Source organism: Actinospineispora acaciae DSM 45401 (genome assembly GCF_000620785.1).
Taxonomy (GTDB): Bacteria; Actinomycetota; Actinomycetes; order Mycobacteriales; family Pseudonocardiaceae; genus Pseudonocardia; species Pseudonocardia acaciae.
Window position 1 is genome coordinate 861902 of record NZ_JIAI01000002.1, and the last position, 54886, is coordinate 916787.

60 protein-coding genes (2 of these 60 cut by a window edge) are annotated in these 54886 nt (G+C 73.3%); 31 read left to right on the forward strand and 29 right to left on the reverse strand.

Translation table 11 applies throughout. From position 1 onward, the window contains the following. Positions 1–1165, forward strand: the 3' portion of a protein-coding gene (hemG, locus tag N912_RS0113680; RefSeq protein ID WP_028922871.1) for a protoporphyrinogen oxidase. 311 nt of this gene lie to the left of the window's left edge; 1165 of the gene's 1476 nt are visible here — the last part of the coding sequence; its start codon lies off the left edge, out of view; its stop codon occupies positions 1163–1165. Between the two features lie 35 nt (positions 1166–1200). On the opposite strand, the gene N912_RS0113685 is transcribed toward hemG, so the two are convergent. Next, positions 1201–1926: an SDR family oxidoreductase gene (locus tag N912_RS0113685; RefSeq protein WP_028922872.1), complete on the reverse strand. Its 726-nt coding sequence runs from the start codon at positions 1924–1926 to the stop codon at positions 1201–1203. Positions 1927–2014: 88 nt separating this feature from the next. On the opposite strand from N912_RS0113685, the gene N912_RS0113690 reads away from it, so the two are divergent. Together N912_RS0113690 and hemQ are read left to right on the forward strand one after the other, a co-directional pair. After that, on the forward strand, positions 2015–2419 hold the full coding sequence (locus tag N912_RS0113690) for a MarR family winged helix-turn-helix transcriptional regulator (RefSeq protein WP_037064338.1): 405 nt from the start codon (positions 2015–2017) through the stop codon (positions 2417–2419). An 85-nt stretch (positions 2420–2504) separates the two neighbouring features. Beyond that, a complete protein-coding gene (gene hemQ, locus N912_RS0113695; protein WP_028922874.1) occupies positions 2505–3200 on the forward strand; it encodes a hydrogen peroxide-dependent heme synthase in 696 nt (231 codons plus the stop codon). On the opposite strand, the gene N912_RS60290 is transcribed toward hemQ, so the two are convergent. Together N912_RS60290 and N912_RS0113705 are read right to left on the reverse strand one after the other, a co-directional pair. Then, entirely contained in the window at positions 3197–3664 is a 468-nt protein-coding gene (locus tag N912_RS60290) for a nuclear transport factor 2-like protein (protein ID WP_051580142.1), read from the reverse strand. The genes hemQ and N912_RS60290 overlap by 4 nt on opposite strands. Before the next feature lie 33 nt (positions 3665–3697). Next, positions 3698–6862 carry an ATP-binding protein gene (locus tag N912_RS0113705; RefSeq protein ID WP_028922875.1) on the reverse strand — a complete coding sequence of 1055 codons (3165 nt, stop codon included), beginning with the start codon at positions 6860–6862 and terminating at the stop codon, positions 3698–3700. A gap of 103 nt (positions 6863–6965) precedes the next feature. Here N912_RS0113705 and N912_RS0113710 point away from each other — a divergent pair, with 103 nt between their 5' ends. Both N912_RS0113710 and N912_RS0113715 read left to right on the forward strand, forming a co-directional pair. Then, a complete protein-coding gene (locus tag N912_RS0113710) occupies positions 6966–7571 on the forward strand; it encodes an NADPH-dependent FMN reductase (protein WP_051580143.1) in 606 nt (201 codons plus the stop codon). A 1-nt stretch (position 7572) separates the two neighbouring features. Then, the gene (locus tag N912_RS0113715; RefSeq protein ID WP_028922877.1) at positions 7573–8781 is read left to right on the forward strand and encodes an MFS transporter; all 1209 of its coding nucleotides are present in this window, start codon (positions 7573–7575) and stop codon (positions 8779–8781) included. 119 nt (positions 8782–8900) lie between these two features. On the opposite strand, the gene N912_RS0113720 is transcribed toward N912_RS0113715, so the two are convergent. The 3 genes from N912_RS0113720 to N912_RS0113730 are packed head-to-tail and all read right to left on the reverse strand — an operon-like array spanning position 8901 to position 10044. Beyond that, complete coding sequence (locus N912_RS0113720; RefSeq protein WP_028922878.1) at positions 8901–9293, reverse strand: RidA family protein; 393 nt, start codon at positions 9291–9293, stop codon at positions 8901–8903. A gap of 7 nt (positions 9294–9300) precedes the next feature. Next, a complete protein-coding gene (gene msrB, locus N912_RS0113725; RefSeq protein ID WP_028922879.1) occupies positions 9301–9726 on the reverse strand; it encodes a peptide-methionine (R)-S-oxide reductase MsrB in 426 nt (141 codons plus the stop codon). Between the two features lie 21 nt (positions 9727–9747). Further along, a complete protein-coding gene (locus tag N912_RS0113730) occupies positions 9748–10044 on the reverse strand; it encodes a hypothetical protein (RefSeq protein WP_028922880.1) in 297 nt (98 codons plus the stop codon). A gap of 70 nt (positions 10045–10114) precedes the next feature. On the opposite strand from N912_RS0113730, the gene ligD reads away from it, so the two are divergent. Further along, positions 10115–11173 carry a non-homologous end-joining DNA ligase gene (ligD, locus tag N912_RS0113735; protein WP_051580144.1) on the forward strand — a complete coding sequence of 353 codons (1059 nt, stop codon included), beginning with the start codon at positions 10115–10117 and terminating at the stop codon, positions 11171–11173. Between the two features lie 37 nt (positions 11174–11210). Next, on the forward strand, positions 11211–12254 hold the full coding sequence (locus tag N912_RS0113740; RefSeq protein ID WP_028922882.1) for an NAD-dependent epimerase/dehydratase family protein: 1044 nt from the start codon (positions 11211–11213) through the stop codon (positions 12252–12254). Position 12255: 1 nt separating this feature from the next. Here N912_RS0113740 and N912_RS60295 read toward each other — a convergent pair whose 3' ends face one another. Next, a complete protein-coding gene (locus tag N912_RS60295) occupies positions 12256–13548 on the reverse strand; it encodes an NsdA family TPR-like regulatory protein (protein WP_051580145.1) in 1293 nt (430 codons plus the stop codon). A 191-nt stretch (positions 13549–13739) separates the two neighbouring features. On the opposite strand from N912_RS60295, the gene N912_RS0113750 reads away from it, so the two are divergent. Next, positions 13740–14105: a hypothetical protein gene (locus tag N912_RS0113750; RefSeq protein WP_028922883.1), complete on the forward strand. Its 366-nt coding sequence runs from the start codon at positions 13740–13742 to the stop codon at positions 14103–14105. Between the two features lie 94 nt (positions 14106–14199). On the opposite strand, the gene N912_RS0113755 is transcribed toward N912_RS0113750, so the two are convergent. Continuing rightward, positions 14200–15021: a helix-turn-helix transcriptional regulator gene (locus N912_RS0113755; protein WP_028922884.1), complete on the reverse strand. Its 822-nt coding sequence runs from the start codon at positions 15019–15021 to the stop codon at positions 14200–14202. 130 nt (positions 15022–15151) lie between these two features. On the opposite strand from N912_RS0113755, the gene N912_RS0113760 reads away from it, so the two are divergent. Together N912_RS0113760 and N912_RS51730 are read left to right on the forward strand one after the other, a co-directional pair. Next, the gene (locus N912_RS0113760) at positions 15152–15595 is read left to right on the forward strand and encodes a nuclear transport factor 2 family protein (protein WP_245645272.1); all 444 of its coding nucleotides are present in this window, start codon (positions 15152–15154) and stop codon (positions 15593–15595) included. Beyond that, positions 15592–16449, forward strand: coding sequence for an NmrA family NAD(P)-binding protein (locus N912_RS51730; RefSeq protein ID WP_037064343.1), 858 nt, complete (start codon positions 15592–15594; stop codon positions 16447–16449). Before N912_RS0113760 ends, N912_RS51730 begins: the two co-directional genes overlap by 4 nt. Positions 16450–16539: 90 nt before the next feature. Here N912_RS51730 and N912_RS0113770 read toward each other — a convergent pair whose 3' ends face one another. From N912_RS0113770 to N912_RS0113785, 4 genes are all read right to left on the reverse strand, one after another. Continuing rightward, complete coding sequence (locus N912_RS0113770; protein WP_156993530.1) at positions 16540–16794, reverse strand: hypothetical protein; 255 nt, start codon at positions 16792–16794, stop codon at positions 16540–16542. Between the two features lie 358 nt (positions 16795–17152). Continuing rightward, entirely contained in the window at positions 17153–18769 is a 1617-nt protein-coding gene (locus N912_RS0113775; RefSeq protein ID WP_156993533.1) for an alpha/beta hydrolase, read from the reverse strand. A 102-nt stretch (positions 18770–18871) separates the two neighbouring features. Beyond that, positions 18872–19573, reverse strand: a complete 702-nt coding sequence (locus N912_RS0113780) for a pyrimidine reductase family protein (protein WP_028922888.1) — start codon at positions 19571–19573, stop codon at positions 18872–18874. 4 nt (positions 19574–19577) lie between these two features. Further along, the gene (locus tag N912_RS0113785) at positions 19578–20732 is read right to left on the reverse strand and encodes an acyl-CoA dehydrogenase family protein (RefSeq protein ID WP_028922889.1); all 1155 of its coding nucleotides are present in this window, start codon (positions 20730–20732) and stop codon (positions 19578–19580) included. 45 nt (positions 20733–20777) lie between these two features. Between N912_RS0113785 and N912_RS0113790 the strand changes: the two genes are divergently transcribed. The 5 genes from N912_RS0113790 to N912_RS0113810 all read left to right on the forward strand — a co-directional run bounded on the left by N912_RS0113790 (position 20778) and on the right by N912_RS0113810 (position 25666). After that, positions 20778–21830: an alpha/beta hydrolase gene (locus N912_RS0113790; protein WP_028922890.1), complete on the forward strand. Its 1053-nt coding sequence runs from the start codon at positions 20778–20780 to the stop codon at positions 21828–21830. Beyond that, positions 21827–22429 carry a TetR/AcrR family transcriptional regulator gene (locus N912_RS51735; protein WP_037064347.1) on the forward strand — a complete coding sequence of 201 codons (603 nt, stop codon included), beginning with the start codon at positions 21827–21829 and terminating at the stop codon, positions 22427–22429. The genes N912_RS0113790 and N912_RS51735 overlap by 4 nt, the downstream gene beginning before the upstream one ends. A 67-nt stretch (positions 22430–22496) precedes the next feature. Continuing rightward, positions 22497–22958 carry a pyridoxamine 5'-phosphate oxidase family protein gene (locus N912_RS0113800; RefSeq protein ID WP_028922891.1) on the forward strand — a complete coding sequence of 154 codons (462 nt, stop codon included), beginning with the start codon at positions 22497–22499 and terminating at the stop codon, positions 22956–22958. A gap of 84 nt (positions 22959–23042) precedes the next feature. After that, a complete protein-coding gene (locus N912_RS0113805) occupies positions 23043–24422 on the forward strand; it encodes an FAD-binding oxidoreductase (RefSeq protein ID WP_028922892.1) in 1380 nt (459 codons plus the stop codon). A 5-nt stretch (positions 24423–24427) separates the two neighbouring features. Then, the gene (locus N912_RS0113810) at positions 24428–25666 is read left to right on the forward strand and encodes an SAM-dependent methyltransferase (protein ID WP_028922893.1); all 1239 of its coding nucleotides are present in this window, start codon (positions 24428–24430) and stop codon (positions 25664–25666) included. Here N912_RS0113810 and N912_RS0113815 read toward each other — a convergent pair whose 3' ends face one another. Further along, a complete protein-coding gene (locus N912_RS0113815; protein ID WP_028922894.1) occupies positions 25667–25873 on the reverse strand; it encodes a hypothetical protein in 207 nt (68 codons plus the stop codon). Positions 25874–26115: 242 nt separating this feature from the next. On the opposite strand from N912_RS0113815, the gene N912_RS64515 reads away from it, so the two are divergent. Together N912_RS64515 and N912_RS0113825 are read left to right on the forward strand one after the other, a co-directional pair. Next, the gene (locus N912_RS64515) at positions 26116–26376 is read left to right on the forward strand and encodes a DUF3040 domain-containing protein (protein WP_028922895.1); all 261 of its coding nucleotides are present in this window, start codon (positions 26116–26118) and stop codon (positions 26374–26376) included. Between the two features lie 64 nt (positions 26377–26440). Further along, a complete protein-coding gene (locus N912_RS0113825) occupies positions 26441–27250 on the forward strand; it encodes a TIGR03084 family metal-binding protein (protein ID WP_028922896.1) in 810 nt (269 codons plus the stop codon). 13 nt (positions 27251–27263) lie between these two features. On the opposite strand, the gene N912_RS0113830 is transcribed toward N912_RS0113825, so the two are convergent. Then, positions 27264–27791: a hypothetical protein gene (locus N912_RS0113830; protein ID WP_245645273.1), complete on the reverse strand. Its 528-nt coding sequence runs from the start codon at positions 27789–27791 to the stop codon at positions 27264–27266. A 58-nt stretch (positions 27792–27849) separates the two neighbouring features. On the opposite strand from N912_RS0113830, the gene N912_RS0113835 reads away from it, so the two are divergent. Further along, positions 27850–28515 (forward strand): alpha-ketoglutarate-dependent dioxygenase AlkB family protein, encoded by a 666-nt coding sequence (locus N912_RS0113835; protein WP_028922898.1) that lies wholly within the window; start codon positions 27850–27852, stop codon positions 28513–28515. 3 nt (positions 28516–28518) lie between these two features. Here N912_RS0113835 and N912_RS0113840 read toward each other — a convergent pair whose 3' ends face one another. Together N912_RS0113840 and N912_RS0113845 are read right to left on the reverse strand one after the other, a co-directional pair. After that, positions 28519–29130, reverse strand: a complete 612-nt coding sequence (locus N912_RS0113840) for a LysE family translocator (protein ID WP_028922899.1) — start codon at positions 29128–29130, stop codon at positions 28519–28521. Positions 29131–29235: 105 nt separating this feature from the next. Continuing rightward, positions 29236–29898 (reverse strand): type 1 glutamine amidotransferase domain-containing protein, encoded by a 663-nt coding sequence (locus tag N912_RS0113845; protein ID WP_028922900.1) that lies wholly within the window; start codon positions 29896–29898, stop codon positions 29236–29238. A 72-nt stretch (positions 29899–29970) separates the two neighbouring features. On the opposite strand from N912_RS0113845, the gene N912_RS51740 reads away from it, so the two are divergent. Both N912_RS51740 and N912_RS51745 read left to right on the forward strand, forming a co-directional pair. Further along, positions 29971–30888, forward strand: coding sequence for a LysR family transcriptional regulator (locus N912_RS51740; protein ID WP_037064351.1), 918 nt, complete (start codon positions 29971–29973; stop codon positions 30886–30888). A 76-nt stretch (positions 30889–30964) separates the two neighbouring features. Next, on the forward strand, positions 30965–31306 hold the full coding sequence (locus N912_RS51745; RefSeq protein WP_051580147.1) for a hypothetical protein: 342 nt from the start codon (positions 30965–30967) through the stop codon (positions 31304–31306). Positions 31307–31310: 4 nt separating this feature from the next. Here the strand turns inward: N912_RS51745 and N912_RS0113860 are convergent, their stop codons facing one another. The 7 genes from N912_RS0113860 to N912_RS0113890 all read right to left on the reverse strand — a co-directional run bounded on the left by N912_RS0113860 (position 31311) and on the right by N912_RS0113890 (position 37508). Beyond that, the gene (locus N912_RS0113860) at positions 31311–32681 is read right to left on the reverse strand and encodes an FAD-dependent oxidoreductase (protein WP_028922901.1); all 1371 of its coding nucleotides are present in this window, start codon (positions 32679–32681) and stop codon (positions 31311–31313) included. 191 nt (positions 32682–32872) lie between these two features. Further along, entirely contained in the window at positions 32873–33877 is a 1005-nt protein-coding gene (locus N912_RS0113865) for a serine protein kinase RIO (RefSeq protein WP_028922902.1), read from the reverse strand. A 217-nt stretch (positions 33878–34094) separates the two neighbouring features. After that, a complete protein-coding gene (locus tag N912_RS0113870) occupies positions 34095–34823 on the reverse strand; it encodes a PIG-L deacetylase family protein (RefSeq protein WP_028922903.1) in 729 nt (242 codons plus the stop codon). 14 nt (positions 34824–34837) lie between these two features. Further along, positions 34838–35593, reverse strand: a complete 756-nt coding sequence (yaaA, locus tag N912_RS0113875) for a peroxide stress protein YaaA (protein ID WP_028922904.1) — start codon at positions 35591–35593, stop codon at positions 34838–34840. 305 nt (positions 35594–35898) lie between these two features. After that, complete coding sequence (locus N912_RS0113880; protein WP_028922905.1) at positions 35899–36333, reverse strand: PPOX class F420-dependent oxidoreductase; 435 nt, start codon at positions 36331–36333, stop codon at positions 35899–35901. Positions 36334–36491: 158 nt separating this feature from the next. Further along, on the reverse strand, positions 36492–36923 hold the full coding sequence (locus tag N912_RS0113885) for a MerR family transcriptional regulator (protein WP_028922906.1): 432 nt from the start codon (positions 36921–36923) through the stop codon (positions 36492–36494). Positions 36924–37151: 228 nt separating this feature from the next. After that, entirely contained in the window at positions 37152–37508 is a 357-nt protein-coding gene (locus N912_RS0113890; protein WP_028922907.1) for a VOC family protein, read from the reverse strand. Between the two features lie 57 nt (positions 37509–37565). On the opposite strand from N912_RS0113890, the gene N912_RS0113895 reads away from it, so the two are divergent. Next, positions 37566–39317 carry a proline--tRNA ligase gene (locus tag N912_RS0113895; protein ID WP_028922908.1) on the forward strand — a complete coding sequence of 584 codons (1752 nt, stop codon included), beginning with the start codon at positions 37566–37568 and terminating at the stop codon, positions 39315–39317. A gap of 3 nt (positions 39318–39320) precedes the next feature. On the opposite strand, the gene N912_RS0113900 is transcribed toward N912_RS0113895, so the two are convergent. Together N912_RS0113900 and N912_RS0113905 are read right to left on the reverse strand one after the other, a co-directional pair. Next, positions 39321–40274, reverse strand: a complete 954-nt coding sequence (locus tag N912_RS0113900) for a DUF8017 domain-containing protein (RefSeq protein ID WP_483826443.1) — start codon at positions 40272–40274, stop codon at positions 39321–39323. 58 nt (positions 40275–40332) lie between these two features. After that, complete coding sequence (locus N912_RS0113905) at positions 40333–40743, reverse strand: secondary thiamine-phosphate synthase enzyme YjbQ (RefSeq protein ID WP_028922910.1); 411 nt, start codon at positions 40741–40743, stop codon at positions 40333–40335. A gap of 74 nt (positions 40744–40817) precedes the next feature. Between N912_RS0113905 and N912_RS0113910 the strand changes: the two genes are divergently transcribed. After that, positions 40818–41849: an aminotransferase class V-fold PLP-dependent enzyme gene (locus N912_RS0113910; RefSeq protein ID WP_028922911.1), complete on the forward strand. Its 1032-nt coding sequence runs from the start codon at positions 40818–40820 to the stop codon at positions 41847–41849. Between the two features lie 88 nt (positions 41850–41937). On the opposite strand, the gene N912_RS0113915 is transcribed toward N912_RS0113910, so the two are convergent. Next, on the reverse strand, positions 41938–42561 hold the full coding sequence (locus tag N912_RS0113915; RefSeq protein WP_084210860.1) for a ferritin-like domain-containing protein: 624 nt from the start codon (positions 42559–42561) through the stop codon (positions 41938–41940). Beyond that, positions 42558–43064: a hypothetical protein gene (locus tag N912_RS51750; RefSeq protein WP_037064355.1), complete on the reverse strand. Its 507-nt coding sequence runs from the start codon at positions 43062–43064 to the stop codon at positions 42558–42560. The genes N912_RS0113915 and N912_RS51750 overlap by 4 nt, the downstream gene beginning before the upstream one ends. A gap of 221 nt (positions 43065–43285) precedes the next feature. Here N912_RS51750 and rimP point away from each other — a divergent pair, with 221 nt between their 5' ends. The 6 genes from rimP (at position 43286) to rbfA (ending at position 49279) form a co-directional block, all read left to right on the forward strand. Next, positions 43286–43840: a ribosome maturation factor RimP gene (gene rimP / locus N912_RS51755; protein WP_037064357.1), complete on the forward strand. Its 555-nt coding sequence runs from the start codon at positions 43286–43288 to the stop codon at positions 43838–43840. Continuing rightward, positions 43837–44874: a transcription termination factor NusA gene (gene nusA / locus N912_RS0113930; RefSeq protein ID WP_028922913.1), complete on the forward strand. Its 1038-nt coding sequence runs from the start codon at positions 43837–43839 to the stop codon at positions 44872–44874. The genes rimP and nusA overlap by 4 nt, the downstream gene beginning before the upstream one ends. An 86-nt stretch (positions 44875–44960) precedes the next feature. After that, positions 44961–45353, forward strand: a complete 393-nt coding sequence (locus N912_RS62030) for a YlxR family protein (protein WP_084210932.1) — start codon at positions 44961–44963, stop codon at positions 45351–45353. Between the two features lie 94 nt (positions 45354–45447). After that, positions 45448–48465, forward strand: coding sequence for a translation initiation factor IF-2 (infB, locus tag N912_RS0113935; RefSeq protein ID WP_028922914.1), 3018 nt, complete (start codon positions 45448–45450; stop codon positions 48463–48465). A 49-nt stretch (positions 48466–48514) separates the two neighbouring features. Further along, on the forward strand, positions 48515–48811 hold the full coding sequence (locus N912_RS0113940; RefSeq protein WP_028922915.1) for a DUF503 domain-containing protein: 297 nt from the start codon (positions 48515–48517) through the stop codon (positions 48809–48811). Between the two features lie 18 nt (positions 48812–48829). Next, a complete protein-coding gene (gene rbfA, locus N912_RS0113945; RefSeq protein WP_028922916.1) occupies positions 48830–49279 on the forward strand; it encodes a 30S ribosome-binding factor RbfA in 450 nt (149 codons plus the stop codon). A gap of 36 nt (positions 49280–49315) precedes the next feature. On the opposite strand, the gene N912_RS0113950 is transcribed toward rbfA, so the two are convergent. Further along, positions 49316–50110 (reverse strand): SDR family NAD(P)-dependent oxidoreductase, encoded by a 795-nt coding sequence (locus tag N912_RS0113950; protein WP_051580148.1) that lies wholly within the window; start codon positions 50108–50110, stop codon positions 49316–49318. 64 nt (positions 50111–50174) lie between these two features. Between N912_RS0113950 and N912_RS51760 the strand changes: the two genes are divergently transcribed. Beyond that, the gene (locus tag N912_RS51760; protein ID WP_211261231.1) at positions 50175–50807 is read left to right on the forward strand and encodes a TetR/AcrR family transcriptional regulator; all 633 of its coding nucleotides are present in this window, start codon (positions 50175–50177) and stop codon (positions 50805–50807) included. Here N912_RS51760 and N912_RS51765 read toward each other — a convergent pair. Beyond that, complete coding sequence (locus N912_RS51765) at positions 50787–52319, reverse strand: PucR family transcriptional regulator (RefSeq protein ID WP_051580150.1); 1533 nt, start codon at positions 52317–52319, stop codon at positions 50787–50789. The two genes, N912_RS51760 and N912_RS51765, sit on opposite strands and share 21 nt — an antisense overlap. Before the next feature lie 68 nt (positions 52320–52387). Here N912_RS51765 and N912_RS51770 point away from each other — a divergent pair, with 68 nt between their 5' ends. Then, a complete protein-coding gene (locus N912_RS51770; protein ID WP_051580151.1) occupies positions 52388–53683 on the forward strand; it encodes an MFS transporter in 1296 nt (431 codons plus the stop codon). Continuing rightward, positions 53676–54886, forward strand: partial view of an amidohydrolase gene (locus N912_RS0113970; protein WP_028922918.1) — the 5' portion only. It continues 391 nt past the right edge of the window; only the first 1211 of its 1602 coding nucleotides appear in the window; it begins with the start codon at positions 53676–53678; its stop codon lies beyond the right edge, outside the window. The genes N912_RS51770 and N912_RS0113970 overlap by 8 nt, the downstream gene beginning before the upstream one ends.

Sequence of the window (54886 nt, forward strand, 5' to 3'; positions counted from 1 at the left end):
CACCGGCACGCTCCTGGGCATCCCAGGCAGCGCCGCGAACCTCACCGCCCTGCTGTCCGAACCAGCGCTCGCGTTCGCAACCGCCGAACGCCACCGCCCCCTGACCTGGTCGCCGGGCAACGACGTCACCGTAGGCGCCCTGCTCCGCGACCGTTTCGGCGACGAACTGACCACCCGCCTGGTCGACCCCCTCCTCAGCGGCGTCTACGCCGGCCGAGTAGACACCCTCGGCCTGCGCGCCACCATCCCCACGCTGGCCTCCGCCCTAGACGCCGGCGCCCAGTCCCTCACCCACGCCGTAGATACCCTCACGCCCGTACCCCCCGCCCGCGAGTCGGGGATTTCGTCAGGGCGAGTCGCGGATTCTGTCAGGCCGCCGCCGGTGTTCGGCGCGCTGCGCGGCGGCTACCGGGTGCTGATCGACGCGCTGGTGGTGGCGGCCGGCGCCGAGATCCGCCCGGGGCTGCCGGTGCGCGCGATGACCCGGCTCTCGCGGCCGGACGGCGACGGCTGGCGGCTGGAGATCGGCTCGGCGACCGCGCCCGAGGCGCTGGACGTGGACGCGGTGCTGCTCGCGGTACCCGCCCCGACCCTGCGCAAGCTGCTGGCCGACGTTGCGCCGGCCGCGTCCGCAGCGGCCGGGGCCATCGAGCTGGCGTCCCCGGTGGTGGTCGCGCTGGCCTACCGGGCGCGGGATGCCTCCCAGCTGCCGCCCAGCTCCGGCGTGTTGATCGCCGCCGACGAGCCGCTGCGGGCCAAGGCCTTCACCCATACTTCGCGCAAATGGCCGCACCTCGCGCCGGAGGCCACCGACGGGTTGCTCCGACTGCGCGCCTCGCTGGGCCGGGCGGGTGACGCGGCCACCGTGCGGGTACCGGACGACGAGCTGATCGCCCGCGTCCGCGACGACCTGGCCACCCTGACCGGGATCACCGCCGCGCCGGTCGCCGCGCACGTGCAGCGCTGGGGCGGGGGCCTGCCGCAGTACGGCGTGGGCCACGGCGAGCTGGTCGACGAGCTGGAGCGCGCGGTCGCCGGGCTCCCCGGTGTGGCGGTGGCGGGGGCGATGCTGCACGGCGTGGGCGTGCCGGCGTGCATCGGCACCGGCCGGGCGGCCGCCGAGCGCCTCGCCACCTCGGCCGTGACCGAACCCGTGAGTGGTTAGCGTTGCTATGACAACGCTAACCACTCACGGGGCGTTCAGAACCGGCCGCCGTCGGCGCTGATGTGCTGGCCGGTGATCCACCGGGCGGCGTCCGAGGCGAGGAACCCCACGACGTCGGCGATGTCCTCCGGCTCGCCGAGGCGGCCGAGCGCGGTGCGCGCGACCAGCTCGTCGACCGGGGCGTCGGAGGCGAAGAAGGTCTCGGTGCTGGTCGGGCCGGGCAGCACGCTGTTCACCGTGATGCCCCTGGCGCCGACCTCCAGGGCGAACGCGCGCACCAGGTGCTCGCCGGCGGCCTTGCTGGCCGCGTACAGCCCGCCGTGCGGCGGGTTGGTGACGGTGGCCGCCGTGGACACGAACACCACCCGGCCGCCGTCACGGACCCGGTGGCCGGCCTCGCGCAGCGCGACGAAGGTGGCGCGGGCGTTCAGGCCGAAGACGTGCTCGTAGTCGTCGTCGGTGGCGTCGGCGAGCGGGCCCCTGACGAAGCTGCCGGCGTTGAGCACGAGCACGTCCAGCCCGCCCCAGCGCCGTTCGGCCGCGTCCAGCATCGCGCGGAGCTGGCCGGGGTCGGCGGCGTCGGCCATGACCGCGGTGGCGCGGCCGCCGTCCGCCTCGATGTCCGCGACGACACGCTTGGCCGCGTCGGCATCGGTGCGGTAGTTGACCACGACGGCCGCCCCGCCGGCGGCCAGCCGCAGCGCGACGGCCCGGCCGATGCCCCGCGAGCCCCCGGTGACCACCGCTACCCGATCGACCATGTCACGACTCCTTTAGTCCATTAGCTCAACAGTTTGTGATGTCTACTAAATAGTCGAGTGCTGTGGACTGTCAAGTACCCTCAGGTTCATGGATCTCGCGGAGGCGTTGCTCGGGCTGTGCTGCTCGGTCGAGGCCATCAGGGGCGCGGCCAGCCGGGAGCTGGACCTGACCCCGCAGCAGGCTCAGCTGTTGACCATGGTGGCGCCCGGTGAGCTGACCCACGGCGAGCTGGCCGCCCGGCTGCACTGCGACAAGACCAACGTGACGGGCCTGGTCGACAGGCTGCAGCGGCGGGGGCTGGTGCGGCGGCGCCCGGATGCCGACGACCGTCGGGTGGCCAGGGTGGCGCTGACCGAGCAGGGGGCCGAGCTGGTCGCGCGGTTCCGCAAGTCGCTCGGCGCGGCGGTCGCCGAGCGCCTGGAGTCCTGGCCGCCCGACCGGCGTGACCGGCTCGCCGAGCTGGCGCGCGCGGCCACCGAGTCGCTGCGCTGACCCCCGGCGCGCGGGTTCCGGCCAGCTCGGCCCGGGTTCCGGCCAGTGCGGCGGGCGCGGCCGGGCGCAGTGGCAGGATGGCGGCATGGCCCGGCTCGATTACAACGCACTGAACGACACCATCCGCTACACCATGTGGTCGGTCTTCCGGGTCGAACCCGGCCGGCTCGGCGAGGACCGGGCGGCGGCCGCCGAGCAGGCCGCCCAGTTCGTCGCGGCCCTGGACGGCAAGGGGGTGGTGGTGCGCGGGGTGTACGACCTGGCCGGGCTGCGCGCGGACGCCGACTACCTGGTCTGGTGGCACGCCGCCGAGATCGAGCCGCTGCAGGCCGCATACGCGGACCTGCGCCGGGACACCACGCTCGGTCGGGCCAGCGTGCCGGTCTGGAGTCAGGTCGCGCTGCACCGCCCGGCGGAGTTCAACAAGAGCCACGTGCCCGCCTTCCTGGCCGGCGAGGACCCGAGGCGCTACATCTGCGTGTACCCGTTCGTGCGGTCCTACGAGTGGTACCTGCTGCCGGACGAGGAGCGCCGGCGGATGCTCGCCCAGCACGGCATGCAGGCCCGTGAGTTCCCGGACGTGCGGGCCAACACGGTGGCCAGCTTCGCGCTCGGCGACTACGAGTGGATCCTCGCGTTCGAGGCCGACGAGCTGCACCGCATCGTCGACCTGATGCGCCACCTGCGGGCCAGCGACGCGCGCCGGCACGTGCGCGAGGAGGTGCCGTTCTACACCGGCCGCCGGCTGGAGGTCGCCGACCTGATCGCCTCCCTGCCCTAACGCACGAGGCGCTCCGCCGCCCGGTCGAACACGGGCGCGACGGCGGCGAACGGAACGGCCACGGCCGTCATCAGGGCGGCCGCGGTCGTCGAGTGCGCCAGCCTCGGCCCGAGCGCGGCCATCAGCGCGGCGACCCCGGGCAGCGGCCGCGCGAAGATCTTGATCTCACGGACGGCGGCGGACTCGTCGAACGTCAGGAGCGCGGCGACCTCGATGCGTGTGCCCCTGATGCGTCCCCGAACCGCGACCAGCCGGCGTTCGCGGTCGCCGAAGTCCTCCAGGATCTCCGGATCGCTGACGATCTCGGTGATCGCCGTCAGCAGGGGGACGACCCGGTCGTGGCCTCGGAAGCGGTACCTGGACAGGATCGGGGAGTACAGCACGACGTCCGGTGCGAGCATGTCGGTGACGGCGGGGATGTCACCGTCGACGAGCGCGGCCGGGAACGGGTGAACGGATCTCATTCCCCGATTTGTAACAGAGTTACGAAACGCTTGCTAGCGTGCCCAGGTGACGGGGGCGGGCGGGTGGTAGCGGCAGTGGGTGCCGGTGGAGACCGACTCGGTCAGGTGGTCGGCCAGCTCGGGGTGGAGCTTTCGCAGCCGGCGGAGGGTGTCGCGGATGCGGGCGGTCACGGCCTGCCTGGCCCGTTCGGTCTCGTCGCCGAGGCGTCGGGAGCGGCCGGCGAGGCCGGTGGCTCGGCGCAGCTCGTCCAGCAGGGCCTCCCGTTCTTGGTCCAGGGCGGCGGCGCGGTGGTCGTCGCCCCGGTCGAGCAGGTCGTCCAGCTCCTGGTCGATGCGACGTAGCCGGTCCCGGTACGCGGCGCGGGCCTGGTCGTCGAGGACCGGGTCGGCACCGAGGCGGCGGGTGTGGCGGGTGTGCCGGGTGTCGTCGCCGGGGTCGAGGAGGACGACGGCCGGTATGTCGGTGCCCGGCGCACCGAGCAAGGTGTGCAGGTCGCGCAGGCCCTTGGCGTCGCGCATGTGCACGGTGTGCCCGCCGTAGCGCAGCGTCCACACCTGCCCGTCGAAGCTGAACGCGTTCGGCGCCTCCTCGGCGCGGGCCGAGGGCGAGGCCAGGTGACGGTACGGGTCCATGGCGCGCGCCATGTCCAGCTCGTCCGCCTCGCGCATCGCGTCCGCGACGAGTGCCGCCGCGGCGTGTGCGTCACCCCGGGCGGCGAGCGCGTCGGCCAGCCGGGCGCGGGCCAGCACCGACCAGGGCCGGGCGCCGAGCCGGTCGGCGGACGCGCCGGCGGCGGTGAACCTGGCCACCGCGTCGTCGTACCGTCCCTGCGCCCTGTCCACCGACCCGAGCCAGTGGTTCATCGGACCCAGGATCACCCCGCCGGAGAGCACCGCCCAGGTGTGCGCGACCGGTTCGAGGTCCGCCCGCGCCCGCCGGCACAGCTCGTCGTCCCCGGTGACCGCCGCGAGGTGCGCCCGGAACACCAGCAGTATCGACCGGAACCGCGCCGGCAGCCCGGCGATCCGTGACTCGACCGAGGCCAGCCACCGGGCGGCCAGCTCGGGCGTGACCGGGCGCGGGATCAGGGCCAGCAGCACGTCGGTGAACGGCTGGCCCGGGGTGCTGCCGGCCGCCGCCTCGGCCGAGGCGTAGTCCGCGCGCATCATCTCCAGCGCCCAGACCTGGTCCCGCAGCACCATCCGTCGGTCCACCTCGCCGACCCGCTCGCCGAACGCGGACGCCTCGTCCAGGTACCGACGGGCCTGCGCGAACCGGCCGGCGAGCACCTCCAGGGCGCCCCGCCGGGACAGCGCGAGAAAGCGGTGGCGGGGCAGCCGGGTGCGCTCGGTGAGCCGCTCGAAGGTGGCGAACTCGCCGAGCGCCCTCGGGTCGCCGAGCTCGAGGTGGGCCAGCGTGCGCAGGAACGAGGCCAGCGCCTCCAGCTCCCGGTTGTGCGCCCGGCGGGCCGCGCCGCCCAGCTCGTCGAGCACCTCGACGCGGGCCTCGGCGGTGCCGGGCTCCCACATCGCGTCGTGGTGCGCCAGCAGCGCCCAGCCCAGCGCGTCGTCGTCGCCGTGCTCGCGGGCCAGCGCGACGGCCCGCTCGCCCAGCAGGCGGGCGGCCTTGCCGTCCACCGCCTTGTGGGTGCGCGCCATGCTGGCGGCGGCGAGCAGCAGGGCGGACAGCGCGTCGTCCCGCTCCGGCGCTTCGTCGAGGCGGGCGCGGGCCTCGTCCATCAGGTTGATCTGGGCCCTGGCGTCCTCGGCCGGGTCGCCGAGGCGGTGCAGCCCGAGCGCGGCGCGGGCCAGCAGCGGGGCGTCGCCCAGCTCGCGGGCGGTGGCGATGACGTGCTCGAACGCCTCCCTGGCCTCGGTCAGCCCGCCGGCCTGGTCCAGCGCGGTGCCCAGGTCCAGCTCGATGGCCGCCCGGTCGGCGCGCCGGGCCGGATCGGTCAGCTCCAGCGCCGCCCGGTAGTGCCGGGTGGCCTCCTCGGGCGCCAGCCTGCCCAGGGCGTCCGTCGCGGCCGCCCGCAGCAGCTCGACGGCCTTCTCCTCGGCCAGCTCCGGGACCGCAAGCCGGGCGTGGTGCGCCAGGGTGGCCTCGGCGCCCCCGGCCGCTTGCAGGGCACGCACCAGCTCGGCGTGTGCGGCCCGCCGCTGCCGGTCGCCCAGCGAGCCGTAGAGGAACTCGCGCACCAGGTCGTGGGTGAACGCGTACCGCCCGTGCCTGGTCGCCGAGGCCAGCCCGGTGGCCACCGCCAGCCCGAGCAGCCGCTCTACCTCCTCCGGCGAGGTGGCGGCGGCCGCGCCGAGCAGCGCGGGGTCGAACTCGTGGCCGATCACCGCCGCCGTGCGCAGCAGCCCGAGCAGCGGCCCCGGCAGCGGCGCCAGCCGCCGTTCGATGGCGTCGCGCACCCCGGCGGCGACCGGTTCGCCGGTGCCGGCCAGCCGGGCGGTCTGCTCGACGAAGAACGGGTTGCCGCCGGTGCGGCGGTGCACCTCGGCCGCCAGCGCGCGGTCCGGGGCGTCGCCGGTGGCCCTGGCGATCAGCGCGCCGACCTGCTCGGCGTCCAGGCCGGTCAGCCGCACGGCGGTGGCCCGGGGGAGCAGCGGCGCCAGCAGGGGGCGCAGCGGGTGCTCCGGGGTGTCGATCTCGACGTCCCGGTAGGTGCCGATCACCAGGATCGGCTCGAACGCGGCGTGCCGGACCACGAACTCCAGCAGCCGGACCGACGCCGGGTCGGCCCAGTGCAGGTCGTCCAGCACGACCGCGACCGGATGGTCCCTGGCGGCGGTCACCAGCAGGTTGGTGAACGCGTCGTGCAGCCGGAACGCGGCGCCGTCGGTCGAGGCGGGCCGCCGTGAGCCCGGCTCGCCGAGCAGCGCGGGCAGGCCGTCGCCGGCGGCCTCGGTGGCCCGCGCCCACTCCTCGGTGCCGGCCACCCGGGCCAGGTTGCGCGCCACCTGCACCCACGGCCAGTAGTCCGGGGCGCCGCCGCCGTCCCAGCACACCCCGTTGAGCACCCGGGCGCCGCGCCGGCGGGCCGCCGCCGCCACCTCGGTGACCAGCGTGGTCTTCCCGATCCCGGCCTCGCCGCTGACCAGCGCGAGCCCGCCGCGCCCCGCCAGCAGGTGGTCGACCTCGGCGCGCAGCACGCCGACGGGGTGCTCGCGACCGATCAACGGTGACGACATCGTGACGCCCGTCAACCTCCCGCTCCCGTGAGAAGACGACTCACGGCCGCGAGACCGGGTCTCGCGCCTTCCGGTCGAGAGTACCGATCAACCGGAGGGCACCATGTCGCACGCAGGCCGGCCACCGTCCACCACCGTCGTCGAGGACCCGGCCCGGATCGCCGTGATCATCGGCAGCACCCGGGAGGGCCGGGCCGGGGCGGGCATCGCCCGGTGGTTCCTGACCCACGTCAGCGAGCGCGAGGACGTCGACCTCGACGTCATCGACCTGCGGGACCTCGTGCTGCCGATGCACTATCCCGAGGAGCGGACGCCCGGGCAGCACGCGCTGGCCGAGCGGATCGGCCGGGCGGACGGGTTCGTGGTGGTCACCCCGGAGTACAACCACAGCTACCCGGCCTCGCTCAAGCACGCCATCGACGTGGTGCACGAGCAGTGGTTCGCCAAGCCCGTCGGGTTCGTCTCCTACGGCGGCATGGCGCAGGGCCTGCGCGCGGTGGAGCACCTGCGGATGGTGTTCGCCGAGCTGCATGCGGTCACCGTCCGGGACGGGGTGAGCGTCAACCTGTTCGACGGCAGCGTCGACGACAACGGCTGGGTGCTGGACTCCAACGGGGCCGGGCACGCGGCCAAGACCATGGTCAACCAGCTGCTGTGGTGGGCGCACGCGCTGCGCGACGCCAGGGCCATCCGTCCCTACGGGGCCTGAGATGGCCGAGCTTTCCGTGAACGTCCCGCGTCGTCGTGCGGTGCCGGCGCCGTGGCTGGCGCTGCTGGCCGGGCCGCTGTCCTTCGGCATCACCGGGCCGAGCCTGGTGCTCTCCGACGTGGCCGGCTCGCTGAGCGTGTCGCTGGCCGCCGCCGCGTCGCTGGTCACCGCGTTCGGCTGGGGGATCGCGGTGGGTACTCCGCTGATGGGGGTGTTGCTGGCGCGGCGTGGGACGGCGGTCGCGTTGGGTGTCGGGGCGGTGCTGGTGGCCGCCGGGGCGGTGTCGGTGCTGACGGTGCCGGGGTTGGCGGCGCTGGTCGTCGGGTCCGGGCTGCAGGCGCTGGGCACCGCCGGGCTGACGGTGGTGGCGATGAGCCTGGCCGGTTCGGCCGGTGCGATGGGGATGGTCACCGCCGCGCTCGCCTCGTTCGGCGCCGTCGCGCCGCTGATCGGGGCGCGGGTCAGCGCGGCGGTGTCGTGGCAGGCCACGCTGGCGCTGCCGTTGCTGAGCCTGCTCGCGCTGCCGGCGGTGTGGCTGGGTGCCGGCGGTCGTGGCGGTGGTGGCGGTGGTGGGGCGGTGGCCGGGCGGGGTGACCCGGTGGGTGCGGCGCTGCTGGTCGGGTTGGTCACGGCGTTGGTGTTCCTGCCGAGCCGGCCGCTGGTCGCCGGGGTGGTCGCGGTGGCGGCGGCGGTGTCGTTGGTGTGGCATGCGCGGCGGCGTCGGGATGGGTTCGTGCCGGCGTCGGTGCTGGCCAGTCCGAAGTTCCTGGCTTCGTCGGGGATCGCGCTGCTGGTGGCGGTGGTCAACTTCGGGGTGGTGTACGCGGTGCCGGGGGTGATCGCATCGTTGACCGGCTGGGGGAGCGGTCAGCTCGGGGTGGCCATGCTGGTGCCGTACCTCTCCGGCGGTGCGATCTCCTGGTTCCTGGTGACGCTCTCGGCGCGGCTGGGTTATCTCGTGCTGGTCGGGACGCTGGTCGCCGGCGCCGTGGTGGCGGCGGGGGCGGTCGCCGTGGGCGGTTCGCTGCCGACCGTGTTCGCGGGCATGGTCATCGGCTCGCTGAGCGCGTCCACCGGGCAGGGCGCGCTGGCGCTGCGGGCCGCCGCCTCGGTGCCGGAACGGGTCCGGCCGACCGCGATCGGGTTGTTCAACCTGTGTTACCTGCTCGGCGCCGCGTTCGGCCCGGCCATCGCGGCCGCCGGCGCTTGAACCGCCTGCGGCCGTCGATCCGATCCGTTAATCGTTAAACAGACCGACGGTCGGTCTATTTGGTGGGCGGTGGTCAGGCGCCGTTTGTGGGCGGCGGTCAGGCTGCTTGTGGGCGGTGGTCAGCGGATCAGCGCGACCGCTTCGACCTCGATGAGCAGGCCGTCGAACGCCAGCCGGGTCACCTCCACGGCGGTGGAGGCCGGCAACCTCGCCGGATCCAGGTACTCGTTGCGGACCTTGCGGACGGTGGGCAGCTCGGTGGCGTCGAGCACGTAGTAGTTCAGCTTGACGACGTCGGCGAACGTCGCGCCCACGGCGGCGAGCGCGGCGCGCAGGTTGTCGAACACCTGCCGGGTCTGCGTCTCGACGTCGCCCTGCCCGACGACCTTGCCGTCCCGGTCCAGCGCGACCTGCCCGGAGACGTACACCGGCCGTCCCTCGGTCACCTCGACGACATGGGTGTAGCCGAAGGGGGCGTGGATCGTCTCCGGGTTGACGAAGTTGGCGGACACGGCGCGGTCAGCCCTCCTCGGGCACCAGGGTCAGGGACACGCTGTTGATGCAGTACCGCAGGTCGGTCGGGGTGTCGTAGCCCTCGCCGGCGAACACGTGGCCGAGGTGGCCGTGGCAGCGCGCGCAGAGCACCTCGGTGCGGGTCATGCCCAGGCTGTCGTCGGTGCGCTCGATGACGGCCTCGCCGGCCAGCGGGGTGAAGAACGACGGCCAGCCGCAGTGCGACTCGAACTTCGTCTCGCTGCGGAACAGCTCGGCGCCGCAGGCCCGGCAGGCGTACACGCCGACGGTCTTGGTGTCCACGTACTCGCCGGTGAACGGCCGCTCGGTGCCGGCCTGCCGGAGCACGCGGTACTCCTCGGGGCTGAGCCGCTCGCGCCACTCCTGCTCGGAGTGGACCACCTCGGGCGCGGTGCCGGTCTCGGATTCCATGCCATCAGGCTAATACGCCGATCAGAACAACGCGGCGAGCACGAAACCCAGCGCATCGGCGATCACGTACCCGGCGACCAGCAGCAACAGGCTCACCAGCAGCACCGCCCCCAGCCTGCGCTCGCCGCTCGCCCGGTTGGCCGAGTCGGCGAAGTCCGAGACGCCGTCCAGGTAGCCCTCCACGGTGAACGTGGGCCGCTCACGGTGCATCCGGTCCAGGTGCGCGGCGAACGCCTGGGCCTCCGGGTCGTCCGGGTCCAGCCCGAGCAGCTCGTCGTCGAACCGTCCGCCGGACTCGACGGGATCGCGGCTGGCCATGTACCCACGGTAGCGTCTGAGCGCGAATGATGAACCGTGCGTAAGCCGATCAGATAACGGAGACGACCCGATGAGCCCGACACGTTCACCGGCCGTGGAGCTGACAGTGCCGGGCCCGGAGGGTGACCGCGTGGTGCGGGTGTCCAACCCGGACAAGGTGTACTTCCCGGCGCGCGGCATCACCAAGCGCGAGGTGGTCGACTACTACCTCGCCGTGTCCGAGCCGCTGCTGCGTGCGATCGGGCATCGGCCGACCACGCTCAAGCGGTTCGTGGACGGGGTCGACGGCGAGCCGTTCTACCAGAAGCGGCTGCCCAAGGGCGCGCCGCCGTGGGTGCGGACCGCCCGGATCACCTTCCCCAGCGGCCGCCCCGCCGACGAGGTGTGCCCGACCGAGCCGGCCGTGCTGGCCTGGGCGGCGAACCTGGGCACCCTGGACTTCCACCCGTGGCCGGTGCTCGACACCGACACCGACCATCCCGACGAGCTGCGCATCGACCTCGACCCGCAGCCGGGCACCGACTTCGCCGACGCGGTCGCGGTGGCCGGCGTGCTGCGCGAGGTGCTGGACGAGGCCGGCCTGGTCGGCTGGCCGAAGACGTCAGGCGGGCGCGGCGTGCACGTCACCGTCCGCATCCGCCCGGAGTGGACGTTCACCGAGGTCCGCCGCGCGGTGATCACCATCGGCCGCCGGGTGACGGCCAAGGTGCCGGAGCGGGCGACGCTGGAGTGGTGGAAGGAGAGCCGGGGCGAGCGGGTGTTCCTGGACTACAACCAGGCCTGCCGGGACCGCACGGTGGCCAGCGCGTGGTCGGTGCGCGGCCGCCCCGGCGCGACCGTCTCCATGCCGGTGACCTGGGAAGACCTGGGCGAGATCGACCCGGAGCAGTTCGAGCTGCGCTCCGTGCCCGCGCTGCTGGCCGAGCGCGGCGACCCGCACGCAGGCCTGGACACCGAGCCCGGCCGTGGCCTGGAGACCGTCCTGGAATGGGCCGAGCGCGACGCCGCCGCCGGCCTGGGTGACCTCCCGTACCCACCCGACTACCCCAAGATGCCCGGCGAGCCCAAACGCGTCCAACCGTCCCGCGCCAAGAAGCCTGACCAGGAAAAAGAATCCTCGAAGAAGTAGCCCGACCGCGAGTTGACCGCCGTGCGACGCTGGGCCCATGGCGGAGGGGGAGAGCGGTCGTCTGCTGGTCCTCGGAGGTTCGTGGTTCCTGGGGCGCGCGGCGGTGACCGAGGCGCTGGCGCGTGGATGGTCCGTGACCACGTTCCGGCGCGGCCGGTCCGGTGCCGACATCCCGGGCGTCGAGCTGATCCGGGGAGACCGGACCGACACCGGTGACCTGGCTCGGCTGGCGTCGGCTGGCCCGTGGGATCTGGTGATCGACACCTCCGGTTATGTGCCTCGTGAACAGGGCGAGGTGGCCCGGGCGCTGAAGCCGGTTGCCGAGCGGTTCGTGTTCGTCTCGTCCGTCTCGGTCTATGCCCGGTGGCCGCTGGAGCCGTTGACCGAGGCGTCGGAGGTGCTGGAATGCCCGCCCGATGCCGGACCTGACTTCGGCTACGACGGTGACCCCGGTCCCTCGGTGTACGGCTTCACGAAGGCAGGGTGTGAGCAGGCCGTACTGGAAGTGTTCGGAGCGGACCGCACGGTGATCCTCCGCCCGGGGGTGATGCTCGGACCGTATGAGTATGTGGACCGGTTGCCCTGGTGGCTGCGGCGCATGTCCCGGGGCGGCCGGGTGTTGGCGCCCGGTAGCCCTGACAAGGAGATTCAGCCGGTGGATGTTCGCGATGTGGCCACGTTCGCCCTAGCCGCGCCGTCCGGGGTGTTTAACGTGACCGGCACCAGCGTCAGCACGGGCGACTTCCTCGGCCGATGTCGCGAGGTGGCCGGCCCGTCCGCCGAGCTGGTCTGGGTGACCGACGATCGCTGGCTGATCGACCAGGGTGTGAGGCAGTGGACCGAGCTTCCGTTGTGGCGCACCCATGCCGGCGCGTGGTCGGTTGACTCGTCGGCAGCGATCGCCGCTGGACTCCGGACCCTTGGATACGGGCGAACGATCGCCGACACGTGGGCGTGGATGCAGGCTGGCGGGGTCGGCGTCGGTGACGATGGGCGCGGCGTGGAACGTCGCCTCGGCCCGGCAAAGGAGGCCGCGATCCTGGGCACTTGGGCGGCCCGCGAGCTAGACCACTGCGGCTAGCTCAGCTCGGCCCGATCGCCGGGCGCGCGGTTGTCCTGCCCAGGCTTCCGGCGGTGAACTCCTCGATGTTCTCGCCAAGCTGGGCGGCCTCGATCGCGCCTCGGAACCGGGGAGCGCCAACGAGCCGGCCCAGCGTGAGAAGCCGTTGCGCGACTCCTTCGGTGCGTTCAGCGGACGGTAGCCCGAAGACGGCGCGGATCGCGGCTTCGCAGCCAGCCAGGTCACCACGCAGCACCCGGGCGGTGCCCAGATCGACCGTCGCCGACACCTGTCCCGATGCCCACCGTCGGCCGGCGGGCAGTTCGGCGAATGCTTGGACGGCGTGCTCTGCGGCCGGCTCGGCGCGCTTCCCGTCGTTCAATGCGACATAGGCCGAGCTGGCGCACAGCGCGTGCCGAGACCGGTCGAACAGCAGCTCACCGCCAACGCTGTCCTGGAACTCGTCGTCCCCGGCGAGTTCGAGCTGGTCGCTGGCGGCGGCCAGGTCGGCGCTCACCTCGTCGCGGGCGCCGATCAGCGAGAGCGCCCGTGCGCGCACCGAGTGCAGCCGCACACGAGAAGTGCCGGCGGGAGCGCCGATCAGCCCAGCTTCAGCGGCCGCGACGGCGCGGCGAGGCAGGCCCGACCAGAGTGCGACCGTAGCTTGCAGCCCGCGTGCCCACGCGCATAGCGACGGGTGATCGATCACTGAGCCGTAGGTGAATGCGGCCCGTGCCTGCTCCTCGGCCACGTCCGGATGGCCGAGGTCGAAGCTCACCGAAGTCAGCAGCCCGCAGCAAAGCCCCGCCAGTAGGTACAGCTCGGCTTGCTGACGTGGTTTCGAGGTCCGGTCCAGCTGCTCGTATGCGGTGTCTCGCAGCTGCACCAGCTCGGTCAGCATCGTTAGCGGCGGCCGGCTCAGGCACCCGTTCGCGGCTCGCCGCGCGGCGTCCTGGAGATGCTCAAGCGCGGACGGATCGATCGCGCCGGCCGAACTTATGGCGTGCTCGACTGAACGTCGTCCAGCCTCGGCCACCGCGTCGCCTCCCTCCGCCGGAGCGGCCAGCTCGTCTGGCGGCCCGAGCAAGCGTTCGACTGGCTCGCCGAACCACCCCTCGAGCACTCGGCAGAATGCGGCCGTCCGAGGGATCGGGGCGCCGCCGCGAAGCCACCGCTTCAACTGGCGCTCAGATACAGCTATCTCATTCTCGCCGAGCCGCCGCGCTTCCGAAGGGAACCGACGCAGTACGTCACGCTGTGACAGGTGGGCGGCGCGGATCTTCTGTTCCAACCGGGTCCGCGGGCGGTCGGCCATAGGTTAGAACCGTAGCGAGCAGCGGCATCGTTTAGCGCAGGTTGCGGTACTGATGGCCCTGTCATGGCCTGAAATGGCCCTGTCATGGCCCGGGAACGCCCGTCGTCACGCACATAGCGTCCCGCGCGTGATCGACGACGACACGTGGTGCGGGCTTCTGGCCCGCCGCGACCAGCCGGGGGCGCGACGCCATGGCTGACCAAGACCCCGCATCAGCAGTACGGCTGACGTTCGGCCTGCTGCTCGACATGACCGACTACCACGTCCACGCCGTGTATGACCCCGAAGATCCTTGCCCGCTCACTGTGTGCGGCGAGCACCTCATTCCCGGGATCTTCGTGCCAGGCCCGGCCTTGCTGCATCGCGGCTGCCTGGCGGCCATCCCGGACCCGGACACCGTCGAGCTTCGACCGGCGTCAGCCGTTCGTCGACGGCTGCTGAACGCTGACCCGGATCACGCCGCCGGGCCGATCCTCAAGCTCACTCGCTGGTATCTCGCGGCGCGTTACGACCAGCGCATACGCCGCGCGATCACAGCGGAGTGGCGTCGTGGCTGAGGCGAGCAAGTGCCGCTGTGGCCAGACCACCGTGAGCGGACTCCCGATCCTCTGTGGCCCGCACGATGTCGGCGGTTCCGCCATGACCGCGCGGTCATGCCGTCGTCCGGTGCAGGGCGGCGAGCTTGGCGGCGCTGGGGCTGCCGGGCTCGGCGGTGCAGAGCACCAGGCGCAGGTCGTGGCCGGGGAAGCGCAGGGTCTGCAGCTCCAGGTCCAGCTCGCCCAGCTCCGGGTGGGTGATCCGCTTGCGCAGGATCGGCCGGTCCCGCACGTCGTGGCTGGCCCAGCCGGCGGCGAACGCCGGGCTGTGGGCGGTGAACGCCCTGGCCAGCTCGGTGATCGCGGGTTCGGACGGGTAGCGCGCGCCGGCCGACCGCAGCTCGGCGGCGACCTGCCTGTCGAACTCGCCGTCGGTGCCCTCGCCGGCGCCGCACCGGGTGCCGCCGTCGCGCAGGGACAGCCGCACCACGTTGCGCTCGGACGCGGGCAGCGCCGCGAAGTCGGCGATCACGGCGGCCGCCATGGCATTCCAGGCGACGATGTCCTGCGCGGGGTTCACCACGTAGCCGGGGACCGGGCCGAGCCGGTCCAGCAGCCGGCGCACGTCGTCGGGCACCGCATCGTCGGGTGCCCCGTCACGGCCGCGCGGGGCCTGGTCGGCGAGCCGGGCCAGGTGCGCGCGCTCGGTGTCGGTCAGCCGCAGCGCGGTGGCCAGCGCCGCTAGCACCTGGGTGGACGGGCGCGGCGCGCGGGCCTGCTCCAACCGCTCGTAGTAGCTGGTGGACACCCCGGCCAGCCAGGCCACCTCCTCGCGGCGCAGGCCCGGGGTGCGGCGGGCCCGCCCGGCCGGCGCCGGCTCGGGTCGCAGCGCCTCCCGGCGGTGCCGCAGGAACTCGGCCAGTTCGCGCTTGCTCATGTGCTCAAGGCTGGCACGTCCGGGGGTCGGTTATCCACGGACCGGTGGTCCGGGGCTGACCGGGCCGTTCCGCGGTTGCCGCCACCGCGGCGAGCCTGGACACACGCACCACACACGGAGGTCAACACACGTGCCGCGCACACCCGAAGAGACGTTCCGGCGGCTGCTGGAGCTGCTGTTGGACAAGGACATGGACGGCATCGCCGACCTGTGGGCGCCGGACGGGGAGGCGGAGTTCCCGTTCGCCACCGGCGGCGCCCCGACCCGGTTGGACGGCCGGGAGGCGGTCCGCCGCTACCTGGACGGCTACCCGGACCGGATGGACGTGACGGACATCCCGTCGGTGACCGTGCACCACACGCAGGACCCGGACACGGTCGTCGTCGAGTTCACCGCGAACGGGCGCACCGTGAGCACGGACACCCCGTACCGGATGGACTACATCGCGGTGGTCACCGTCAAGGACGGACTGATCGCGTCCTACCGGGACTACTGGAGCCCGGTGGCGGCCGCCCGCGCCGCCGGCACCCTGCCCGAGCTGCTGGCCGCGCTGGACGCGACGGTGGCCCGATGAGCACGGTCCTGGTCACCGGGGGGACCGGCAACACCGGCCGGCCGCTGTGCGCGCTGCTGCGTACAAGAGGCGCCAGGGTGCGGGCGGCCAGCCGCCACCCGGACGACGCAGAGGCGGTGCGGTTCGACTGGCACGACCCGGCCACCCACGGCGCCGCGCTGGACGGGGTGGACGCCGTCTACCTCGTTCCGCCGCTGCTGAACCTCGACCCGATGACGCTGGTCGGCCCGTTCCTGGACACCGCGCGGAGGCTGGGCGTGCGGAAGGTGGTGCTGCTCGGCTCGCTGGCGGTGCTGCCGAACGCGCCCGGGGTGGCGGAGATGTACGACGCGGTGCGGCGCGCGCCGGAGTGGGTGGTGCTGCGGCCGTCCGGGTTCATGCAGAACTTCACCGGCCCGCACCCGCTGGCCGCCCGCATCCGGGAGCGCGGCGAGATCCGCACCGCCAGCGGCGGCGGCCGGCTCGGCTGGATCGACGCCGAGGACATCGCGTCCGTCGCCGCCGTCGCGCTGCTCGACCCTGGGATCGCGGGCGAGCACGTGCTGACCGGGCCGGAGTCGCTCGGCTACCGGGACGCGGCGTCGACCATCGCGAAGATCACCGGGCGAACCATCCGGGTCGTCGACATCACCGTCGAGGAGCTGGCCCGCACGTACGTCGACGCCGGCATGCCCGCCGACTACGCCGAAGCGCTGGCCGGCATGCACGCGGACATCCGCGCCGGTAGCGAAGACCGTGTGACGACCGCGGTGCGCGACATCACCGGGCGCGAGCCGCGTTCGTTCGAGGAATTCGTCCGGAGCCACGACACGGCCACAGCGGCCTTTGTCAAGCCTTCCCGGGCGGTGACGTAGAATAAGGACAGTAGCGGCCCCCCCGACGCACCCGGGGGGGCCGCTACCTTTGTCAGAACCGCCTCGTCACTGAGGCTGCTGGTGGCCGGATCAGTAGCCGGCGCCACCGCCGCTCGAGCCCGCGTTGCACTGCGAGCTGTTGGCCGAACCATTACCGAGGAGCCCGAGTCCCAGGTCGATCGGAATCAGACACCAGGACTGCGCGGTCCCGCCGGGCCCGCCGACGGCGTAGCCGTGTCCGTGCCCGCCCGCCAGCGCGGTCGCGCCGAACAGGCCGGACGTACCCACTGCCAGGGCACCCACCGCGACGGTCACGGCGGCACGCTTTCCAAGCTTGCGAATCATCGTGTCCTCCCTTTTCGTCGGCCAAGGCGCGTGTCGCCTTAACCGACTTCAAGGTCTACTGGCATGCTGTTCGCGTTGTCCATGGCTGGTTCATCCCGATTGCGAAACTACCGGTCAGGGCTAAGCCCCGACCGGGTGGCAGTGCCATACAATCGAGGCTGACATACGTTTGATCGGTTACTGGTCGTAGTCATGGGCCGGTCGGCCCACTCGTACGAGTAGTTTTCACGCGATGCCGGCGTCGACCGTTCGTGTTGATTGTCGAACTCGGTCCACTTTATTCGGCCTGTCGCATTCTTTTGTGGAATAAACGCGCCACATCGGCTCACTCTTTCCCGTGAACTAACGCGAACGGGGGTCAGGGTGGGCAGAGCACGCTGGCCGGCGGCACCGTGCCGTTGACCCACAGCGCGTCCACCGCCGAGGTGACGCACGGCGTGCGCGGGTAGGCGCCCCGGCCGGCGCCCTGCCAGTTGACCACCCGGGCCGGCGCGAGCTGGTCGGCGGCGCGCTGGTAGCCCTGCAGGGGCTGGCGCGGGCTGAGCGCGGTGGCCAGCACGAGCATCGGCGGCGCGCCGTTGGCCGGGCCGGGCCTGGCGGGCTCGGCGGGCACCGGCCACGCCGTGCACATCAGCAGCCGTTGGGCCATCACCGCGCCGAACACCGGATGGTCGGTCCGCCACTTCGCGATCAGGCCGGTGACCTGCGGCGGGCTGACCCGTTGCGTGGTGTCGTTGCAGGTGGTGGCCAGGGACAGGTCGAAGCGGCCGTTCAGGCCGACCATCTGGTCGAGGTAGCGCAGCAGCCCGGTGGAGCTGCCGCGCTGGGCCTCGGCGATCGCGGCCGTCAGCGCGGGCCAGCCCTCCGGGTCGTCCAGCCCGATCAGCACCGCGTGCAGCATCCCGGTGCCGGTGAGCTGGTCGCCGTCCGGGCCGGGCTCGGGGCGGTTGCGCAGCTGCTCGGCCAGTTGGCGCAGGGTGGCGCGCGGATCGGCGCCCAGCGGGCAGCCCGGCCGGGCCGCGCAGTCCTTGGCGAACGCGTCGAAGGTGGCCTCGGCGGCGGTGGCGCGCGCCTCGGCCGCCCCGATCGCGTCCTGGGTCGGGTCCGGCGGGGAGTCCAGCACCACCCGGCCCACCGAGCTCGGCGAGCCCTGCGCCCACACCGACAGCGCGCGCGCCCCGTCGCCCAGCCCGAGCGCGCTGAGCGTGCGCACCCCGAGCAGCCGGCGCGCCCGTTCCACGTCCTGGACGGTGTGCGCGGTGTCGTACCTGGTCAGCGTGTCGCCCTCGGTGAGGTAGCACTCCTGCACGATCTGCCGGGCGTCCTCCAGCAGCCGGTCCACCGCCCTCGGGTCGGGGCCGGAGACGTCGGTGTTCAGGATGTCCTCGCGCAGGTCCGGCGGCGCGCAGTCCAGCCGGCTGGTGCCCTCGCCCCTGCGGTCCATCCCGATCAGGTCGAAGTGGCTGAGCAGCGACGCGGGCACGGTGGCGGCCAGCCGGGCGGCGCGGGTGGTGCCGGTCTCGCCGTCGCTGTCGCCCAGGATCAGCAGCGGTGGCCGGGTGCCGGGCGGCTGGTTGTCCAGGGAGGCGCGCATCAGCCCGATCGAGGACTGCCGGCGCCGGCCGGTGTCGGAGTCGGCGTCCACCGGGATGTCCGCGCACTCGAAGCGCAGCGGGCGGTCGGACGGTATCCGCACCGGCAGGATCGCCTGCAGGTCCTCCGTGCAGTCGATGAAGTCCACCGCGTCGGCCCTGCCCACATCGGGCACCGGGACCACCGGGCCCGGGGGTGGCGGTGGCCGGCGTTGCGGGGGCTCCGGGGCGCCGTCCACGGCGCTGGGGCCCTGCACCGCGACCGGCGGGCGCGTCGAGGGGCCGACGGTGCACGAGCAGAGGGCCAGGCCGGCAGCGGCCACGGCGACGGCCAGCTTGCCCAGCCCGGCCGGCCCCCGCCCTCGACCAGCCGATCGCCGCACGCGTCTCTCCCCAGCTCAGTCAGCACCGCGACGCGGAGTGCGCCGCACCGTACAGCCTGATGGCTACGGGGTGAGGATCCGGTGAGCCACGGGTTTGATCCTCTAGCCCTCGCGCAGGTACCGCAGCAGCAGCACGCCGTCCTCCTCCAGGACGCCGGCCAGCCGCAGCCCGCGCGGCGCGTCCAGCGCACTCCCGACCATCCGGGCGGTGCCGGCGCCGACCAGCGCCGGGGTGATCGTGAGGCACAGCTCGTCCACGGCGCCGGCCGCGACCAGCTCGCCGAACAGCCGGGGGCCGCCCTCGCACAGCACCCGGCGCAGGCCGCGCGCGTCCAGCTCGGCGAGCAGGGCGGCCGGGGTCAGCGGGTGTTCGCCCAGCTCGACGACCTCGGCGCCGGCGTCGGCCAGCCGGCGCAGGTTGGCCGGCGGGGCGCCCGAGGCGGCCAGAATCAGCGGCGGCACGGCGGTGTCGGTGAACAGCGGCGCCGCCGGATCCAGCTCGGCGCTCGCGGTGACCACGGCGATCCTCGGCGGTGCGCCGGTGGCCTGGTTGGGTTTGCGGGCGCCCCGGTAGTTCTCGGCGCGGGCGGTCTGGGCGCCGACCAATATCACGTCGCACAGCCGGCGCAGCAGCCCGAACACCCGGCGGTCCGGCTTGCTCGACAACCCCCGGGACAGGCCGCGCACGGTGGCCGCGCCGTCCACGCTGGTCACGAAGTTCACCCGGACGTAGGGCCGCTCCAGCCCGTCCGGGTACGCGTAGGCCCGCGCGAGGTTGGCTTCGGACAGCTCGGACAGCCGCACGAACTCAGCCGAACAGCGCGCGTCCGACGATCTCTTTCATGATCTCGTTGGTGCCGCCGAAGATGGACTGCACGCGCGCGTCCAGGAACGCCCTGGCGATCGGGTACTCCAGCATGTAGCCGTACCCGCCGTGCAGCTGCACGCACCTGTCCACGCTGCGCTTGAGCAGGTCGGACGTCCACCACTTGGCCATCGCGGCGTCGGTGACCGACAGCTTGCCCGCCACGTGCTCCTCGATGCAGCGGTCCACGAACACCCTGGCCACCTGCGCCTCGGTGGCGATCTCGGCCAGCTCGAAGCGGGTGTTCTGGAACGCCGAGATGGGCTTGCCGAACGCGTGCCGCTCCTTGGTGTAGGCGGCGGTCACCTCCAGCGCGTGCTCCACCCCGGCCGCGCAGGCCACCGCGATGGACAGCCGCTCCTGCGGCAGGTTCTGCATCAGGTAGACGAACCCCTGGCCGAGCTCGCCGAGCAGGTTGGACTCCGGCACCCGCACGTCGGTGAAGAACAGCTCGGCGGTGTCCTGGGCCTTCATGCCGACCTTCTTCAGCCGCCGGCCGCGCTCGAACCCGGGCATGTCCCGCTCCACCACCAGCAGGCTGAAGCCGTGGCTGCCGGCGTCGGGGTCGGTGCGCACCACCACGATGACCAGGTCGGACATGATGCCGTTGGTGATGAACGTCTTGGCCCCGTTCACCACGAAGTCGGCGCCATCACCACTGCCGTCGCGCACCGCGCTGGTCTGTATCCCTTGCAGGTCGCTGCCGGTGCCCGGCTCGGTCATCGCGATCGCCGTGATGATCTCCCCGGAGCAGAACCCGGGCAGCCAGCGCCGCTTCTGCTCGTCGCTGGCCAGCCGCAGCAGGTACGGCGCGATCACGTCGTTCTGCAGCGGGAAGCCGATCCCGCTGGCCCCGGCCCTGGTCAGCTCCTCGGTGAGGATCGCGTTGTAGCGGAAGTCCGCGACCCCGCCGCCGCCGAACTCCTCCGGCACGTCCACCCCGAGCAGCCCGGCCTTCCCGGCGGCCAGCCAGACCTCCCTGCTGACCTGTCCGTCCTCCTCCCACCGCTCGTGGTGCGGCTCGATCTCGCGCTGGACGAACGTCCGGGCCAGCTCACGAAAGGCGAGGTGGTCGTCGGTGAACAGGGTGCGCTCCATGCGCCGATCCTCACATACCGGCGCACCTGCCGGTAACCTCGTGTCGTGAATCTTCTGGGTGCCGTCGCCAACGTGCGGGACAGGGCGGTCACCGGCTACCTGGCCGACCTGCGCCGGATGCCCCGCGAGGTGATCGACGCCGCGCCGAACGCGACGCTCTACCGCTACCTGCCCCTGGATGGGGTCGCCGTATCAGGGCCGCCGGTGCTGCTGGTGCCCCCGCTGGGCGCCCCGGACTTCGCCTACGACCTGCGCCGGGGCTGCAGCCTGGTGGAGCACCTGCTGCGCGGCGGGCGGGACGTGTACCTGGTCGACTACGGGCCGATCTCGTTCGCCGAGCGCGGGCTGGGCATCGAGTTCTGGGTGGAGAACGTGGTGCCCAGGGCGGTGCACCGGGTCAGCTCGTACCGGGGCGGCGCGCGGGTGCGGCTGGTCGGCTGGTGCCTCGGCGGGATCTTCTCGCTGCTCACCGCCGCCGACCGGCCCACCACCCTGCCGGTGTCCGCGATCGCCGCGATCGCCAGCCCCTTCGACGTCTCGGCGGTGCCCCTGGTCGCCCCGCTGCGCCCGCTGGCCGCGATCACCGGCGGGCGGGTGATCTCGACCGTCTACCAGGCCCTGGGCAGCCTGCCCGCGCCGGTGGTGAAGTGGGCGTTCCAGCTCTCCACGGTGGACAAGTACCTGACCAAGCCGCTGACCGTGCTGTCCCGGCTGGACGACAGGGACGTGCTGGAGCAGATCGAGGCCGTGGACTACCTGATGGCCCACATGCACGGCTACCCGGGCCGCACGTTCGGGCAGATCTACCACCTGATGCTGCGGGCCAACGACCTGGCCGACGGCGCGCTGGACCTGGACGGGCGGCGGATCGCGCTGTCCGAGGTACCGGTGCCGGTGCTGATCGTGGCCGGGCAGAACGACGTGATCGCCCCGCTGGCCGCGGTCCGGCGCGGCGCCACCCTGCTCACCGGCGCGCCCGAGGTGCGGTTCGAGACCGCGCCGGGCGGCCATCTCGGGGTGCTCACCGGCCGCCGCTCGCGGACCACCACCTGGGCGCACCTGGACGCCTTCCTGGACGCCCATGACGGGCAACGATGAGCCCACGCCCGCGCCGCCGCACCCAGGCCGAGCGCCGAGCCACCACCCGGGCCGCGCTGCTGGAGGCCTGCGCGGAGTGCCTGCTGGAGAACGGCTACGCCGGCCTGACCACCGCCGCCGTGGTGGCCAGGGCCGGGGTGAGCCGGGGCGCGCAGGCGCACCACTTCAGCACCAAGGCCGAGCTCGTGGTGGCCGCCCTGCGCCACGTCTCCGACCAGCTCGCCGCCGAGATCATCGCCGAGCTGCCCAGCCCGCCGCGCGGCGTCGGGGAGGCCCAGCTGGAGCTGCTCGACCAGCTCTGGCGGCTGCACACCGACCGGCTGTTCCCCGCCCTGATGGAGCTGTGGCTGGCCGCCCGCACCGACCCCGAGCTGCGCGCCGCCCTGGGTGAGTTCGAGCACGACCTGACCCGGCGGATCGTCGCGTTCTGCCACCAGCGCGCGCCCGAGCTCGCAGACCGCCCGGAGTTCGGCTCGTTCCTGGCCACCGTGCTCGCCGCGCTGCGCGGCCTGGCCATCCTCGACTTCCTGGACCGGGGCGAGGAGCTGGCCAAGCTCTGGCCGGGCGTGCGCGCCCAACTCCGCTCCCTGGTGACCTGAGCAGGAATACGGCACCGGCCTCGGCGGTTGCCACCGCTGATCGATGCCGCCAGCCCGAGGGGAACCCATGTCCGAGTCCGACTTCGACGTCCCACGGTCCCGACCCCTCAGCCAGGCCGACCGGGAGGCGTTCCTGGCGCAGCCCCACGTGGCCGTGCTGAGCGTGGCCGGGGAGGGCGGGCGGCCGCCGTTGACCCTGCCGAGCTGGTACGCGTACCGACCGGGCGGCACCATCGCGGTGATCATGCGCAAGGGCAAGCGCAAGTCCCGGCTGATCGCGGCGGCCGGCGTGGTGTCGGTATCGGTGCAGCGGTCCGAGCGGCCGTACCGGTACGTGACGGTCGAGGGCACCGTCGTCCGGCAGGAGCGGCCGACCGCCGAGGAGCTGGCCGGCGTCGGCGGGCGCTACCTGCCTGCGGAGTCGGTGGACGGCTGGCTGGAGTGGGAGCTGAGCGGCGCGAACCCCAGCGGCGAGCCCGAGTACGTCGAGATCCGCCCGGATCGGTGGCACACCCGGGACTTCTCCTGACGCGTCGACACCGCCGGGTGGCGGGGAGTGGTCTAGGTCGGAAAGGCTAGGAAACCGGGGGGCGAAGCAATTAACGTCAGGTCCGTGAGTGCGATAACGGGGCACCAGGCGGCGGCATCCGACCTGCGGGCCAGGTACGCCCGGTTGCCGGCGGACCGCCGCGTACGACTGGCCAAGCCGACGTCCAACCTCTTCCGTTTCCGCTCCGACGCCGGCCGCATCGCGCGGTTGGACGCGGGCGCGCTGGACCGGGTGCTGGAGGTCGACCCGGTGGCGCGGACGGCCACCGTGCAGGGCATGACCACCTACGAGGACCTGGTCCGGGCCACCCTGGCGCACGGGCTGATGCCGCACGTCGTCCCGCAGCTCAAGACGATCACCGTGGGCGGCGCGCTGGCCGGGCTCGGCATCGAGTCGGCGTCGTTCCGCAACGGGCTGGCGCACGAGTCGGTGCGCGAGGTGGAGGTGCTCACCGGGGACGGCCGGCTGGTCACGGCCACGGCGGACAACGAGCACGCGGACCTCTTCCGGGGCATGCCGAACTCGTACGGCACGCTCGGCTACGCGGTCTCGCTCAAGGTCGAGCTGGAGCCCGTCCGCCGCTGGGTGACGCTGCGCCACATCCCGTTCCCCGGCGCGAGCGGCGCTTCGGAGGCCGCCGAGGCGATCACCGCGATCTGCCGCGCCGGCAGCTACGACGGCGAGCGGGTGGACTTCCTGGACGGCACCGTCTTCAGCGGAAACGAGCAGTACCTCACGCTCGGCCGGTTCGCCGACGAGGAGCCGTACCAGCCCAGCGACTACACCGGCCAGCGGATCTACTACCGGTCCATCCAGCACCGCGAGCACGACGTGCTCTCCACCCACGACTACCTGTGGCGCTGGGACACCGACTGGTTCTGGTGCTCGCGGGCGCTGGGCGCGCAGCACCCGGTGGGGCGGCTGCTGTGGCCTCGGAAGTACCGGCGCTCGGACGTCTACCGCAAGCTGGTCGCGCTGGACCGCCGCACCGGGCTCAGCGGCCGGGTGCGCGGCTGGCGCGGGCTGCCCCAGGAGGAGCCCGTCATCCAGGACATCGAGGTGCCGGTGGAGCGGCTGGCCGAGTTCCTCGCCGCGTTCCACTCCGAGATCGGCATCTCCCCGGTGTGGCTGTGCCCGGTGCGGCTGCGCAACCCCGAGGGGTGGCCGCTGTACCCGATGCAGCCCGGCCGGCTCTACGTCAACGTCGGGTTCTGGTCCGCTGTGCCGCTGGGGCCGGGCGAGGAACCGGGCACCTACAACCGCCGCATCGAGCGGTTGGTGGCCGACCTGGACGGCCACAAGTCGCTGTACTCGGACTCCTACTACACGCGGGAGGAGTTCGAGGGGCGCTACAACGGGCCGGCGTACCGGGAGCTGAAGAAGGCATACGACCCGGGCGGCCGGTTACCCGATCTCTACGAGAAGTGTGTGCGGGAGAGGTGAACATGATGCGGGTTGCCGAGCTTTTCTCGAATGTGGTCGGTTCAGAGGCCCCGGTACGGGTCACCGCCTACGACGGCAGTTCGGCCGGCCCGCCCGGCGCCGAGCTCGGCCTGCGGGTCCGCTCGCCGCGTGCGCTGGCCTACCTCGCCTCGGCGCCCGGCTCGCTCGGCCTGGCGCGCGCCTACGTGACGGGCGAGCTGGAGGTGGACGGCGAGCTGTACCCGGTGCTCGACGCGCTCGCCGAGGTCACCCTGCACTCCATCCCGAAGCAGCAGCGCGCCACGTTGATGCGCACCCTGCTCGCGGTCCGGCTGCGCTACCGGGCGCCGATCCCGGAGGTGGAGTACGTGCCGCGCGGCCGGCTGCACTCCAAGCGCCGGGACGCGAAGGCGATCTCGCACCACTACGACGTGTCGAACCGCTTCTACTCCTGGGTGCTGGGCCCGTCCATGGCCTACACCTGCGCGGTGTACCCCACCGGGGACGCCAGCCTGGAGAAGGCCCAGTGGACCAAGCACGAGCTGGTGGCGCGCAAGCTCGGGCTGAAGCCGGGCATGCGGCTGCTCGACGTGGGCTGCGGCTGGGGCGGCATGGTGATGCACGCCGCGTCCGAGCACGGCGTCAAGGCGCTGGGCGTGACGCTGTCGCGAGCCCAGGCCGAGTGGGCGCAGAAGGAGATCGTGGAGCGCGGGCTCACCGAGCTCGCCGAGGTGCGCCACCTGGACTACCGCGACGTGCCGGAGACCGACTTCGACGCGGTGTCCTCGATCGGGCTCACCGAGCACATCGGCGGGGCGCAGCTGCCGGCCTACTTCGCCAAGCTCTACGGCAAGCTCAGGCCGGGCGGGCGGCTGCTCAACCACTGCATCACCCAGCCCACCCCGGACGGGCCCAAGCAGGTGGACGAGTTCATCAACCGCTACGTGTTCCCGGACGGCCAGCTGGAGAGCGTCGGCCTGCTGGCGACCGAGATGAACCGCCAGGGCTTCGAGGTCCGGCACGAGGAGAACCTGCGCGAGCACTACGCGCGCACGCTGGCCGGCTGGTGCGCCAACCTGGACGAGCACTGGGACGAGGCGGTGCGCGAGGTGGGGCAGCAGCGGGCCAGGGTCTGGCGGCTGTACATGGCCGCCTCGCGGCTGGGCTTCGAGCGCAACAACATCCAGCTGCACCAGATCCTGGGCGTCAAGCTGGGTGAGCGCGGCGCGTCCGGCATGCCGCTGCGCCCGGACTGGGGCTCGTGATCAGTCCGTCTTCTTGGCCCGGCTGAACCGGCGCAAGAGCACCACGGTGAACACCGCCGAGCAGACCATCAGCACCCCGCTGAACGCCGGGAGCAGCCATCCTCTCGACCCCATCAGGCTGACCACGAAGAGCACCAGCCACCCGACCGAGGCGGCGCCGAACATGACGACGTGGCCGATGGTCGGCTGGTGGACGTTGTTGCGCACGCCGTCCAGCTTCTCAGGTCGTGGCCGGTCACCCGGGCACCGGGTGATCTATGCCTCGAATGGGGACCCCCGAACTCGATCGAGGTCACGATCGGGTAACCTTCCGGGCGTCGGTCGGTACGTATCGTAGTGGTGCCGACGAGATGATCCACTCGATCGGGCATCGCTGCGCTGAGTCTTCTCACCGGAGTGTGACGACCCCTCGATGCTCGAGCTGGGCGAGAGGCGAGGAGCTCCTGGTAATGGCGTTGAGCCCGAAAGAACGCGCGGACTTCGACGAGATCGTCACCCGGCTGAGGCTGGAAGACGCTCACGTCGGTGAGGTCGCGCCGAAGCGGCGGTCGACCACGCTGCTGGTGAGCCTGATCGCCGCCGTGCTGGTGGTCGGGCTCGGGGTGGCGCTGGTCAGCGACGGCGTGCTCGGACCGATCCTGGTCATCTGCGCATCCGTCGCCTGCGTCGTGCTGATCGTCCGGCGCTGGGCGCGCTCCCGCCGGCGCTGAGCTCCGGTCGCCTCGGTGGGCGATGATGTCGGTGCACTGCCGAGGCGATCGAGAGGACGGCGCCATGCCCGTCACGATGTCCGAGCTGACCGGCGACCTCGCCGAGGAGACCGGCACGCTGCGCGCGCTGCTCGCCGGGCTGGACCCGGCCGGTTGGGAGCTGGCCACGCCGGCCGAGGGCTGGGCGGTGCGCGACCAGGTCAGCCACCTCGCGTACTTCGACGACGCGGCCATCCGCTCGGCCGTCGACCCGGACGGCTTCACCGCGGACATGCAACGCACGCTCACCTCCGGGCTCACCCCCGACGACATCGCCGCCCGGTACCGCGACCTGCACCCCGATGACCTGCTGGCCTGGTTCGACTCATCCCGGGCCGGCCTGATCAAGACCTTCGCCGCGCTGGACCCGGGGAAGCGGGTGCCCTGGTTCGGGCCGCCGATGAGCGCCGCGTCCTCGGTCACCGCCCGGCTGATGGAAACCTGGGCGCACGGCCAGGACGTCGCCGACGCGCTGGGCGTGGTCCGCGAACCCACCGACCGGCTGCGCCACGTGGCCCACATCGGGGTGCGCGCGCTCCCGTTCAGCTACGCCCTGCGCGGCCTGGAGGCCCCCGAAGCCCCAGTCCGCGTCGAGCTGACCGCCCCCACCGGCGACCTCTGGACCTGGGGCCCACCCGACGCCGCCGACGTGGTCCGCGCCCCCGCCCTCGACTTCTGCCTCCTGGTCACCCAACGCCGCCACCGCGACGACCTCACCCTCGAAGTCACCGGCAAGGTCGCCACCGAATGGACCACCATCGCGCAGGCCTTCGCCGGAGCCCCCGGCCCGGGCCGCGCGCCGTTGCCCCGCGAGTCGGGGTTTTTGTCAGGGTGAGTCGCGGATTTCGTCAGGCTGACTGCTCGGCCGCCGGGTCGACGTGCACGTTGCGCGCACCCACCACGCCGCGCAGCCCCGAGCAGTTCACACAGCCCACGCAGCCGACGCAGTCCGTGCAGTTCACGCACCCGATACAGCCGATGCAGCGGGTGCAGCCGATGCAGGCCAGGCAGCCGATGCAGGCGCTGATCGCGATCGACAACAGGGTCAGGATGCTGCCCGCGACCGCCACGCTGCCCGCCGTGAGCAGGCTGCCGGCGACCGCGACGCTGCCGGACGTGCCGGCCGACCCGGCCACCGCGACGCTGCCGGCGGTGGCCACCGACCCGGAGACCGCCGCGCTCCCGGCCACCGCCACCGACCCGACCACCGCCGTGGAGTGGGTCACCGCCGTCGAGCCGACCACCAGCGCGGAGTGGCTGACCGAGGTGGCGCCCGCGACCAGGGCACTCTCGGTGGCGCCGACGCTGCCCGCCACCTTCTGGGTCCGTTCCGGTAACCGGGCGTGGGACAGGCGGGCGCGCAGCGGTGTGGTCACCGCGACAGGATCGCAGCAACTCCGGTCCCTGTGAAAGCCTTGACCCGACATGGCTGACATCCCGGCACTGGTCCCTCGGCAGCGGGCGCGCGTGGCGGACGGCGCCGTACACGTCCCGGACTGGCTGGACCTCGACGAACAGCGGCGGCTGGTCGAGGCGTGCCGGGACTGGGCAGGGCCGCGCCCGTCCGGCCAGCCGGGCATGCGGGCGACCCGGCTGCCCAGCGGCGGGGTGATGTCGGTGCGGACGGTGTGCCTGGGCTGGCACTGGTACCCGTACCGCTACTCGCGCACCGTGGACGACGGCGACGGCGCGCCGGTGCTGCCGTTCCCGGACTGGCTGGCCGGGCTGGGCCGGCGCGCGGTCGCCGAGGCGTACCAGGATGACGGCATCGACTACCGGCCGGACGTCGCGCTGGTCAACTACTACGACGACGCCGCCAGGATGGGCCTGCACCAGGACAAGGACGAGCGCAGCCGCGACCCGGTCGTGTCGATCAGCCTGGGCGACGCGTGCGTGTTCCGGTTCGGCAACACCGAGAACCGGAAACGGCCGTGGACGGACGTCGAGCTGCGCTCCGGGGACCTGTTCGTGTTCGGCGGGCCGTCGCGGTTGGCCTACCACGGGGTGCCGCGTACCTACCCCGGCACCGGCGACCCGGCCATCGGGCTGCCCCGGGGCCGGCTGAACATCACGCTGCGGGTGTCCGGCCTGGGGTCCTGAGGGCTATTCGACGGCCAGCCGGGCGCCGAAGCCGAGCAGCGCGGTCCCGGTGACGGTGTCCAGCGCGCGGCGCACCCGGCGCCGGGTGACCCAGCCGTGGACCCGGTGCACGAACAGGGCGAGCCCCAGTAACCACGCCGCGCCCAGCACCGCGACGGTGTACGCCAACAGCAGGCCGTCCGCCGTGGAGGACACCCCGGGCAGGAGGAACTGCGGCAGCACCGACAGGTACAGCACCAGGACCTTCGGGTTGGTGACGTTGCACAGGAAGCCGTCGGCGAACGCGCGGGACCTCGGCCTGCTCGCCTCCAGCCGGCCGTAGTCCCCCCGGCGCGCGCTGCGCAGCGCCTGCACGCCCAGGAAGCACAGGTAGGCCACGCCGAGCCAGCGCACGGTTGTGAACAACGGCTGTGACCCGGCGATGATCGCGCCGAGCCCGAGCGCGGCGGCGCTGCCCTGCAGGACGCTCGCGGTGCCGATGCCGAGGATCGCCAGCACGCCGCCGCGCGCGCCGCCGGTCATGGCGTTGCGGAGCGTGACCATGGTGTCCGGGCCGGGGACCACTACCACCACCACAACGACCGCCAGGTAGCTGGCGTACATCTGCCAGGTCATCGCCCACAAGCCTACGAGTCGGCGGCCGGTGTGACGACAGGCGCCGGTTGCCACCACCGTGTCGCCGCCGTGGCACGGTGGTGGCAACCGGGATGGGTGCGCTGCTCAGCGGGCCGCGAGGGCCGCCACCATCCGCTCCGCGACGCCCCTCGCGGAGGCCGGGTTCTGCCCGGTGACCAGGCGGCCGTCGCTGATCACCCGCTCGGCGAAGTCCGGTCCCGGCACGTGCTCCGCACCGCGCGCGACCAGCTCGTCGGCCAGCGAGAACGGCACCACGCCGGTCGCGCCCACCGCTTGCTCCTCGGCGTTGGTGAAGGCGGCCACCCGTTTCCCGGTGACCAGGTGGGAGCCGTCCGCGAGCGTCACGTTGACCAGCGCGGCGGGTCCGTGGCAGACCGCGCCGACGATGCCACCCGCCTGGTAGATGTCGGCGGTAAGCCGGGCCAGCTCGGCGCTGTGCGGGAAGTCCCACATGGTGCCGTGGCCGCCGGCGAAGAAGATCGCGGCGTAGTCGGCCGGGCTCACCTCGCCCGGCTTCGGGGCGTCGGTCGGCGCGGCATGCGCGAAGTAGCGCCGCTGCACCGGGTCGTTGTCGTCCCGGCTGGTCACCGGCGGCGTGCCGCCGGACACCGCGACGAACTCCACGGTGAGGCCGGCGTCGGTGAAGACCTGCCACGGGATGGCGGCTTCGCCGGCGTGATAACCGGTCGCCTCGCCGGTCTCGCCGAGCTTCTCGTGGCTGGTCAGGGCGATCAGAACTCGTGTCATGACGCCATGCTGCCGCGAGCGGCACATCGAGATCCAATAGGACTCCACGAGTGCTGACATAGGATTCCTGATGTGTCCGCCGTACCGAGCCTGGACCTGTTGCGCAGCTTTCTCGCGGTGTACCGCACCGGCTCGATCACGTCGGCCGCCTTGTTGCTCGGCGTCGCCCAGCCCACCGTCACCGCGCACATCCACTCGCTGGAGAACCACCTGGGGCGCCAGCTGTTCAACCGGCACGCCAGGGGCGCGGCGCCCACGACAGTTGCCGACGAGCTGGCCGAGCGGGTGGCCCGGCCGCTGGACGCCCTGGAGTCGGTGCTGCCGGTGGCCGACCGCTTCCCCAGCGTGGTGCGTCTCGGCGGCCCGGCCGAGATGCTCGGCGAGCTGGCCATCCCCGCGCTCGCCGACCTCGTCGCCGGCGGGATGCGGCTGGAGGTGACGTTCGGGCTGCCCACCGAGTTGCTCGACGCGGTGGCCGTCGGCCGGATCGACCTGGCCATCTGCACGGTCCGGCCGCGCCGGCGGGGCGTCGTCGCCCAGCCCCTGTGCGACGAGGAGTTCGTCCTGGTGGCCAGTCCGTCGTGGGCCTCCCGGGTGATGGAGGCCAACCGTGCGACGCCGGGCGCGGACCCGGACGTCATAGGGCCGCGGTCCCTGCGCGACGTGCCGCTGTTGGCCTACGGGGCCGAGGCGCCGATCCTGCGCCGGTACTGGCGCACGGTGTTCCAGACCAGGTTGACCCGCACGCCCGACGTGGTCGCCGCCGACCTGCGCGCCCTGCTCACCGCCGTGCGCGCCGGCGCCGGCGCGACAGTGCTGCCCCGTTACCTGGTCGCCGCCGGCCTGCGCGACGGCTCCTTGCGCGCCGTGGCCAGCCCCGAGCTCCCGCCCCTCAACACCCTCTACCTGACCTGTCGCCCGGCCGTCGCCGAGCACCGCGCCATCACCACGGTCCGCGACACCCTCCTCGCCGCCGCCCGCACCTGGTGAGCCCATCCTCGGCACACTTGTGCACACCACACCGCAAAGTGGCGATCAGGCTGCGCAATAACAGATACTATCGAACATGTGTTCGAGCAAGGAGCGATTAGACAACTGGCAGCCGCCCCGGCCGCCGGCCATCGCGGGCCACGGGGCGCCGGCCGAGGTCCCCCCGGTGCGGCCGGTGTGGGTGCTGCTGGAGGAGGTGGTCCGGCACGACCCGACGCTGGCGCGCACCGTCGTCGACGGGCTGGACCTGACCGGCCGGGCCAAGGGGTTCCTGTCCGAGTGGCGGCGCAGCTCGCGCGGCGACTGGGTGGGCGTGGTCAACTACGAGGTGCACTACGCGGACGGCCGGGAGGCCACGGTGTGGTGGCGCGAGCAGATGGTGCCGGGGTACGCGCTGCTGCCGAGGTCCACGACGTGACGGCTCAGGCGTCCGCGCGGGTACGGCTGAGCGCGACGTCGAGCAGCGCCTCGGTGCGGCACAGCTTCACCCTCGGGCGCCCGGCCGGCTCGCCCGCTGTGCGTTCGGCCTGGTCGATCAGCTGCCAGCCGCTCTCGGTGACCAGCTCGGGCTGCCGCTCGGCCAGCCAGGACTCGATGTCGAGGGTGCCGTCCCGGTCGTGGCGGCGCAGCGACCCGTCCGCGAGGTCCTCCAGCAGCCGGGTGACGGTCTCCACCGCGTCCTTCTTGTTCGTGCCGATGATGCCGGTCGGCCCGCGCTTGATCCAGCCGACCACGTACTCCCGCTCGGCGCCCTCGACCTTGCCGCGCTCGTTCGGGATGACGCCCCGGCGCTCGTCGAAGGGCAGCCCGGCGATCGGCAGCCCCCGGTACCCGACCGCGCGCAGCACCAGCCCGGTCGGCACCGACTCGCGGTGCCCGGTGTCGTGCGCGCTGACCCAGCCGTCCTCGCCGACCCGCAGCTCGTTGTGGCCGAGGACGATCTCCTCGACCTTGCCGTTGCCCCGGATCTCGACGGGGGAGCGCTGGAACCGCATGGTGATGTGCCGCTCGCCGTACGCCTCGGCGTCCTCGGCGTACCCGCGCAGCACCGCCAGGTTCCGCTTGGCGACCCGGGACAGGCCGTCCTCGTCGGGCACCTCGGCGACCTGGTCGGGGTCGATGTCCACCCCGGACTCGGTGAACTCGGGCAGCTCCTTGAGCTCGGGGGTGGTGAACGCGGCCTGCGCCGGGCCGCGCCGGCCGACCACCAGCACCTCCTTGATGCCGCTGGCCCGCAGCGCGTCCAGCGCGTGGTCGGCGATGTCGGTGGCCGCCAGCCGGTCCGGCGGCGAGCACAGGATGCGGGCCACGTCCAGCGCGACGTTGCCGTTGCCGATCACCACCGCGCGCGAGGTGTTCAGGTCGAAGGTGTGGTCGGCGAAGTCGGGGTGGCCGTTGTACCAGCCCACGAAGTCCACGGCGGCCACGCTGCCCGGCAGCTCCTCGCCGGGGATGCCCAGCTTGCGGTCGGTGGGGGTGCCCACGGCGTAGATCACCGCGTCGTAGCGCTCCGCGAGCTCCTCGCGGGTCACGTCGGTGCCGACGTCGACGTTGCCGAAGAACCGGAACGACTCCTCGGCGGCGATCTTCGCGTACACCGAGGACACCGACTTGATCTTCGGATGGTCGGGTGCCACGCCGGCCCTGACCAGGCCCCACGGGGTGGCCAGGCGCTCGTACATGTCCACCCGGACGTCGAGGTCGGCGCGGTCGAGCAGCGCGCCGGCCGCATAGAAGCCGGACGGTCCGGAGCCCACGATGGCGACGTTCAACGGGGCCTCGGCTGCAGCCATTGACGATCACATCCTGCGTCAACACGGTTGAGCGGCCGGGCGGCCCGGCCGGTGGTGGCTCACCCCCCACCCTGCCAGGTTCGGCCTCGGCCGGCCCGTTGGCCCGCCCGGTGGTCGGACCGGGCGGGCCAAACGGTCGGTGCCGGCGGTGTCACGCAGTGTCAACCAGTGTCAACCAGTGTCAACCAGTGTCAGCCGGCGGAGGTGCCGAACGCCTCGGCGACCAGCCGGGCGAACAGCGCCTCCGGGTCGAGGAGGCGGGCCGGCAGCCCGCGCGCCTCGAACCAGGCGGTGATGTTGTGGACGTCACGGCCCAGGAACTCGTCGCCGCTCGGGTTGCCCACCAGGTCGACCACCTGCGGCAGGTCGATGAGCACCAGCCGCTCGCCGTGCACCAACAGGTTGTACGCGGACAGGTCGCCGTGGGTCAGGCCGGCGCGGGCGAGCAGCAGCATCGCCTCGGTGAGCTGCCGCCACAGCTCGGCCAGCAGCTCCGGGTCGGGCCGCAGCTGGGCCAGCCGGGGCGCGGCGGTGCCGTCCGGGTCGCCGAGGAACTCCAGCATCACCTCGCGCCCGTTCCACTGCGCGGGATACGGCACCGGGGCACCGATCGACCACAGCCGGCTCAACGCGCCGAACTCGGCGGCGGCCCACTGGTCGGCGATCAGCGACCGGCCGAACGCCGTGCGCCCGGCCATCGCCCGCATCTCCCGGGACCGGCGCACCCGCCTGCCCTCCAGGTAGCCGGCGTCGCGGTGGAACATCCGGTGCTCGGGCGGCCGGTAGCGCTTGGCGGCGAGCAGGCAGCTCCGGTCGGTGCCGGGCAGCTCGCGGCGGACCAGGTGGACGTCCGCCTCCTTGCCGGACTTGAGCACGCCCAGCTCGGTATCCACCGCGCTGTGGTCGGTGACCAGCCACGGCGGGTACGGGGTGGGGCCGTGCTCGGAGCCGTCCCAGCTCGACCAGCTCCCGCCCTCGGGCGGCGCGGAGTCGGCCTCGTCCTCGCGGCGCCAGATCAGCGAGGGCGCTTCAGCGGGCGCGGGCGTGGGCTGGCTCGGGCGGGCGGGCTCGCGCTCGTCGTCGAACCGGGCCCGGCGGCGCCGGGTCGAGCGCCGGCCGCCGCGATGGACGCCCGGGTAGTCGTCATCGGGGTAGTTGTCGTCAGAGAAATCGGAGAAGTAGTCGTGCGATCGCACCGGTTGGGGTCTCCTGACCAGGGAAGGGCAGCCCCACCGGTGTGCGCGACGGCTATCCGGGCGGGGCCGAGGGACGGGGGCGGACCACGTCCTGGGCGGCAGTCATCGCCATGCGGTCCACCTCCTCCTTCGCTCCGCCGGCCGACCGGCTCCGGTTCTGATCGGGCCTCACCGTGCCGTACTCCGCTCCCGCCGGCAACCGAGTTTTCTCACGACCTCACACAGTGATCAGCTCGAACGCGCAGTGCGGTCGGCCGCCGAACACCGCCGGATCGGTCGCCGCCATGTCGTCGACCAGCTCGGCGGCCCGCTGCGCCGGCGGCGTGTCGGACAGCGCGCGCAGGTACGCGGCGTGCGCGGCCAGTGAGGCGATGGCCTGCTCGCGCCGCCCCGAGACGTCCACGGCGTGGCTGGCCAGCTGGGAGGCGTGGATCGCCACCCAGCGCACGCCCTGCCACGGCTCGGGTTCGCCGTCGGCCGGCGGGAAGATCCAGCGGTTGCCGGCGTCGGCGGCCGCGTCCACGGTGGCGCGGCCGACCGCCTTGTGGTCGGGGGTGTTCCAGGTGCCCGGCCGCCAGTAGTCGTGGTGGTTCTGGGTGATCACCAGCTCCGGCCGGTGGCGGCGGATGGCCAGTGCGATCTCGCGGCGCAGCGCGATGCCGTACTCGATGACGCCGTCGCGGTGGCCCAGGAACTCCACGCTGTGCACCCCGACCTGGGCGGCCGCCGCGCGCTCCTCGGCCTCCCGCAGCGGCCCCGCCTGCTCCGGCGGCATCCCGTCGATGCCCGCCTCACCCCGGGTGACCAGCACGTAGGCCACCTCCTTGCCGGCGGCGGTCCAGCCCGCGATGGCGCCCGCGCAGCCCCACTCGAGGTCGTCGGGGTGCGCGACCACGGCGAGCGCCCGGTGCCAGTCCTCGGGCATCGGCAACAGCGTGTCCGGCATGGGGGTCTCCGTTCTCAACCGGCGGGGTCGGGCACGATGAGGTCCAGCTCGTTCGCGGTGGCACCACGTTCGATCGCCAGCCCGGCCCGGCGGATCACCCGCAGCAGGCCGGGCAGGTCGTTCGGCTCCGCCCTGCTGCCCGCCAGCAGCCGCGCCAGCCGCCCCTTGGCGGCCTTGTTGAAGTGGCTGACCACGGTCCGGGTGCCGTCCGGCCGTTCGCTCAACACCCGCACGGTGACCGCGCCGGGCACCCGGCCCAGCCCGGTGTAGCCGCCCGAGCGCAGGTCCACCACCAGCCCGTCCAACCCGGCGAGCACCGGCTCCAGCGCCGGGCGCCAGAACGCGGCGAGCGTCCCGCGCCCGGGCAGCGACGACCCCGCCGAGAGCCGGTACGCCGGCACCGGGTCGGCGGCGCGCAGCAGCCCGAACAGCGCCGACCCGACCACCAGCCGCTCGCCCGCTCGGGCCGCCGCCGCGCCCCGCAGCGACCCGGCGTCCAGCGCGTCGTAGAGCACGCCGGTGTAGCGGCGCAGCGCGGGCGCGGTCGGCGCGGACCAGAGCGCGGCGTTGCGCGCGATCTCGTCGTCCTGCCGTTCGGACAACCCCAGCGCGGCCCGGCTGGCCGGCACGTCGGCGGCCAGCGCCACCAGCTCGCCGGCCAGCTCCTTGCGCGCCGGGTTGAGGCCGGGGAAGGACAACCGATCCAGCTCCAGCGGCGGCCCGTCACCGCCGTCGCTCTTGGTCTCCGAGGGCGGCAGCAGGATCAACACGGGCGCGACGCTACAACAGATAGCGTCGTGTAAATGAGGTTCCTTGCCCGGATTCGGTGATCCAGGTGCTGTGTCCCTGCGGGACACCCGCACCCGGGCAACCGCAAGGCTGTGTCTGATTCGGAGTCCCCGATACCGGGTTTGTATCGGGGGCGACGACCTTCGGTCGACGACGCTGTGCCTTGCGGGGACACCCCGCACCCCGGGGACGGGGCGCCGCCTGGGCGCCGAAGGCGGGTAAGACGACCTCGTTTACACGGCGCTAGTGCGCCTGACCGGCGCGGCACAAGTCCGGCGTCCCTGGTTCAGGGGCTGGGTTCCGCCGTGCCGACGACACTGCGGCTGTGCACGGTGAGCTCGTGTGGGTCGCGGTCGTCGTCGATCCCGAAGCTGATGATCCGCTCGGGGTGGATGCGGATGATGGCTCCGTCGTACCTGCCGCCCGGTTCGGCGGACGCCTTGATCGCCTCGGCATGCCCTCGGATCTCGACACAGCGCACTCGCCACGGGTCGACCGAGGCGAGGTCGTCGACGACGAAGGCCACCCGCCCGTTGTCGGCGACGTTGTGGAACTTCCTGCTGGTGGCCATGCTGATGCCGGCCACGTCGAAGCAGCCGGTGCCAGGGTCGAACGTGTAGCAGACCGGGCTGACCTGAAGGGTGCCGTCAGGGTGAACCGTGGCAATTCGGCCCAGCCGCTGGGAGGCCAGGTAGATGATCTCAGCCGCGGTGAAGGACATGGGGGACTCCTACGGTAGGGGGACGTTGTGAACCTGTCGCCACCTCCTCCCCGGATCGACCAGGGTCCCGCCGTCCATCCTGCGACGTACTTCTCGGATGCGGGATTCGGAGTTCCGGGTGCGATGCTAGCAGCAGAACGTGCCCGGGCCGGGGTGTTTCACGTACCCGGGACCGACTTGCCGTTGAGGTGCTTTCGCGTCTGCATCTTGAGGTTGGCGCAGTCCAGGGCGGGGTTGTCATGGGGGCAGTCCCGCATGTGCTCGAGGTAGTTCCGCGCCGTGCGCAGCCGTTCGAGCTGGGCTTCGATCTCGTCGATTCGTCCGGACACGACCGCTCGCCAGTCGGTGGTCTCGGTGCGGCCGCGCAGCACACGTTCGATCTCGTTCAAGCTCATCTGCCCGGTGGCCTGCCACATCTGGATCAACGCGACGCGATGACACTGCGCGGCGTCGTAGCGGCGCTGGCCGCCGCGGCGTCGTGCGCTGACCAGCCCGCGACGCTCCCAGTAGTGCAGCGTCGACAGCGGTAGTCCAAGCCGATCGGCGAGCTCGCGGATGCTCATGTCGCCGTCGGCCGGCGCTGTGGCCATGTGCTCAGTTTGAACTCAACCTGGGTTGAGCGGCAATGCTCGGAGCATGGACACCCTTGACGAGTCCGCGCGCGAGCGGCACCTCCGCTCGATCGCTCCGGCGACCGCGTCCGCCGTGCTGGTGGTGGACTCGCGACCTGCTACGGGATCGTCACCAGCTCCCAGCGACTCATCGAGGCCTGGTCCCGATGAGACACAGCGCGGCCCCCCGCCGCGCCGACGCCGCCGTCAGTGCGCCTGACCGACGCAGAACACGTTCCCTTCCGGGTCGGCCAGCGTCGTCCAGTCCAGCCCCGGCACCACGCCGACCTGGTCGTATGCGACGCTCGCCCCGAGCGACACCAGCCGCTCCACCTCGGCCACCCGGTCGTTCGTCTCGAAGTCGACGTGCACCCGGTTCTTGCCGACCTTCGGCTCCGGCACCTTCTGGAAGGCCAGCCTGACCTGCCCCTCGCCGGCCGGGGCCAGCATCACGAACTCGCCCCAGTCCTGCGCGACCGCCGTGTCCACCGCCGCCGACCAGAACGCCGCCAGCTTCTGAGGGTCCGCACAGTCGATGGTGACCATGCCCATTCTGATTCCCATGCGCCGGACAGTAACCGGGCGGACCGACAGAACCCTGTCATCGCTACGCTTCCACGGGTGTTCACCAGGATGTCCTCGCTGTTCCTGCGCACCCTGCGCGACGACCCCGCCGACGCCGAGGTGCCCAGCCACCGGTTGCTCGTGCGCGCCGGCTACGTCCGGCGGATAGCCCCGGGGGTCTACTCCTGGCTGCCGCTGGGCCTGCGCGTGCTGGCCAACATCGAGCGGGTGGTGCGCGAGGAGATGGACGCCATCGGCGGCCAGGAGATCCGGTTCCCCGCGCTGCTGCCCCGCGAGCCCTACGAGGCCACCAGCCGGTGGACCGAGTACGGGCCGAACCTGTTCCGGCTCAAGGACCGCAAGGGCGCCGACTATCTGCTCGGACCCACCCACGAGGAGCTGTTCGCGCTCACCGTGAAGGGCGAGTACAGCTCGTACCGGGACTTTCCGGTGATCCTCTACCAGGTCCAGATCAAGTACCGGGACGAGGAGCGCCCGCGCGCCGGCATCCTGCGCGCCAGGGAGTTCGTCATGAAGGACTCCTACTCCTTCGACCTCTCGGACCAGGGGCTGGTGGACTCGTACAACCTGCACCGGGGCGCCTACATCAAGCTGTTCGACAGGCTCGGGCTGAAGTACGTCATCGTGTCCGCGATGTCCGGCGCCATGGGCGGCTCGGCGTCCGAGGAGTTCCTGGCCGAGTCGGAGACCGGCGAGGACACCTTCGTGCGCAGCACCGGGTCGGACTACGCGGCCAACGTGGAGGCGGTCACCACGCCGGCGCCCCCGGAGCAGCCCATCGAGGACAAGCCGGCCGCCGTGGTGCACCACACCCCGGACACGCCGACCATCGAGACGCTCGTCGACTTCCTGAACCGGCAACAGCTCGGCGGCCGGACCTTCACCGCCGCCGACACGCTGAAGAACGTGCTGGTCAAGACCCGCGCGCCGGGCTCGACGGAGTGGAAGCTGCTCGGCGTCGGGGTGCCCGGCGACCGCGAGGTGGACATGAAGCGGCTGGAGGCGTCGGTCGCGCCGGACGAGGTGGCGCTGCTCGACGACGCCGACTTCGCCGCGCACAGCTTCCTGACCAAGGGCTACATCGGCCCCGGCGCGCTGGCCGGCAACGGCGTGCGCTACCTGGTCGACCCCCGGATCGTGCGCGGCACGGCGTGGGTGACCGGCGCGGACAAGCCGGACCACCACGTGATCGACCTGGTGTGCGGGCGCGACTTCACCCCGGACGGGACGATCGAGGCCGCCGAGGTGCGCGCCGGCGACCCGTCCCCGGACGGCACCGGCACGCTGGTCGCGGCCAGGGGCATCGAGATCGGGCACATCTTCCAGCTCGGCCGCAAGTACACCAACGCGTTCGAGGTGGACGCGCTCGGCCAGGACGGCAAGCCGATCCGGATCACCCAGGGCTCCTACGGCGTCGGGGTGTCCCGGCTGGTCGCCGCGATCGCCGAGCAGTCGCACGACGCCGACGGGCTGATCTGGCCCCGCGAGGTGGCCCCGGCGGACGTGCACGTGGTGATCGCCGGCAAGTCCGACGAGATCCGGGCCGGCGGGGAGAAGCTGGCAGCCGACCTGGACGCGGCCGGCGTGAACGTGCTGCTGGACGACCGCGGCGCCACCCCCGGGGTGAAGTTCGCCGACGCCGAGCTGATCGGGGTGCCGACCATCGTGGTGGTCGGGCGGGGCCTGGCCAACGGCGTGATCGAGGTCAAGGACCGGCGCACCGGCGAGCGGGTCGAGGTCCCGGTGGACACCGCCGTGGCCCACCTGACCGAGCTGGTCCGCGGCTGACGCTCAGCGCCCGGCCACCTCGGTCACCTCGACGCTGCCGAGGATCTCGGTCACCATCCGGTCGGTCACCGGCACCGGCGCGCCCGGCCCGCCGCCCTCGGCGTCGTGCTGGACCACGAGCATGAGCACGCCGCGCCCGCCCGCCTCGCCGACCCTGGACGAGGGCAGCGCGAGCACCCGGATCTGCCCGCGCAGCCCGGGGCAGCCGTCGGTGGCCGAGGAGCGCACGGTGACCAGCGAGGCCGAGCCGCTGAGCGAGCCGACAGTGATCGGGGTCGGGGCGCTCCCGGTGGCCGCCGAGCCCGCGCCGTAGAAGCTCTTGGCGAACAGCGGCCCGAAGTCGCGCGCGGCGTCCTCGGTGCGGGCGTCCACGCCGTCGCGGCGGACCAGGAAGGCGGCGCCGACGGTGGCCCTGACCCGGGCGTGGCCGCCACAGGAGTAGCGCGCCGAGGTGGCCACCCCGTCCAGCGCGACGCCGTTCGTCGAGGTCTCCGGCCGGCCCGGGCCGGGCGTCCAGTCCGTCGGCACCCGGTAGCTCAGCCCGCTGGCCCTGATCAGCTGCCCGTCCGCGTCGCCGCCCGCCTGCTGGCGAGCCACCAGCACCGCCCCGACCGCGCCCAGCAGCATCACCACACCGAGCGCGATCATCACCCGGAGCGGCCAGCGGCGCGCGGCGGTGGCCGGGCCCGGGGTCCAGGGTTCCGGCGGCGGGTCCAGGCCGGCCGGCGGCTCGGTGACCCGTTGTACCGGGGCGATCAGCGCGGCCGGGTCGCGCCGGGCGCCCGGGTGGGTGGGGCCGGCGGGCGTGCCGAGCAGCGGGAAGCCGGTGGGCTCGCCGTAGCTGGGCGTGGCCGGCCCGAACCCGGTGGCGACCAGGCCCTTCGGGTGCGGCATCGGCCGGGGCGGACCCGCGAACGGGTCGATGCCGCGAGCGGGGCGCTGAGACGGCCTCGGCATCGTCACGGACGGCACGGTATCGGCCGGCCGCGGTGCCGGGAGGCGGTTCGGAGAAATCTCAGGCCGGCAGGAAGGAGAGCCGCACGGTTCGGGTCCCGTTGTCGACATTCGTGTCGATCAGGCACAGCGACTGCCAGGTGCCCCACGCCGGCCGGCCGGCCAGCACCGGCACGCTCATCGACGGCGCGACCAGCGCGGGTAGCACGTGGTCGCGGCCGTGCCCAGGGCTGCCGTGGCGGTGCGTCCACCTGTCGTCGGCGGGCAGCAGCGAGCGCAGCGCGGCCAGCAGGTCCTCCTCGCTGCCGGCGCCGGTCTCGATGACGGCCAGGCCGGCGGTGGCGTGCGGCACCCAGGCGTGCAGCAGACCGTCGGCGCCGGCGTGCTCGCCCAGGAACGCCGTCACCCGGTCGGTGAGGTCGACGACGGCCTCCCGGTTGCCGGTGCGGACCTCGAACTCCTCGCTGTGCACACTCGCGACGCTACCCCGCCGGGCGTTGCGCTCAGGGTCGGTGGGCGGCGGCGCGCCGTTCTAGGCTCACCGCCATGCGCTCGGCATTCGGACAGCAATTCGACGTGCCCGACGGGTACCTCAACACCGCGAGCATCGGCATGCCCCCGGTGGCGGTCGCGGAGGCGGTGGCGCAGGCGGTGCGGCAGTGGCGGGTCGGGGCCGGGCGCTCGCACGACTTCGACGAGCCGGTCGCGGTGGCCAGGGCCGCGTTCGCCGAGCTGGTCGGGGTCGGTGTCGAGCGGGTGGCGATCGGCTCGGCGGTGTCCGCACTGGCCGGGCTGGTCGCCGCCAACCTGGCCGACGGCGCCACCGTGGTGGTGGCCAGGGGCGAGTTCACCAGCGTCACCTTCCCGTTCGCCGCGCAGGCCGGCCGGGGCGTCACGGTCACCGAGGTCGAGCTGTCCGAGGTCCCGGCCGCCGCCGTCGGGGCGGACATGGTCGCGGTCAGCGCCGTGCAGTCCGCCGACGGCGCCGTGCTCGACCTCGACGCGCTGCGCGACGCGGCCTCCCGCGCGGGCACCCGGGTGCTGCTGGACGTCACCCAGGCGGTGGGGTGGCTGCCGCTGTCGGTGGGATGGGCGGACGCCGTGGTCGCCGCCGGGTACAAGTGGCTGCTCTCACCGCGCGGCGCGGCCTGGATGGCGGTGTCCGAGCGGCTGCGGGCCGAGCTGACGCCGAACAACGCCGGCTGGTACGCGGGCGAGCAGCCGTGGGGGAGCACCTACGGGCTGCCGGCGCGCCTGGCCACCGACGCGCGGCGGCTGGACACCTCGCCGGCCTGGCTGTGCCACGTCGGGGCGGCGGCCGCGCTGCCCTGGCTGGCCTCGCTGGACCTGGACAAGGTCAGGGCGCACTGCGTCGGGCTGGCCAACGAGCTGCGCGCCGAGCTGGGCGAGCCGCCGGGCGACTCGGCGATCACGGTGGTGGACCGGCCGGACGCGGTGGAGCGGCTGACCGACGCCGGCGTGGTGGTCAGTGCCCGCCGAGGCGCGGCCCGGCTGGCGTTCCACCTGTACAACACGGAGGCCGACGTGCGCCGCGCCCTGAGCGCCCTGCGTGGCTGAGGAGTATCAGCCGCCGCGTACCTACCTGTGGCGCCGCACACCCCGCACCATGTGCGACGCGCCAACAAGCCATGCGGCGCCCGGTGAGCTACGGGGCTCCGGGGAAGGGGGGTACCACCGGCTTGGTGTCCAGTTGGGCTGACCAGCGGGCGCCGCGTACCGCCGCGTCGACCAGCGCGTCGAGCGCCATGTGCCGCAGCCCGGGGTCGTCGCAGCGCTCCAGGACCGAGCGCCAGGCCGTCGCCGCGTCGGACTCGGCGGTGACCGCGAGCCGCATCGCGGACGGCTGGTCGGTCACCGGCGCCGGGACCCGGTAGGCGGGCTCGGCGGGCGCCGGGCGGACGCCGGAGTCGGTGAGCACCCGGATGGTGGTGTCGCGGCGCGCCCGGTGGGTGGTCAGGTCCTCGCGCAGCCGGCGGTCCATGTTGCTGCCCAGGAACGCCCCGATCAGGCCGTAGCACCAGACCGCCGCGTGCTCGGCGCCCAGCGCGGTCTGCACGGCGGCGGTGGTCTCCGGGTCCGGCCTCGGGGGACCGCTGGCCGGGGCGGGGGAGGCGGGCGGGATCCTCGGCGCGGGGGAGTCTCCCGCCGCCGGTGCCGCGTTCGGCTCCGGGGTGGGGGCCGGGGTGCCCTGGGCGGACGGGCCGGCGCGCCCGCTTCGGGGGAGGTCTCGGCGGTCGTCGCCGGGCGGCTCCGGGGTGGGGCTGCTCATCCGAGAACCTCGCGGTAGGCGGCACAGCAGGCGGCGATCGAGCCGACCAGCCCGGCCTGCCGGCGGGGCAGCCGGGGCACGGCGGCGGCGGCCTCGCGGCGGGCGTCGTCCAGCGCCGTACGTACCCGGGACAACGCCTGCTTGGCGTCCTGGGACGGCGGCGGTCCCTGGGCGGCGGGCGGGGGAGCCGGGTTGGCGGTCTCGCCCAGCTCGACGCCCAGCGCCTGGGCGTGTTGGCGGCGGGCGTCGGCCACCGGAGCGAGCCGGGCGGACAGCTGCGCCCCGAGCGCCGGGTCGGCCCGCAGCGCGTCGAGCATCGCGGCGTCCGCCCTGGCCCGCGCGGCCAACGCCGTCAGCGGGTCCGGTTCGCTCCGGCCACACCCGGCCAGCAGTCCCGTCGCCGAGACGGTCGCCGCGCCGATCACGGACGCGGCCACGGCGAGCAGGACGGGGCGGCGGGGCAGCCCGGCACCGGGCGGGCGCGGATGCTCGGGAACGGCCACGTCCGGTGATCCTGCCAGGCGCGCCTCACACGGCCGGAGCGTGCATGGGCGAACGCGCGCGCCAGGTACGCCAGTCCTGGTCCTTCGGCGCGATACCCTGAGACCCCGCTCACTGGCCGAACCCTCGGTCGCGGGCGGCCCGTGCGGAGCTCGACGTCCCAGGCAAGGCCGAAGCGAAACCGGGAGATCAGCAGAGGATCCGAGACCGAGGAGTCGACCGAATGGCCCGTCCCCAGACCGAGCAGCTCTGCGCGGCGGTGCGTCCCGCCGTGGAGCGCGCGGTGGCCTCGGTCGGCTTCGACCTCGAGGAGATCGACATCCGGCCGGCGGGGCGCCGCAAGCTGGTGCGCGTGGTGGTCGATGCCGACTCGGGAGTCGGGCTGGACGACATCGCCACGCTCAGCCGGCGCGTCGGCGCCGAGCTGGACCAGCACGACGAGGTGCTCGGCGGGCCGTACACCCTCGAGGTGACCTCGCCCGGGGTGGATCGGCCGCTGACCGCGCAACGGCACTGGCGGCGGGCTCACCTGCGCCTGGTCGAGGTGTCGCTGCGGGATGCTGACAAGATCACCGGTCGAGTGGGCGACGCCGGTGAGGACGCGGTCCAGCTCCTGGTCGACGGGGTCCTGCGCGAGGTGCGCTACGCCGACGTGGACCGGGCCTCGGTGGTTGTCGAGTTTCGGCAGCCGCCGGCGGCCGAGCTGCGGGCGCTGACCGGTGACGCACACGAGGGCGACCGAGACGGCGGCGGGGAAGTTGCGGAGGAACAGAAGTGAACGTCGACATCGCCGCGCTGCGGGCCATCGAGCGCGACAAGGACATACCGTTCGACACGGTGATCGAGGCCATCGAGACCGCGCTGCTGACCGCCTACAAACATACCGAGGGCCACCATCAGCAGGCGCGCATCGACATCGACCGCAAGACCGGTCTGGTCCGGGTGTTCGCCCAGGAGCTGGCCGAGGACGGTCAGCTGGTCCAGGAGTGGGACGACACGCCGGAGGGGTTCGGCCGGATCGCGGCCACCACCGCCCGCCAGGTCATCCTGCAGCGGCTGCGCGACGCCGAGCACGAGCGCACCTACGGCGAGTTCTCCGCCAAGGAGGGCGAGATCGTCGCGGGCGTGGTGCAGCGTGACGTGCGGGCCAACGCGCGCGGCGTGGTGGTGGTGCAGCTGGGGGCCACCGAAGGGGTGATCCCGGCGGCCGAGCAGGTGCCCGGCGAGCGGTACGAGCACGGCGAGCGGATCCGGTGCTACGTGGTCGGGGTCTCCCGGGGCGGCCGGGGCACCCAGATCACCCTGTCCCGGACGCACCCGAACCTGGTGCGCAGGCTGTTCGCGCTGGAGGTCCCCGAGCTGGTGGACGGCTCGGTGGAGATCTGCGCGGTGGCCAGGGAGGCGGGCCACCGGTCCAAGATCGCGGTCAAGGCCACGATCCCGTCGGTGAACGCCAAGGGCGCCTGCATCGGCCCGATGGGCCAGCGGGTGCGCAACGTGATGAGCGAGCTGGCCGGTGAGAAGATCGACATCGTGGACTGGTCGGACGACCCGGCCGAGTTCGTCGGCAACGCGCTGTCACCGGCCAAGGTGGTATCTGTCACAGTTCTCGACCCGAGGGCGAAGACGGCCCGGGTGGTGGTGCCCGACTTCCAGCTGTCGCTGGCGATCGGCAAGGAGGGACAGAACGCCAGGTTGGCGGCCCGGCTGACCGGCTGGCGGATCGACATCCGCAGCGACGCCGGCCCGAGGGCGGTGGCCGACCCGACGACCTCGGTGCCGCATCCACCCGCCACCGGATCGATCGCCTAAACCTCGGTGATCAGGCACAAGCGGCCCGGATCGGCCCGGGCCGGAATTCGCGCGGCCCGAGGGCCGTTGTGTTCACAGGCGTGAACATGAGCGGTCAAGCCGGACGCGCTACACTTTCGGTGGCCTTGAGCCGCGACCAAGATCCCGCGCGCGAGTCTCCGGACCGGACGCCACGTACGGCCCCGGTGCGCACGTGTGTCGGGTGTCGGTCACGGTCCGAGGCCACCGGGTTGTTGCGTGTCGTCGAGGTCTCCGGGGCAGTCGTTCCGGATCCGAGACGGCGGCTTCCCGGTCGAGGTGCCTGGCTGCACCGCGACCTGGACTGCCTGCGTCGCGCGGAGCGGCGGAGGGCGTTCCCGAGGGCGCTGCGCGTCCCCGGTCCGCTCGCCGTCGAGGCCGTGTGGCAGTACCTTCAACCCAGACCGAAGTGCGAGACCGTCTCGCACCTGGATCACGAGAGTCAGGTCGACCCGTCATGAGCCAGCCGTGAAGATCGCACCATGAACGTGCTGCGACAGTAGAACGAGGTCGTGCGGGATCCTGCCGCCCGGCCTTTCGAGCAAGAGGAGAGCAGTGGCAGGCAAGGCCCGCGTACACGAGCTCGCGAAAGAGCTCGGCGTAACCAGCAAGCAAGTTCTGAGCAAGCTGCAAGACCTCGGCGAGTACGTGAAGTCGCCGTCCTCCACCGTGGAAGCACCGGTCGCCCGCAAGCTGCGGGAGGCGATGGCCGGCGGCTCCGGTGGTTCCGGCGGCGGCAGGACACCGGGCCGAGGTCGTCGTCCGGGCTCCGGTCCGCGCCCGGCGGCGCCGAGCGCGGGTGGTGCTCCGGCGGCTCCCGCCCCGGCCAGGGACGACAGGAACGGCGCCGCCGCCGACGGTGGAGCCCCGGCCGACCGTGGCCAGGCCCGCCCGGCCGCCCCGGGTCCGCGTCCGGGCCCACGCCCGTCCGGGCCCCGGCCCTCGGCGCCGGCACCGTCGGCTCGACCCGGCCCGCCGCCGGCCGCCCGGCCCCAGGCACAACCGGCTCAGCCAGCGCAACCGGCCCAGCCGGCCGCCGCCGCGCAGCCCCCGGCCGCGCCCGCGCCGCCGCCCGCCGCGCCGCAGGCACCGGCTCCCGAGCAGCCGGCCGCCGCGGCCGGCGGTTCCGGCGGTGCTGACTCGACGGCCGTGGTGCCGCCGCGCCGGCAGGCCCCCAAGCCGGGCCCGCGCACGCCCAGGGTCGGCAACAACCCGTTCGGCGTCGGTTCCGGAGCGCCGCCGCAGCGCTCGCAGGCGCCGCGCCCCGGCCCGCCTCGCCAGGACCAGCCGCCGCGTCCCGGTGGCGGCGCCGGCAACAGGCCGTCCGGTGGCTCGCGGCCCGGGCCGTCCGGGCCGGGTGGCCCGCGTCCGAACCCCGGCATGATGCCGCCCCGGCCGAACCCGGGGATGATGCCCGGCCGTCCGGCCGGCGGTCCCGGCGGCGGCCGTGGCGGCCCCGGCGGCGGTAGGGGTGGCCCCGGCGGCCGTCCCGGCGGCGGTGGCGGTCGCCCCGGCGGTGGCGGCGGTGGCCGTCCCGGTGGTGGCGGCGGTTTCCGCGGCGGCGGCGGTGGCCCCGGCGCGGGCGCCCCGGCCGGCGGTGGCTTCCGAGGCGGCGGTGGTCGTCCCGGTGGCGGCGGCCGTGGTCGCGGTGGCGCGGCCGGCGCGTTCGGCCGTCCCGGCGGCCCGGCGCGCAAGGGCCGCAAGTCGAAGCGGCAGAAGCGCCAGGAGTACGACGCCATGCAGGCGCCCAGCGTCGGTGGCGTGCGGCTGCCCAAGGGCAAGGGCGAGGTCATCCGGCTGCCCAGGGGCGCGTCGCTGACCGACTTCGCGGACAAGATCAACGCGAACCCCGCGTCGCTGGTCCAGGTGTTGTTCCACCTCGGTGAGATGGTCACCGCGACCCAGTCGGTGGCCGACGAGGTGCTCGAGCTGCTCGGCACCGAGATGAACTACCAGGTCCAGGTGGTCTCCCCGGAGGAGGAGGACCGCGAGCTGCTGGACTCCTTCGACATCTCGTTCGGGGAGGACGCGGGCGACGACGAGGACCTCGAGGTCAGGCCGCCGGTCGTGACCGTCATGGGTCACGTCGACCACGGCAAGACCCGCCTGCTGGACGCGATCCGCAAGACCAACGTGGTCGCGACCGAGGCCGGCGGGATCACCCAGCACATCGGCGCCTACCAGGTGGCCACCGAGCTGGAGGGTGACGAGCGGCTGATCACCTTCATCGACACCCCAGGTCACGAGGCGTTCACCGCCATGCGTGCCCGGGGCGCCAAGTCCACCGACATCGCGGTCATCGTGGTGGCGGCGGACGACGGCGTGATGCCCCAGACGGTGGAGGCGATCAACCACGCCCAGGCGGCCAACGTGCCGATCGTGGTGGCCGTCAACAAGATCGACAAAGAGGGCGCCAACCCGGCCAAGATCCGCCAGCAGCTCACCGAGTACAACCTGGTGGCCGAGGAGTACGGCGGCGACACGATGTTCGTGGACATCTCCGCCCGCGAGAACATCAACATCGACCAGCTCCTCGAGGCGATCCTGCTCACCGCGGACGCCGCGCTGGACCTGCGGGCCAACCCGAACATGGAGGCCCAGGGCGTGGCGATCGAGGCGCACCTGGACCGAGGCCGCGGTCCGGTGGCCACCGTGCTGGTGCAGCGCGGCACGCTGCGGATCGGCGACTCCGTGGTGGCCGGGGACGCCTCCGGCCGGGTACGGCGGATGCTCGACGAATACGGCGGGGACGTCTCCGAGGCGCTCCCGTCCCGTCCGGTCCAGGTCATCGGGTTCACCTCGGTGCCCGGCGCCGGCGACACCTTCCTGGTCGTCGACGAGGACCGGGTGGCCCGCCAGATCGCCGACCGCCGCCGCGCGCGGGAGCGCAACGCCGAGCTGGCCTCGCGCCGCAAGCGGGTCAGCCTGGAGGACCTGGACGCCGCGCTGAAGGAGACCGACAGCCTCAACCTGATCATCAAGGGTGACAACTCGGGTACCGTCGAGGCGCTCGAGGAAGCCCTGATGAAGATCGAGGTCGGGGACGACGTCGAGCTGCGGGTGATCCACCGCGGCGTCGGTGGCATCACCGAGGGCGACATCAACCTCGCCATCGCGGACAACACCATCGTGCTCGGGTTCAACGTCCGGGCCGAGGGCAAGGCCACCGAGCTGGCCAACCGCGAGGGCGTGGAGATCCGCTACTACTCGGTGATCTACCAGGCCATCGACGAGATCGAGCAGGCCCTGCGCGGCATGCTCAAGCCGGAGTACGAGGAGGTCGAGCTGGGCCGCGCGGAGGTCCGCGAGGTGTTCCGCTCGTCCAAGGTCGGCATGATCGCCGGCTGCATGGTCCTCTCCGGCGAGATCCGGCGCAACGCCCGCGCCCGGCTGCTGCGGGACAACGTCGTGGTGGTGGAGAACCAGCCGGTCAGCTCGCTGCGGCGGTTCAAGGACGACGTGGTCGAGGTCCGCGAGGGCTTCGAGTGCGGTCTCACCCTCGGTTCGTACAACGACATCAAGGTCGGTGACGTCATCGAGACGTTCGAGATGCGGGAGAAGCCGAGGGCGTAACGGTCGAACGAGGGGGCGGGGAGCCACCGCCCCCTCGGGGCCGATCACCATGTACGTAGGAGCGTTGGAGCTGGACGTGCTGTTCGGCGACGTCGGCTCGCTGAAGCGGAAGCGGTCACTGGTCCGCCCGCTGCTGGCCGAGCTGCGCCGCCGCCACGAGGTGGCCGTCGCCGAGGCCGGCCACCTCGACCTGCACCGGCGGGCGTTGATCGGGGTGAGCTGCGTGGCCCCGGACGCCGGCCATGTGATCGAGGTGTTGGATCAGTGCGAGCGGATGGTGGCCGCTCGTCCGGAGCTGGAGCTGCTCTCCGCCCGGCAGCGGATCATCGGCCCGCACGACGAGTGACGGACGGGGATGAGCACCATGGTGGACCACGCGAGGGCCAGCCGGCTGGCGAAGCGGATCGCGCAGATCGTGGCGTCCGCGCTGGAGCACGAGGTGAAGGACCCCCGGCTGGCGAAGGTCACGATCACGGATGCGCGCGTCACCGGTGACCTGCACGACGCCACGGTGTACTACACGGTGCTGGGCGAGACGGTGGACGCCGAGCCGGACGTCAACGGCGCCGCCGCCGCGCTGGCCAGCGCCACCGGCGTGCTGCGCTCGATGGTGGGCCAGCGCACCGGCGTCCGGTTCACCCCGACGCTGACGTTCGTGCGCGACGCCGTCCCCGAGGCCGCGAGCCGGTTCGACGAGCTGCTCGCCCAGGCCCGCGACTCCGACGCCCAGGTGGCCAGGCTGGCCGCCGGCGCGAAACCGGCCGGCGACGCCGACCCCTACCGGGCGCCGCGCGAGGAACCCGACGAGGCCTGACCCGACCCGTGAGTGGCTAGGGGCGTCATAGCACCCTTAGCCACTCACGGGTGCGGCGGCGGCCGGTGGCTCGACCGGCGGCCCGAGGAGCAGGCCGCCGTTGACCTCGACGGTCTGCCCGGTGATCCATCGGGCGTCGTCGGAGGCGAAGAACGCGACCGCGTCGCCGACGTCGGCCGGCTGCCCCGGTCGGCCGAGGGCGACCATGGTGGAGACCTGGCGCGCGGCCTCGGGGTCGTCGAGCCAGGAGTTCATGTCGGTGGCGGTGATGCCGGGGGAGACCGTGTTCACCGTGATCCCGCGCGCGCCGGCGGACTGGGCCAGGGACCGTCCCAGCACGTTGAGCGCGCCCTTGGTCATCGCGTAGACCGTCTCCGGGGTGGCGAACCAGGTGGCCCCGGAGGACACGTTGACGATCCGGCCGCCGTCGGGCATGAGGCGCAGCGCGCGCTGGGTGATGAAGAACGGCGCCCGCACGTTGACCGCGAACAACCGGTCGAACTCCTCCGGCGTCGCGGCCTCCATGGTGGCCGTGCGGGTGATGATCGCCGCATTGTTCACCAGGATGTCCAGCGGTCGCTCGCCCAGGCCGGCGGCCAGCCCGGCGAACAGCGCGTCGACGTCGCCGGGGACGCCGAGCTCGGCCCGCACGGCGAAGGCCTCCCCGCCCCGGTTGCGGATCGTCGCGACCGTGTCCGCCGCCGCGGCCTCGTTGCCGCCGTAGTGCACGGCGACCAGCGCACCCTCCTCGGCCAGCCGCAGCGCGACGGCGCGCCCGATGCCCCGCGACGCCCCGGTCACCAACGCCGTCCTGCCGTCCAGTTTCCCCACGTCGACGCCTCCCGCCCTGATGTTAGGGAACGTTCCCTAACGTAATCACCGTATACTTCGGCCCGTGGCACGACAACCGGGACCGCCGCGCCGGACCTCGGCGCAGACGCGCGAGCACATCCTCCAGGTGGCCCACGAGCTGTTCTACTGGCGCGGCATCAGGGCCACCGGGGTCGACACCGTCGCCGCAGAGGCGGGCATCGCGCCGACCACGCTCTACCGGCTGTTCGACTCGAAGGACGACCTCGTCGCGGCCTACGTGGAGCGGGCCGGCGAGGAGCAGCGGCGGCGCATCCTGGACGCGGTGGCCGACGACGGGCGGCACCCCCGGGAACGGATCATGGCGCTGTTCGACGTGCTGGAGGCCGAGCTACCGCCGTCGTCCCGGTGCCGGGGCTGCGTCTTCCTGATGACGCTCACCGAGGTGCCCGACCAGGCGCTGCCCGCCCACCGGCACGCGGTGGCCATGAAGGCCTGGATCCGCGCCACCGTCCGCGCCCTCACCGCCGAGCTGGCGAACACCACCCCCGTCGACGACCCGACCCTGCTCGCCGACCGGCTCGTGCTCGTCATGGAAGGCTTCACCGCGTCCGCCCACGCGCTCGGCCCCGACGGCCCGGCGGGATGCGCCCGCGCGCTCGCCGAGCACCTCCTGGACCAGGCCTCGGCGGCCGGCTCAGGACGGGGGACCGGGTAGCTCGCGAACCGCGCCGAGCAGGTCGGGCGCGGACAGCGCCAGCCACAGCTCGAGGCGGTCCCTCGGCGTGTCCAGGCGGCGGCCGGCCACCCGCTGCGCGGTCCTCAGCCGGGCGCGCAGGGTGTTGCGGTGCACTCCGAGCGCGGCGGCCGCCGCCTCCAGGTTGGAGTCCGCGTCCAGGTACGCGCGCAGCGACGCGGCCAGGCCGGTGCCGGTGCGGCGGTCGTAGTCGTGCAGCGGCGCGAGCACCGTCGAGGTGAACGAGGCCAGCGCGCCCGGGGCGAGGCCGTCGCGCAGCAGCGACCACGCCGACACGTCGTCGGCGTGCGCATAGCCCGGCGCCCGGGGGAGCAGGTCCCTGGCCCTGGCCACCGCGGCGGGCAGGTCGGCGGCGGTGGGCGCGGTGGCCGCGCCGGCCCGGACCTCGACCCCGCCGAGCTCGGCCACCCGCTCGCGCAGCCTCGGACCCAGCCGGGGCCGGGCCAGCGGCAGCACCGCCACCAGCCCGTCCGCCTCGGGGCGCAGCAGCACCCGGTCGCGGACCTCGGCCCGTCCGATGATGTCGTCGAGGCCGTCCAGCGCCGGCGACAGCAGGTCGTTACCGGACAGCAGCATGACCTCGTACGGCGGATCGGGCAGCAGGCCCGGGTCCGGCTCGGCTTCGGAACCGTCCAGCAGCGGCGCGAACATCCTGGCCCGCTGCTCGTGCAGCCGGGACCGGACGGCGCGGATGCCGAGCATGGTGACGGCGAGCAGGGTCGCGGCGTGGGCGACCAGCAGCCGCTGGTGCGACGGGCCGGCGACCGCGAGCCAGCCGCGCGGACGGCCGGCGCCGCCCACGCTGTGCACCATCAGGTAGCTGCCCCGGTGCTGCTCCGCGACGGCGGCCCGTCCGCCGCCCCGGACCTCGGCGACCAGCTCGCGGGCCCGCCGGTGCCAGTCCTGCTCGCCCCTGGGATGCGCCGCGCGGACCCGGCCGCCCGCGTCGAGCAGCATCGCCTGGCCGTCGATGCCCCTGGCCAGGGCGCCGACGATCCCCGGGGCACCGGACCGCAGCGCGGCGCGGGCGACCGCCTCCTGCACGGTGACCGCCCGGCGCTCCGCGCGCACCGCCGCGTCCGAGTACCAGCCGGCCACCGCCTGGCTGACCGCGAGGAACGGGGTGGCGCCGAGCACCCCGACCACCGGGAAGTCCAGCTCCTCGGCGGTGGCCAGCACCTCGGGCGGCAGCGCGTCGAGCACCTCGGCGGCGAAGCCCAGCCCGGCGCACCCCGCCTCGGCCAGCCGCCGCACATAGTCCCGCCGGCCCGCCTCGCCGGCCGGAAGCCCCAGGCCGATGGTGAGCACCAGCTCGCCGCCGCGCAGCCACGGCACCGGGTCGGCCAGCTCGATCGCGTGCGCCCACCGGACCTCGCGGTGGATCCCACCGGCGCCGGCCAGCAGCCCGAGCTCCAGGCCGTCCATCCCCAGCAGCGCGTCGACGGTGAGCCGCCCCTGCTGTGCATCACGCACAAAAGAATCACGTTCGATGTACGAATCGTACGGCATGGCACGGCGCGGATGAGGGCTAGCGTGCGCCCATGAACACGCCAGCCCGGCGCGCGGCGCTCGCCGCGTTCGTCGGCACCACCATCGAGTGGTACGACTTCTACGCCTATGCGACGGCGGCCAGCCTGGTCTTCGGCACGCTGTTCTTCCCGCCCGGCACCAGCCCGTTCGTCGGCCTGATGGCCTCGTTCGCCACCTACGCGGTGGGCTTTTTGGCCAGGCCGCTGGGCGGTGTGGTGTTCGGGCACTTCGGCGACCGGGTCGGGCGCAAGGCCGCGCTGGTCACCACGTTGCTGATCATGGGGGTGGCCACCTTCGCGGTCGGCCTGCTGCCGACCTACGCCGCGGTGGGGGCGCTGGCGCCGGTGCTGCTGGTGGTGCTGCGGTTCGCGCAGGGGCTCGCGGTCGGCGGCGAGTGGGGCGGTGCGGTGCTGATGGCCGTCGAGCACGCGCCGGCGAAGAACAAGACCTTCTTCGGCTCGTTCGCGCAGTTGGGCAACCCGGCCGGGGCGCTGCTGGCCACCGGGTTGTTCGGGCTGCTCTCCGGCTACGGCGACGCCGCGCTGCGGGACTGGGGCTGGCGGCTGCCGTTCCTGCTCTCGGCGGTGCTGGTGCTGGTGGGGCTGGTGGTTCGGCTGAAGGTGGCCGAGTCGCCGGTGTTCCTGCGCGCAAGGGCCGACACCACAAGCCCCGAGCTGCCGGTGCGGGCCGCGCTGCGCGGCTCCTGGCGGACGATCCTGCGCGGCATCGGCGTGCTGCCGGTCGCGGTGGGCGGCTATTACATCGTGACCACGTTCCTGCTCGGCTACGCCACCACCGACCTGAAGGTGGACGAGCGGCTGGTGCTCGGCGGGCTGACGTTCGCCTCGTTCGTGGAGCTGGTGGCCACCGTGGGCCTGGCCTGGCTGGGCGACAGGTTCGGCGCCCGCCGGGTGGTGGTCGTCGGCCTCGTAGCGGTGGCGGTGCTGGCCGCGCCGCAGTTCCTGGTCATGTCCAGCGGCTCCACCGCGCTGATCTTCACGGTGCTGGCGGTGATGCGGCTGGTGCTGGCGGCCACCTACGGGCCGATCGCGGCGGTGCTGGCGCAGATGTTCCCGCCGGCCGCCCGCTACACCAGCATCTCGCTGTCCTACCAGGTGGCCGGCGCGATCTTCGGCGGCTTCTCGCCGCTGGTCTGCACCGCGCTGCTGGCCGCGTTCGGGGGCATCGCGCCGGTGGTGGCACTGCTGGTGCTGATGTGCCTGGTGAGCATCGGCTGCCTGGTCGGCGCGCCCCGGTTCCACGATCCCGCGCCCGCCGCCCGGACGGAGGAGGCCGCCGGTGCCTGACCTGCTGTTGCACAACGCGCGGGCGCTGACCATGGACGCGGACACCCCGCGCACGGACACGATCCTCGTCCGGGACAACCGCATACTTTCTCTGGGGAAGGACGCGCACCGCCGCGCGGACCCCGGCGCCCGGCGGATCGACGTGGGCGGGCGCACCGTGCTGCCCGGCTTCGTCGACCCGCACAACCACCTGCTGTCCACCGCCGAGTCGCTGGCCGCGCTGGACGTCCGCTATCCCACCGCGCGCAGCGTCGCCGACCTGACGAAGCTGGTGGCCGACGCGGCGGCGGACACCCCGCCCGGGCAGTGGATCCGAGGCTTCGGCATGGACGACGCGAAGTACCCCGAGGGCCGCCCCACCCGCCGCCAGCTCGACGACGCCACCACCGAGCACCCGGTGATCCTCTACCACGTCTCCGGGCACCAGGCGGTGGTCAACTCGACGGCGCTGGCCCTGCGCAACATCGGACGCGAGGTGGCCGACCCGCCGGGCGGGGCGTTCCTGCGCGACACCGACGGCGGGCCGACCGGCATGGTGCTGGACTCGGCCATGCAGCTGCTGCTGCCGCTCGCGGTCGAGATCGGCTGCCACGGCCCGAACTTCCACACCGACCTGCCGTTCGAGCACCTGGCCGGATGGTTGCGCGACGCCGGCCGGCACTACCTCGCGGCCGGCCTGACCACCGTGGCCGACCCCCAGGTCTCCGCGCGCGAGCTGCGCGTCTACCGGGCCGCGCGGGCCGGCGGCTGGCTGCCGGTGCGGACCGTCGCGATGCCGCTGTCGCACCAGCTCGACGCGCTGTCCCAGGTCGGCCTGGCCGGCCCGTTCGGCGACGACCGGCTCAGCCTGGGCGCGATGAAGTTCTACAGCGACGGCACCCTGATCGGCGGCACCGCCGTGTTCTCCGAGCCCTACGGCGAGCACGGCGAGCTGGCGGGCAGCCTCTACTGGCCCGCCGAGCAGCTCGCCGACCTGGTGGAACGGGCCGCGCGCGCGGGCTGGCGGGTGGCCATCCACACCCAGGGCGACCTGGCCATGGAGAACTCGCTGCGGGCCATCGAGGCGGGCGCCCGCGCGTACGGAGCCGACTTCCGCCCGCGTATCGAGCACTGCGGCTACCCCACGCCCGCACAGATCAGGCGGTTCGCCGGGCTCGGCGTGATCCCGGTGAACCAGCCCAACTTCCTCCACGACAGCGGCGG

Excerpts from the sequence above, each read along its gene's own strand:
- N912_RS0113685 (WP_028922872.1), bottom strand. The coding sequence starts at position 1,926 with ATGGTCGATCGGGTAGCGGTGGTCACCGGGGGCTCGCGGGGCATCGGC.
- N912_RS0113690 (WP_037064338.1), top strand. The coding sequence starts at position 2,015 with ATGGATCTCGCGGAGGCGTTGCTCGGGCTGTGCTGCTCGGTCGAGGCC.
- hemQ (WP_028922874.1), top strand. The coding sequence starts at position 2,505 with ATGGCCCGGCTCGATTACAACGCACTGAACGACACCATCCGCTACACC.
- N912_RS60290 (WP_051580142.1), bottom strand. The coding sequence starts at position 3,664 with ATGAGATCCGTTCACCCGTTCCCGGCCGCGCTCGTCGACGGTGACATC.
- N912_RS0113705 (WP_028922875.1), bottom strand. The coding sequence starts at position 6,862 with ATGTCGTCACCGTTGATCGGTCGCGAGCACCCCGTCGGCGTGCTGCGC.
- N912_RS0113710 (WP_051580143.1), top strand. The coding sequence starts at position 6,966 with ATGTCGCACGCAGGCCGGCCACCGTCCACCACCGTCGTCGAGGACCCG.
- N912_RS0113715 (WP_028922877.1), top strand. The coding sequence starts at position 7,573 with ATGGCCGAGCTTTCCGTGAACGTCCCGCGTCGTCGTGCGGTGCCGGCG.
- msrB (WP_028922879.1), bottom strand. The coding sequence starts at position 9,726 with ATGGAATCCGAGACCGGCACCGCGCCCGAGGTGGTCCACTCCGAGCAG.
- N912_RS0113730 (WP_028922880.1), bottom strand. The coding sequence starts at position 10,044 with ATGGCCAGCCGCGATCCCGTCGAGTCCGGCGGACGGTTCGACGACGAG.
- ligD (WP_051580144.1), top strand. The coding sequence starts at position 10,115 with ATGAGCCCGACACGTTCACCGGCCGTGGAGCTGACAGTGCCGGGCCCG.
- N912_RS0113740 (WP_028922882.1), top strand. The coding sequence starts at position 11,211 with ATGGCGGAGGGGGAGAGCGGTCGTCTGCTGGTCCTCGGAGGTTCGTGG.
- N912_RS60295 (WP_051580145.1), bottom strand. The coding sequence starts at position 13,548 with ATGGCCGACCGCCCGCGGACCCGGTTGGAACAGAAGATCCGCGCCGCC.
- N912_RS0113750 (WP_028922883.1), top strand. The coding sequence starts at position 13,740 with ATGGCTGACCAAGACCCCGCATCAGCAGTACGGCTGACGTTCGGCCTG.
- N912_RS0113755 (WP_028922884.1), bottom strand. The coding sequence starts at position 15,021 with ATGAGCAAGCGCGAACTGGCCGAGTTCCTGCGGCACCGCCGGGAGGCG.
- N912_RS51730 (WP_037064343.1), top strand. The coding sequence starts at position 15,592 with ATGAGCACGGTCCTGGTCACCGGGGGGACCGGCAACACCGGCCGGCCG.
- N912_RS0113770 (WP_156993530.1), bottom strand. The coding sequence starts at position 16,794 with ATGATTCGCAAGCTTGGAAAGCGTGCCGCCGTGACCGTCGCGGTGGGT.
- N912_RS0113785 (WP_028922889.1), bottom strand. The coding sequence starts at position 20,732 with ATGGAGCGCACCCTGTTCACCGACGACCACCTCGCCTTTCGTGAGCTG.
- N912_RS51735 (WP_037064347.1), top strand. The coding sequence starts at position 21,827 with ATGAGCCCACGCCCGCGCCGCCGCACCCAGGCCGAGCGCCGAGCCACC.
- N912_RS0113800 (WP_028922891.1), top strand. The coding sequence starts at position 22,497 with ATGTCCGAGTCCGACTTCGACGTCCCACGGTCCCGACCCCTCAGCCAG.
- N912_RS0113810 (WP_028922893.1), top strand. The coding sequence starts at position 24,428 with ATGCGGGTTGCCGAGCTTTTCTCGAATGTGGTCGGTTCAGAGGCCCCG.
- N912_RS64515 (WP_028922895.1), top strand. The coding sequence starts at position 26,116 with ATGGCGTTGAGCCCGAAAGAACGCGCGGACTTCGACGAGATCGTCACC.
- N912_RS0113825 (WP_028922896.1), top strand. The coding sequence starts at position 26,441 with ATGCCCGTCACGATGTCCGAGCTGACCGGCGACCTCGCCGAGGAGACC.
- N912_RS0113840 (WP_028922899.1), bottom strand. The coding sequence starts at position 29,130 with ATGACCTGGCAGATGTACGCCAGCTACCTGGCGGTCGTTGTGGTGGTG.
- N912_RS0113845 (WP_028922900.1), bottom strand. The coding sequence starts at position 29,898 with ATGACACGAGTTCTGATCGCCCTGACCAGCCACGAGAAGCTCGGCGAG.
- N912_RS51745 (WP_051580147.1), top strand. The coding sequence starts at position 30,965 with ATGTGTTCGAGCAAGGAGCGATTAGACAACTGGCAGCCGCCCCGGCCG.
- N912_RS0113860 (WP_028922901.1), bottom strand. The coding sequence starts at position 32,681 with ATGGCTGCAGCCGAGGCCCCGTTGAACGTCGCCATCGTGGGCTCCGGA.
- N912_RS0113870 (WP_028922903.1), bottom strand. The coding sequence starts at position 34,823 with ATGCCGGACACGCTGTTGCCGATGCCCGAGGACTGGCACCGGGCGCTC.
- N912_RS0113880 (WP_028922905.1), bottom strand. The coding sequence starts at position 36,333 with ATGTCCTTCACCGCGGCTGAGATCATCTACCTGGCCTCCCAGCGGCTG.
- N912_RS0113885 (WP_028922906.1), bottom strand. The coding sequence starts at position 36,923 with ATGGCCACAGCGCCGGCCGACGGCGACATGAGCATCCGCGAGCTCGCC.
- N912_RS0113890 (WP_028922907.1), bottom strand. The coding sequence starts at position 37,508 with ATGGGAATCAGAATGGGCATGGTCACCATCGACTGTGCGGACCCTCAG.
- N912_RS0113900 (WP_483826443.1), bottom strand. The coding sequence starts at position 40,274 with ATGCCGAGGCCGTCTCAGCGCCCCGCTCGCGGCATCGACCCGTTCGCG.
- N912_RS0113910 (WP_028922911.1), top strand. The coding sequence starts at position 40,818 with ATGCGCTCGGCATTCGGACAGCAATTCGACGTGCCCGACGGGTACCTC.
- N912_RS0113915 (WP_084210860.1), bottom strand. The coding sequence starts at position 42,561 with ATGAGCAGCCCCACCCCGGAGCCGCCCGGCGACGACCGCCGAGACCTC.
- rimP (WP_037064357.1), top strand. The coding sequence starts at position 43,286 with ATGGCCCGTCCCCAGACCGAGCAGCTCTGCGCGGCGGTGCGTCCCGCC.
- N912_RS62030 (WP_084210932.1), top strand. The coding sequence starts at position 44,961 with ATGAGCGGTCAAGCCGGACGCGCTACACTTTCGGTGGCCTTGAGCCGC.
- N912_RS0113940 (WP_028922915.1), top strand. The coding sequence starts at position 48,515 with ATGTACGTAGGAGCGTTGGAGCTGGACGTGCTGTTCGGCGACGTCGGC.
- rbfA (WP_028922916.1), top strand. The coding sequence starts at position 48,830 with ATGGTGGACCACGCGAGGGCCAGCCGGCTGGCGAAGCGGATCGCGCAG.
- N912_RS51770 (WP_051580151.1), top strand. The coding sequence starts at position 52,388 with ATGAACACGCCAGCCCGGCGCGCGGCGCTCGCCGCGTTCGTCGGCACC.